This is a genomic window from Paenibacillus glycinis (genome assembly GCF_009909185.1).
Taxonomy (GTDB): Bacteria; Bacillota; Bacilli; order Paenibacillales; family Paenibacillaceae; genus Paenibacillus_Z; species Paenibacillus_Z glycinis.
This window is the reverse complement of sequence record NZ_JAAAMV010000029.1, coordinates 1-56,259: the sequence shown is the minus strand read 5'-3', so window position 1 is coordinate 56,259 and position 56,259 is coordinate 1. Positions and strand designations below refer to the sequence as shown.

Annotated in this window: 54 protein-coding genes and 2 pseudogenes (1 of these 56 only partly in view); 36 read left to right on the top strand and 20 right to left on the bottom strand. The window is 59.0% G+C overall.

The window, feature by feature from the left end:
- Positions 1–140: the 5' end (the start) of a DUF2621 family protein gene (locus GT019_RS27610; protein ID WP_161746679.1), read on the bottom strand. Its footprint begins 292 nt before the window's first position; the window shows 140 of its 432 coding nt (coding positions 1–140); the start codon lies at positions 138–140; its stop codon lies beyond the left edge, outside the window.
- 215 nt (positions 141–355) lie between these two features.
- On the opposite strand from GT019_RS27610, the gene GT019_RS27605 reads away from it, so the two are divergent.
- From GT019_RS27605 to ppnP, 4 genes are all read left to right on the top strand, one after another.
- Entirely contained in the window at positions 356–1,483 is a 1,128-nt protein-coding gene (locus GT019_RS27605; protein WP_161746678.1) for a deoxyribonuclease IV, read from the top strand.
- A gap of 59 nt (positions 1,484–1,542) precedes the next feature.
- A complete protein-coding gene (gene purU, locus GT019_RS27600) occupies positions 1,543–2,442 on the top strand; it encodes a formyltetrahydrofolate deformylase (protein WP_161746677.1) in 900 nt (299 codons plus the stop codon).
- A 311-nt stretch (positions 2,443–2,753) separates the two neighbouring features.
- A complete protein-coding gene (gene tkt / locus GT019_RS27595; RefSeq protein WP_161746676.1) occupies positions 2,754–4,769 on the top strand; it encodes a transketolase in 2,016 nt (671 codons plus the stop codon).
- Positions 4,770–4,896: 127 nt separating this feature from the next.
- Positions 4,897–5,214 carry a pyrimidine/purine nucleoside phosphorylase gene (gene ppnP / locus GT019_RS27590; protein ID WP_161746675.1) on the top strand — a complete coding sequence of 106 codons (318 nt, stop codon included), beginning with the start codon at positions 4,897–4,899 and terminating at the stop codon, positions 5,212–5,214.
- 200 nt (positions 5,215–5,414) lie between these two features.
- On the opposite strand, the gene GT019_RS27585 is transcribed toward ppnP, so the two are convergent.
- Positions 5,415–6,731: an NAD(P)-binding domain-containing protein gene (locus GT019_RS27585; protein ID WP_161746674.1), complete on the bottom strand. Its 1,317-nt coding sequence runs from the start codon at positions 6,729–6,731 to the stop codon at positions 5,415–5,417.
- 287 nt (positions 6,732–7,018) lie between these two features.
- Here GT019_RS27585 and GT019_RS27580 point away from each other — a divergent pair, with 287 nt between their 5' ends.
- The 6 genes from GT019_RS27580 to GT019_RS27555 all read left to right on the top strand — a co-directional run bounded on the left by GT019_RS27580 (position 7,019) and on the right by GT019_RS27555 (position 13,146).
- Complete coding sequence (locus GT019_RS27580) at positions 7,019–8,368, top strand: glucose-6-phosphate isomerase (RefSeq protein WP_161746673.1); 1,350 nt, start codon at positions 7,019–7,021, stop codon at positions 8,366–8,368.
- A 9-nt stretch (positions 8,369–8,377) separates the two neighbouring features.
- Positions 8,378–9,010, top strand: a complete 633-nt coding sequence (locus GT019_RS27575) for a YigZ family protein (protein ID WP_161746672.1) — start codon at positions 8,378–8,380, stop codon at positions 9,008–9,010.
- A 216-nt stretch (positions 9,011–9,226) separates the two neighbouring features.
- Complete coding sequence (gene cysT, locus GT019_RS27570) at positions 9,227–10,030, top strand: sulfate ABC transporter permease subunit CysT (protein ID WP_407945108.1); 804 nt, start codon at positions 9,227–9,229, stop codon at positions 10,028–10,030.
- Complete coding sequence (locus GT019_RS27565; protein ID WP_161746670.1) at positions 10,027–10,824, top strand: sulfate ABC transporter permease subunit; 798 nt, start codon at positions 10,027–10,029, stop codon at positions 10,822–10,824. Before cysT ends, GT019_RS27565 begins: the two co-directional genes overlap by 4 nt.
- A gap of 3 nt (positions 10,825–10,827) precedes the next feature.
- Positions 10,828–11,892, top strand: a complete 1,065-nt coding sequence (locus GT019_RS27560) for a sulfate/molybdate ABC transporter ATP-binding protein (protein WP_161746669.1) — start codon at positions 10,828–10,830, stop codon at positions 11,890–11,892.
- A gap of 174 nt (positions 11,893–12,066) precedes the next feature.
- Positions 12,067–13,146: a sulfate ABC transporter substrate-binding protein gene (locus GT019_RS27555; protein ID WP_161746668.1), complete on the top strand. Its 1,080-nt coding sequence runs from the start codon at positions 12,067–12,069 to the stop codon at positions 13,144–13,146.
- A 71-nt stretch (positions 13,147–13,217) separates the two neighbouring features.
- Here the strand turns inward: GT019_RS27555 and GT019_RS27550 are convergent, their stop codons facing one another.
- Entirely contained in the window at positions 13,218–13,361 is a 144-nt protein-coding gene (locus GT019_RS27550) for a hypothetical protein (protein WP_161746667.1), read from the bottom strand.
- A gap of 60 nt (positions 13,362–13,421) precedes the next feature.
- Positions 13,422–14,570, bottom strand: a complete 1,149-nt coding sequence (locus tag GT019_RS27545) for a PdaC/SigV domain-containing protein (protein ID WP_161746666.1) — start codon at positions 14,568–14,570, stop codon at positions 13,422–13,424.
- A gap of 199 nt (positions 14,571–14,769) precedes the next feature.
- Here GT019_RS27545 and GT019_RS27540 point away from each other — a divergent pair.
- A pseudogene (locus GT019_RS27540) lies at positions 14,770–15,825 on the top strand (YeiH family protein).
- Between the two features lie 205 nt (positions 15,826–16,030).
- Here the strand turns inward: GT019_RS27540 and GT019_RS27535 are convergent.
- Both GT019_RS27535 and GT019_RS27530 read right to left on the bottom strand, forming a co-directional pair.
- Positions 16,031–16,834, bottom strand: a complete 804-nt coding sequence (locus GT019_RS27535; protein ID WP_161746665.1) for a Cof-type HAD-IIB family hydrolase — start codon at positions 16,832–16,834, stop codon at positions 16,031–16,033.
- A gap of 72 nt (positions 16,835–16,906) precedes the next feature.
- A complete protein-coding gene (locus tag GT019_RS27530) occupies positions 16,907–17,773 on the bottom strand; it encodes an AraC family transcriptional regulator (RefSeq protein ID WP_161746664.1) in 867 nt (288 codons plus the stop codon).
- A gap of 133 nt (positions 17,774–17,906) precedes the next feature.
- On the opposite strand from GT019_RS27530, the gene GT019_RS27525 reads away from it, so the two are divergent.
- The 4 genes from GT019_RS27525 (at position 17,907) to GT019_RS27510 (ending at position 23,255) form a co-directional block, all read left to right on the top strand.
- On the top strand, positions 17,907–18,845 hold the full coding sequence (locus GT019_RS27525; RefSeq protein WP_161746663.1) for an aldo/keto reductase: 939 nt from the start codon (positions 17,907–17,909) through the stop codon (positions 18,843–18,845).
- Between the two features lie 209 nt (positions 18,846–19,054).
- Positions 19,055–20,497: a S41 family peptidase gene (locus GT019_RS27520; RefSeq protein ID WP_161746662.1), complete on the top strand. Its 1,443-nt coding sequence runs from the start codon at positions 19,055–19,057 to the stop codon at positions 20,495–20,497.
- Positions 20,498–20,588: 91 nt separating this feature from the next.
- Positions 20,589–22,091 (top strand): IMP dehydrogenase, encoded by a 1,503-nt coding sequence (locus GT019_RS27515; protein WP_161746661.1) that lies wholly within the window; start codon positions 20,589–20,591, stop codon positions 22,089–22,091.
- A gap of 291 nt (positions 22,092–22,382) precedes the next feature.
- Complete coding sequence (locus GT019_RS27510) at positions 22,383–23,255, top strand: sugar phosphate isomerase/epimerase family protein (RefSeq protein ID WP_161746660.1); 873 nt, start codon at positions 22,383–22,385, stop codon at positions 23,253–23,255.
- Positions 23,256–23,321: 66 nt separating this feature from the next.
- Here GT019_RS27510 and GT019_RS27505 read toward each other — a convergent pair whose 3' ends face one another.
- The gene (locus GT019_RS27505; protein ID WP_161746746.1) at positions 23,322–23,930 is read right to left on the bottom strand and encodes a DUF2087 domain-containing protein; all 609 of its coding nucleotides are present in this window, start codon (positions 23,928–23,930) and stop codon (positions 23,322–23,324) included.
- Positions 23,931–24,743: 813 nt separating this feature from the next.
- On the opposite strand from GT019_RS27505, the gene GT019_RS27500 reads away from it, so the two are divergent.
- Positions 24,744–25,448 (top strand): MBL fold metallo-hydrolase, encoded by a 705-nt coding sequence (locus GT019_RS27500; RefSeq protein WP_161746659.1) that lies wholly within the window; start codon positions 24,744–24,746, stop codon positions 25,446–25,448.
- On the opposite strand, the gene GT019_RS27495 is transcribed toward GT019_RS27500, so the two are convergent.
- From GT019_RS27495 to GT019_RS27485, 3 genes are all read right to left on the bottom strand, one after another.
- Entirely contained in the window at positions 25,437–26,408 is a 972-nt protein-coding gene (locus GT019_RS27495; protein ID WP_161746658.1) for a helix-turn-helix transcriptional regulator, read from the bottom strand. The genes GT019_RS27500 and GT019_RS27495 overlap by 12 nt on opposite strands.
- A gap of 33 nt (positions 26,409–26,441) precedes the next feature.
- The gene (locus GT019_RS27490; protein WP_161746657.1) at positions 26,442–27,497 is read right to left on the bottom strand and encodes an RluA family pseudouridine synthase; all 1,056 of its coding nucleotides are present in this window, start codon (positions 27,495–27,497) and stop codon (positions 26,442–26,444) included.
- Between the two features lie 312 nt (positions 27,498–27,809).
- Entirely contained in the window at positions 27,810–28,643 is an 834-nt protein-coding gene (locus GT019_RS27485; protein ID WP_161746656.1) for a phytanoyl-CoA dioxygenase family protein, read from the bottom strand.
- A gap of 173 nt (positions 28,644–28,816) precedes the next feature.
- Here GT019_RS27485 and GT019_RS27480 point away from each other — a divergent pair, with 173 nt between their 5' ends.
- From GT019_RS27480 to mgrA, 4 genes are all read left to right on the top strand, one after another.
- Positions 28,817–29,698: a helix-turn-helix domain-containing protein gene (locus GT019_RS27480; protein WP_161746655.1), complete on the top strand. Its 882-nt coding sequence runs from the start codon at positions 28,817–28,819 to the stop codon at positions 29,696–29,698.
- Positions 29,699–29,849: 151 nt separating this feature from the next.
- Positions 29,850–31,388, top strand: a complete 1,539-nt coding sequence (locus tag GT019_RS27475; protein WP_161746654.1) for a stalk domain-containing protein — start codon at positions 29,850–29,852, stop codon at positions 31,386–31,388.
- A gap of 156 nt (positions 31,389–31,544) precedes the next feature.
- Positions 31,545–33,362: a B12-binding domain-containing radical SAM protein gene (locus GT019_RS27470; protein WP_161746653.1), complete on the top strand. Its 1,818-nt coding sequence runs from the start codon at positions 31,545–31,547 to the stop codon at positions 33,360–33,362.
- A gap of 68 nt (positions 33,363–33,430) precedes the next feature.
- Positions 33,431–34,423: an L-glyceraldehyde 3-phosphate reductase gene (gene mgrA, locus GT019_RS27465; RefSeq protein ID WP_161746652.1), complete on the top strand. Its 993-nt coding sequence runs from the start codon at positions 33,431–33,433 to the stop codon at positions 34,421–34,423.
- A 261-nt stretch (positions 34,424–34,684) separates the two neighbouring features.
- Here mgrA and GT019_RS27460 read toward each other — a convergent pair whose 3' ends face one another.
- Positions 34,685–35,272 (bottom strand): DUF1349 domain-containing protein, encoded by a 588-nt coding sequence (locus GT019_RS27460; RefSeq protein WP_161746651.1) that lies wholly within the window; start codon positions 35,270–35,272, stop codon positions 34,685–34,687.
- Between the two features lie 168 nt (positions 35,273–35,440).
- Between GT019_RS27460 and GT019_RS27455 the strand changes: the two genes are divergently transcribed.
- Positions 35,441–36,169, top strand: a complete 729-nt coding sequence (locus tag GT019_RS27455) for a DsbA family oxidoreductase (protein ID WP_161746650.1) — start codon at positions 35,441–35,443, stop codon at positions 36,167–36,169.
- A gap of 91 nt (positions 36,170–36,260) precedes the next feature.
- On the opposite strand, the gene GT019_RS27450 is transcribed toward GT019_RS27455, so the two are convergent.
- The 3 genes from GT019_RS27450 to GT019_RS27440 form a co-directional block, all read right to left on the bottom strand.
- Entirely contained in the window at positions 36,261–36,632 is a 372-nt protein-coding gene (locus GT019_RS27450; RefSeq protein ID WP_161746649.1) for an EamA family transporter, read from the bottom strand.
- Positions 36,629–36,991, bottom strand: a complete 363-nt coding sequence (locus GT019_RS27445; protein ID WP_161746648.1) for a DUF2304 domain-containing protein — start codon at positions 36,989–36,991, stop codon at positions 36,629–36,631. The genes GT019_RS27450 and GT019_RS27445 overlap by 4 nt, the downstream gene beginning before the upstream one ends.
- Before the next feature lie 150 nt (positions 36,992–37,141).
- On the bottom strand, positions 37,142–37,849 hold the full coding sequence (locus tag GT019_RS27440) for a glycosyltransferase family 2 protein (protein ID WP_161746647.1): 708 nt from the start codon (positions 37,847–37,849) through the stop codon (positions 37,142–37,144).
- Positions 37,850–37,991: 142 nt separating this feature from the next.
- Here GT019_RS27440 and GT019_RS27435 point away from each other — a divergent pair, with 142 nt between their 5' ends.
- The 3 genes from GT019_RS27435 (at position 37,992) to GT019_RS27425 (ending at position 41,323) form a co-directional block, all read left to right on the top strand.
- Positions 37,992–39,242, top strand: coding sequence for a glycosyltransferase family 39 protein (locus GT019_RS27435; RefSeq protein ID WP_161746646.1), 1,251 nt, complete (start codon positions 37,992–37,994; stop codon positions 39,240–39,242).
- 115 nt (positions 39,243–39,357) lie between these two features.
- Entirely contained in the window at positions 39,358–40,422 is a 1,065-nt protein-coding gene (locus GT019_RS27430) for a hypothetical protein (protein WP_161746645.1), read from the top strand.
- Between the two features lie 31 nt (positions 40,423–40,453).
- The gene (locus tag GT019_RS27425; protein ID WP_161746644.1) at positions 40,454–41,323 is read left to right on the top strand and encodes a hypothetical protein; all 870 of its coding nucleotides are present in this window, start codon (positions 40,454–40,456) and stop codon (positions 41,321–41,323) included.
- 90 nt (positions 41,324–41,413) lie between these two features.
- Here GT019_RS27425 and GT019_RS27420 read toward each other — a convergent pair whose 3' ends face one another.
- The 4 genes from GT019_RS27420 to GT019_RS27405 form a co-directional block, all read right to left on the bottom strand.
- Positions 41,414–42,379: a type I phosphomannose isomerase catalytic subunit gene (locus GT019_RS27420; protein WP_161746643.1), complete on the bottom strand. Its 966-nt coding sequence runs from the start codon at positions 42,377–42,379 to the stop codon at positions 41,414–41,416.
- A gap of 97 nt (positions 42,380–42,476) precedes the next feature.
- Positions 42,477–42,875, bottom strand: a complete 399-nt coding sequence (locus tag GT019_RS27415) for a VOC family protein (protein ID WP_161746642.1) — start codon at positions 42,873–42,875, stop codon at positions 42,477–42,479.
- 46 nt (positions 42,876–42,921) lie between these two features.
- On the bottom strand, positions 42,922–43,545 hold the full coding sequence (locus GT019_RS27410; RefSeq protein WP_161746641.1) for a class I SAM-dependent methyltransferase: 624 nt from the start codon (positions 43,543–43,545) through the stop codon (positions 42,922–42,924).
- Positions 43,546–44,514 carry a TIGR01212 family radical SAM protein gene (locus GT019_RS27405; protein ID WP_161746640.1) on the bottom strand — a complete coding sequence of 323 codons (969 nt, stop codon included), beginning with the start codon at positions 44,512–44,514 and terminating at the stop codon, positions 43,546–43,548.
- A gap of 314 nt (positions 44,515–44,828) precedes the next feature.
- On the opposite strand from GT019_RS27405, the gene GT019_RS27400 reads away from it, so the two are divergent.
- Both GT019_RS27400 and trmB read left to right on the top strand, forming a co-directional pair.
- Positions 44,829–45,014, top strand: a complete 186-nt coding sequence (locus tag GT019_RS27400; protein WP_161746639.1) for a hypothetical protein — start codon at positions 44,829–44,831, stop codon at positions 45,012–45,014.
- Between the two features lie 169 nt (positions 45,015–45,183).
- On the top strand, positions 45,184–45,969 hold the full coding sequence (gene trmB / locus GT019_RS27395) for a tRNA (guanosine(46)-N7)-methyltransferase TrmB (RefSeq protein ID WP_161746638.1): 786 nt from the start codon (positions 45,184–45,186) through the stop codon (positions 45,967–45,969).
- Here trmB and GT019_RS27390 read toward each other — a convergent pair.
- Complete coding sequence (locus tag GT019_RS27390; RefSeq protein WP_161746637.1) at positions 45,888–46,445, bottom strand: phosphatase PAP2 family protein; 558 nt, start codon at positions 46,443–46,445, stop codon at positions 45,888–45,890. The two genes, trmB and GT019_RS27390, sit on opposite strands and share 82 nt — an antisense overlap.
- 235 nt (positions 46,446–46,680) lie before the next feature.
- On the opposite strand from GT019_RS27390, the gene GT019_RS27385 reads away from it, so the two are divergent.
- The 7 genes from GT019_RS27385 (at position 46,681) to GT019_RS27355 (ending at position 52,787) form a co-directional block, all read left to right on the top strand.
- Complete coding sequence (locus GT019_RS27385) at positions 46,681–47,859, top strand: glycosyltransferase family 4 protein (RefSeq protein WP_161746636.1); 1,179 nt, start codon at positions 46,681–46,683, stop codon at positions 47,857–47,859.
- 302 nt (positions 47,860–48,161) lie between these two features.
- A complete protein-coding gene (locus tag GT019_RS27380) occupies positions 48,162–49,400 on the top strand; it encodes a glycosyltransferase family 2 protein (protein ID WP_161746635.1) in 1,239 nt (412 codons plus the stop codon).
- A gap of 375 nt (positions 49,401–49,775) precedes the next feature.
- Positions 49,776–50,273, top strand: a complete 498-nt coding sequence (gene infC / locus GT019_RS27375) for a translation initiation factor IF-3 (protein WP_161746745.1) — start codon at positions 49,776–49,778, stop codon at positions 50,271–50,273.
- Positions 50,274–50,296: 23 nt separating this feature from the next.
- Positions 50,297–50,500, top strand: a complete 204-nt coding sequence (gene rpmI, locus GT019_RS27370) for a 50S ribosomal protein L35 (protein WP_161746634.1) — start codon at positions 50,297–50,299, stop codon at positions 50,498–50,500.
- A gap of 38 nt (positions 50,501–50,538) precedes the next feature.
- The gene (gene rplT / locus GT019_RS27365; RefSeq protein ID WP_161746633.1) at positions 50,539–50,898 is read left to right on the top strand and encodes a 50S ribosomal protein L20; all 360 of its coding nucleotides are present in this window, start codon (positions 50,539–50,541) and stop codon (positions 50,896–50,898) included.
- A gap of 132 nt (positions 50,899–51,030) precedes the next feature.
- Complete coding sequence (locus GT019_RS27360) at positions 51,031–52,152, top strand: M24 family metallopeptidase (protein WP_161746632.1); 1,122 nt, start codon at positions 51,031–51,033, stop codon at positions 52,150–52,152.
- A gap of 245 nt (positions 52,153–52,397) precedes the next feature.
- Positions 52,398–52,787 (top strand): hypothetical protein, encoded by a 390-nt coding sequence (locus GT019_RS27355; protein WP_161746631.1) that lies wholly within the window; start codon positions 52,398–52,400, stop codon positions 52,785–52,787.
- Between the two features lie 30 nt (positions 52,788–52,817).
- Here GT019_RS27355 and GT019_RS27350 read toward each other — a convergent pair whose 3' ends face one another.
- Positions 52,818–53,264, bottom strand: a complete 447-nt coding sequence (locus GT019_RS27350; RefSeq protein WP_161746630.1) for a GNAT family N-acetyltransferase — start codon at positions 53,262–53,264, stop codon at positions 52,818–52,820.
- A gap of 527 nt (positions 53,265–53,791) precedes the next feature.
- Between GT019_RS27350 and ilvB the strand changes: the two genes are divergently transcribed.
- The 3 genes and pseudogenes from ilvB to GT019_RS27335 form a co-directional block, all read left to right on the top strand.
- Positions 53,792–55,537, top strand: coding sequence for a biosynthetic-type acetolactate synthase large subunit (gene ilvB / locus GT019_RS27345; protein ID WP_161746629.1), 1,746 nt, complete (start codon positions 53,792–53,794; stop codon positions 55,535–55,537).
- Positions 55,534–56,019 (top strand): acetolactate synthase small subunit, encoded by a 486-nt coding sequence (gene ilvN / locus GT019_RS27340; protein ID WP_161746628.1) that lies wholly within the window; start codon positions 55,534–55,536, stop codon positions 56,017–56,019. Before ilvB ends, ilvN begins: the two co-directional genes overlap by 4 nt.
- A gap of 127 nt (positions 56,020–56,146) precedes the next feature.
- Positions 56,147–56,259 (top strand): annotated as a pseudogene (locus tag GT019_RS27335) (ketol-acid reductoisomerase); the annotation flags it as partial.

Sequence of the window (56,259 nt, the reverse complement as noted above, 5' to 3'; positions counted from 1 at the left end):
CAATCGAGCTTGGACTTGCCGTCCCGCATGGGAAGGACTTTGAGAAATTTGCGGAACATGAAATAACCGCCGATCGACATGAACACGATCATGACCACGGCCCAAAACACGATAAAATACATGAACCAATTCGGAGCCATCGTTTATCCTCACCTCTTGCAGCGCAGTATGCCGTTAAATATCGGCAAATCGTAACTTATTATAAGCCATGCGCCGCATATCCCGCAACAGAGGGCAAATTTCGGAACCTAGATTTATTTCGCCATTCCTTGTAAAATAGGAAGGACAAGCGTTTTACTAGGACCTGCGAGCGGCAGGCTTCCCTCGTATAAACGAAAGGAGCGAAAAATCGTCCATGTTGAAAATCGGTTCGCATGTTTCATTTTCCGATAAAGGGCTGCTTACCGCAGCGAAAGAGGCTGTCACTTACGGCTCCAGCACGTTCATGATCTATACCGGCGCTCCGCAGAACACGCGCCGCAAGCCGATGGAGGATCTCTACATTCCCGAAGGCAAAGCAGCGATGAGCGAAGCGGGAATCGACGAGATCGTCGTGCATGCTCCCTACATCATTAATCTCGGTTCCTATAAAGACGACACGTTCGAGCTGGCCGTGAGATTCCTGCAAGAGGAGATTCGCCGCACGGACGCGATCGGCGTACGCAATATCGTGCTGCATCCCGGCGCGTACACGGACAAAGACGCCGAATACGGCATCGCCCGGATCGCGGAGGGCTTGAACGAAGTGCTGAACGGCACGAAAGAAACGAACGTCAACATCGCGCTCGAAACGATGGCCGGCAAAGGCACGGAAATCGGCCGCAGCTTCGAGGAAATCGCGTCCATCATCGATAAAGTCGGCTCGAACGACCGTCTCACGGTCTGCATGGATACCTGCCACATGCACGATGCCGGCTATGATCTCATCAACGATGCCGACGGCGTATTGAGCCAATTCGACCGCATCGTCGGCCTGGACCGCGTCGCCGTCGTCCACATCAACGACAGCAAAAACCCGCGCGGCGCCGGCAAAGACCGCCATGCCCCGATCGGCGCGGGCTGGATCGGCCACGACGCGATCCGCAACTTCGTGCACCACGAGGCGCTCAAGGGCCGTCCGTTCATTCTCGAGACGCCTTGGATCGGCCAAGAGGACAAAACGCAGCGTCCGATGTACGAGGCGGAGATCGCCTTGCTTCGCGGAGACGCTTCGAATCGTTTCGGCGGCGAATTCCTGGAGGACGTTGAACGCCTGCATCACTTCTTCGGCAAGCAGGACATCGACCACCGCGAGTTCGTGCTGAACGTCTGGGACGTGCTCAAGAACGACGCGAAAGCGAAGAAGGCCGACCCGCGCGAACCGATGGACCGCTTGTACGACCTCGTTGCCGAGCACCGCATCCTGCCCGAGCTGTCCGAAGAAGCGATCAACCAGCGCATCACCGCCTGGTTCGCCGGCAAAACCCTGCTCGTGAACGCATAAAGCCGCCTTCGGACGGCGCCAGCTCCACTACTTGTTGACGGAAGGAAGTCGCTTTTCACATGCAAAACACTCATCAGACCCAGCAGACCTCGCAGCGTCCGGACAAGTCCAACCGCGCGCGCATGCTGATCTCCTGCCCGGACCGAAACGGCATCGTCGCGGCCGTGTCGCAGTTTCTCTACGAGCATGGCGCGAACATCGTGCAATCGGACCAATACACGCTGAACCCCGGCGGCGGCATGTTTTTCATTCGCTTCGAATTCGATCTGAACGATTTGGAGCGCGAGCTGCCGATCCTGCAGGAAGATTTCTCCCGCGTGGCGGACCGTTTCGAGATGAAGTGGCACACGTTCCGGGCCAGCCGCAAGAAGCGTCTCGCGATATTCGTGTCGAAGGAAGACCATTGCCTGCTGGAGCTGCTCTGGCAGTGGCAAGCCGGGGATTTGGACGCGGATATCGCCATGGTCGTGAGCAACCATCCCGACATGAGAGGGCTCGTGGAGTCGTTCGGCATTCCGTTCCACCACATTCCGGTGACCCCGGATACGAAGGCGGAAGCCGAGAAACAGCAGCTGGAAGCCGTGACCGGCAAAGCGGACATCATCGTGCTCGCGCGTTACATGCAGATCATTTCGCCGAAATTCATCGAGCAGTTCCCGAACCGGATTATTAACATCCATCATTCTTTCCTGCCGGCCTTCGTCGGCGGCAAGCCGTATGCCCAAGCCTACCAGCGGGGCGTCAAGATCATCGGCGCGACGGCGCACTATGTAACGGAAGAGCTCGACGGCGGTCCGATCATCGAGCAGGACGTGCAGCGCGTCAGCCATCGGGACGATGTCGACAATCTCAAACGGATCGGACGTACCATCGAACGCGTCGTGCTCGCGCGCGCCGTGAAGTGGCATGTCGAGGACCGGATTCTGGTTCATCAGAACAAAACGGTCGTGTTCAATTAAGGCACCTTTAATCAAAAAAGCCGCGGCAGCATCCGCCGCGGAGGCATGGCGCGTCAGCCGGTATTCTCCGGATCTGGCGCGTCTTTTTTAGTATCCGCGCTTTCGTCGCGGGCAATCCGGTTAATAAGCGATAAGAATGCGTTTCGTAGGCTATAATTTTAGTGTCGATTTTTTCGCAGTGCCGCATTAAAGATGGAAATGGCAATGAGGTAATGGTACAATATTTCAAAGCCAGTGCGGGATTCCGCCACGATTAACAAAGAGAAAATCATGCATGTACCACCCATTGCGATTTAGGAGGAGTTTACGTAATGACAGTTACTCAGAAATCCATCGACCAGCTTTCCATCGACACCATTCGCACGCTTGCGATTGATTCGATCGAGAAAGCGAATTCCGGCCATCCGGGCATGCCAATGGGATCGGCTCCGATGGGCTACCAATTATTCGCCAAAACGATGAACCACAATCCCTCGAATCCGACATGGATCAACCGCGACCGTTTCGTGCTCTCCGCCGGACACGGCTCCATGCTGCTGTACAGCCTGCTTCATTTGTCGGGCTACGACCTGCCGATCGAAGAGCTGCAAAACTTCCGCCAGTGGGGCTCCAAAACGCCCGGCCACCCGGAGTACGGGCACACGGCCGGCGTCGACGCGACGACGGGTCCGCTTGGACAAGGCGTGGCGATGGCGGTAGGCATGGCGATGGCCGAGGCGCATCTCGGCGCGACGTACAATAAACCAGACTTGAACATCGTCGACCACTTCACGTTCGCGATTTGCGGCGACGGCGATCTGATGGAAGGCGTTTCGAGCGAAGCGGCTTCGCTCGCGGCCCATTTGAAGCTCGGCAAGCTGGTCGTGCTGTATGATTCCAACGATATCTCGCTCGACGGCGAACTGAATCTATCGTTCTCCGAGAACGTGCATGCCCGTTTCGAAGCATACGGCTGGCAAGTGCTGCGCGTCGAAGACGGCAACGATCTGAACGCGCTGGCCAAAGCGGTTGCGGCGGCGCAAGCCGACATCAGCAAACCGACATTGATCGAAGTGAAAACGACGATCGGCTACGGCAGCCCGAACAAAGGCGGCAAAGGCGGTCACCTCGGCACGCACGGCAGCCCGCTCGGCGCCGAAGAAACCGTGCTGACGAAGCAATTCTACGGCTGGGACAACGAGGCGTTCTTCGTGCCGGCCGAAGTGCGCGCGCACTTCGCGGACGTGAAGGCGAAAGGCGAACAGGCGAACGCGGCATGGGATGCGCTCTTCGCTGCTTACAAATCCGCTCATCCGGAGCTGGCGGCGCAATTCGAAACGGCGATCAGCGGCAAGCTGCCCGAGGGCTGGGACAAGGATCTGCCGGTGTACATGCCGTCGGATAAAGCATTGTCGACGCGCGTGGCATCGGGTAATGCCCTGAACGGCCTCGCGAAAAACGTTCCGAACCTCATCGGGGGCTCCGCCGACCTTGAGAGCTCGACGATGACGCATCTGAAAGGCCTGCCTGTCTTCAAGCCGGGCAGCTACGAAGGACGCAACGTGTACTTCGGCGTTCGCGAGTTCGCGATGGCCGCTGCCGTCAACGGCATGAGCCTGCACGGCGGCGTGAAGCCTTACGGCGCAACGTTCTTCGTCTTTACGGACTACCTGCGTCCGGCGGTCCGCCTGGCGGCGCTGATGAAGCAACCGGTCGTATATGTCCTGACCCATGACAGCATCGCGGTCGGCGAAGACGGTCCTACGCATGAGCCGATCGAGCAATTGGCGTCCCTGCGCATCATCCCGCAAGTCACGGTCATTCGTCCTGCGGACGCGAACGAAACGTCGTCGGCATGGGCATATGCGTTGTCGAAGGCGGATCAGCCGGTAGCGCTCGTGCTGACGCGCCAAAACCTCCCTGTGCTGGAAGGCACGAACGTCAATTCGCGCGAAGGTATTGCCAAAGGCGCGTATGTCATTGCCGATGCTCCGAACGGCAAACCGCAGGCTCAGCTGATCGCAACGGGTTCCGAGGTGCAGCTGGCAGTCGCGGCGCATAAAGCGCTCGCTGCGGAAGGCATCGACGTCCGCGTCATCAGCATGCCGAGCTTTGACCTGTTCGAGCGTCAAACGAAAGCGTACAAGGATTCCGTGCTGCTGCCGGACGTCAAAGCGCGTCTTGCCATCGAAATGGCTTCCCCGTTCGGCTGGGAGCGTTACGTCGGCGATCAAGGCGCCGTGCTCGGCATCAACACGTTCGGCGCATCCGCGAAGGGCGACCGCGTCATCGCGGAATACGGCTTCACGGTCGAGAACGTGGTAAGCAAAGTCAAAGCCTTGCTGTAACCGAACGTACAAAATGACGAGTTTTAGATCGCGGGGCTTACACCGCTTGCCACACGAGCGGGCGTAAGCCCTGCTTTTCTATAGCAATCATCAGCAATCATCCCATACGCAGAGGAGTCATCCCATCATGTCCCAGTACGAAAACGTAACCGTCATCAAAAAAGCCAATCTGTATTTCGACGGCAAAGTATCCAGCCGCACGGTGTTGTTCGCGGACGGCACGAAAAAAACGCTCGGCATCATGCTGCCGGGCGAATATGAATTCGGTACCGACGCCAAAGAAATCATGGAAATCCTCGCAGGCGACCTCAAAGTGCTGCTGCCGGGCGAATCCGAATGGATCAGCATCTCCGGCGAAGGCGAATTCACGGTTCCCGCCAACTCCAAATTCAAGCTGCAAGTCGCGTCCATCACGGATTACGCTTGCTCGTACATTCAAGAGTAAAGGCGATCGGTTTGCGTTTCCATCGCGAGACGGAAATGCGGCATTCGCCAGCTTCGTCGAATCGATGACGGAATCGCGGCATGCTCCCGACCGCATCAAATCAAAAAGGCTGCTCCGCTCTTCGCGCATCGACGCGGAAAGCGGAGCAGCCTTTGCTGCTTCAAAACGATTCGTTAGGCTTGGTCATGCTGCATGCCGGCTTAGTCGGCTTTAACGATTTGCTTGCTAATATACGCTTCCAGCTGCAGGCGCTGGTACGGCGCAAGGCCTGCAAGCATGCAGCCGTAACGGAACGAGCTGCCGTTGGCTTCGATGCGGATGATCCGTCCCGTCACCGGAGGGAGCTCGGCTTCCTGCGGGAAGTAGATAACGACGAACATATCGCGTTCCAGCGGAGCGTCGGACGTAATTTGAAGTCCGTTGTCCGAAATATCGTGCAGCGTGCCGTCGATCGTTTGACCGGTGAACGATCCTTCCTGTTCCCATTGGTAGACGGACATCTTGAGCGGAATGTTGAGCTGGAGACGTTCGCTCCGTCTGCGTTCTTCGCCTGCGGCGGAAGAAGCTTGCGAGCCCGCTTGCGATGCCGGCGCTTCCGCGGCAGCCGCCGTGAAATCCGCCGCGTCGCTGTAGTTGGTAATGCGCTTGTTGATCCACTGCTCGTAGCTGTGCGCCAGCGCGGAGAGATCCGAGTCCCCGAAGCCCATGGCGTCGCCCATTTGGTACAGGCTCTTGACCGTTTCCAGAATCGGCGTCGGCGTCTTCAGCTCGTCCGACAATACCGAGGCAAGGCGCAGATCCTTCAGCATCAGCCCGAGCGAGAATTGCACGCTGAAGTCGCGATCCAGGAATTTGGGCGTCTTCAGTTCGGCCATCTTGCTCGCGGCGCCGCCGGACTGGACGAGCTCCAGGAACGATTTGGCGTCGATGCCGCCGCTCGCGGCGATCGCCATGCCTTCCACGAGACCGGCAACGTTGATGCCGACGATCGTGTTATGCGCCAGCTTGGCGGTGGAGCCGCTGCCGCCGGGTCCCATCGGGATCACTTTGCGTCCCATGGCGGTCAGGACGTCGTGGACTTTATGAAGAACTTGCGCGTCGCCGCCGACCATGAACGTCAAGGTGCCGCTCTCAGCCGCGGGCTTGCTGCCGGTCACCGGCGCATCCAGGAAATCGGAGGATTTGGCGGCCACGTCTTGATGGATTTGGCGGGAGAGGGCAGGCGAGATGGTGCTGCTGTCGATGACGACGGATCCGGGCAACAGCGAGCCGAGCAGCCCGTTCTCGCCGTAATACACCTCGCGGATGGAGTCGTCGTTGCTGATCATCGTGATGACGAGATCCGAAGATCGGGCGATATCCGCAGGCGTCCGCGCTTCGTCCGCGCCGAGCTCGATCAGATTGGCGGCTTTGCCCGGGGTGCGGTTATAGACCGTGACCGGGTAGCCCTTTCGCAATAAGTTGGCCGCCATGGGCTCTCCCATGACGCCCAAACCGATAAAACCGATTTTGAACATAGCTGGTCATCTCCTTGGTTTCCGTATCGAACTGCAACCATTTTACCATAATTGCCGGGCAAGCTGCATTCGGCCGAGGTTCCCTTGTATTTGGCTGGGAAATCCATTATCCTTATCGTGATATTGAACGGGACAGGCAAAATCTGGTTTTCAAGGCCGATTATTGCTCGCGTCGACGTATATCCCGCGCCGTTACGCAAACACTTACCCTGTGCGCGCAAAGCGGGGTTTTCGGCAATGAACGTTATTCGAATCGTACGCAAAAACTTTCAGGAGGTCTTCAACCAATGGATAAAGCAGTATCGTTTGATTACAGCAAAGCGCTCGGTTTCATCGGCCAGCACGAGATCGACAATTTGGCGCAGCAGGTGCGCACGGCGCATGACCAGCTTCGCGGCGGCACCGGCGCGGGCTCGGACTATCTGGGTTGGATCGATCTGCCGGTGAATTACGATAAAGAAGAGTTCGCCCGCATTCGCAAATCCGCGGAGAAAATCAAATCCGACTCCGAAGTGCTCGTCGTTATCGGCATCGGCGGTTCGTACCTCGGGGCGCGCGCCGCGATCGAGATGCTGTCGAATTCCTTCTACAACCTGCTCCCGCGGGAGCAGCGCAAAACGCCGCAAATCCTGTTCGCGGGCAACAACATCAGCTCTACATACGTGACGCATTTGCTGCAGCTGCTCGAAGGGCGCGACTGGTCGATCAACGTCATCTCCAAATCCGGCACGACGACCGAGCCGGCGATCGCGTTCCGCATCTTCCGCGAAGCATTGGAAGCCAAATACGGCAAAGCCGAAGCGCGCAAGCGGATCTACGCGACGACGGACCGCGAGAAAGGCGCCCTCAAGAAGCTGGCTAACGAGGAAGGCTACGAGTCCTTCGTCATTCCGGACGACGTGGGCGGACGCTACTCCGTGCTGACGGCCGTCGGCTTGCTGCCGATCGCGGCGGCGGGCATCAGCATCGACGACATGATGAAAGGCGCGGCGGACGCTTCCGCGGCCTACAACAACCCGGATCTTGCCGAGAACGAAGCGTACCAGTACGCAGCGGCCCGCAACGCCCTGTACCGCAAGGGCAAGGTGACCGAGATCCTCGTCAACTACGAGCCGGCCCTGCATTTCGTGTCGGAGTGGTGGAAGCAGCTGTACGGCGAGAGCGAAGGCAAGGACTACAAGGGCATCTTCCCGGCGGCCGTCGATTTCTCGACCGACCTGCACTCGATGGGACAATTCATCCAAGAGGGCAACCGCAATATTTTCGAAACGGTCATTCAAGTGCGGAACGTGGCCGAGCAAATTACGATCGCGCATGACGAAAGCGACCTTGACGGACTCAACTTCCTGACCGGCAAAACGATGGATTTCGTCAATAAGAAGGCATTCGAGGGGACGCTGCTGGCGCATACGGACGGCCAAGTGCCGAATTTCGTGGTCAACATCAAGGATATGACGCCTTACACGTTCGGCTATCTGGTATACTTCTTCGAGATCGCCTGCGGCATCAGCGGCTACCTGTCGGGCGTGAATCCGTTCGACCAACCTGGCGTCGAGGCGTACAAGAAGAACATGTTCGCGCTGCTCGGCAAACCGGGCTACGAGAAGGAAAAGGCCGAGCTCGAAGCTCGCCTGTAAGCGGAGACCATGCTGGACAGCTACCAAACGCTGCGGCAGCCGGGCAGCAAAGAAATCGTCATCAAAAAATCGCGGTTCATCGGCTACGGCAAGCCCGTCGCTTCGGAAGAGGAAGCGATCGCGTATATCGAGGAGCTCAAGAAGCTCCATTGGAACGCGTCGCACAACTGCTCCGCTTACGTCATCGGCGAACGGGACGAATGCCAGAAGCAGTCGGATGACGGGGAGCCGAGCGGCACGGCCGGCAAACCGATTCTCGAAGTGATCAAGCATCAAGGTCTCAAGAACGTCGTGATCGTCGTGACCCGCTATTTTGGCGGCATCATGCTTGGTGCCGGCGGACTTATCCGGGCGTATACCGACGGCGCCGTCGCGGCGATCGAAGCGGCGGAGGCCATCACGCGCGTGCTGCACCGGGAAGTCCTCGTCGACGTCGATTATACCTGGTACGGCAAGCTGGAGAACGAGTTTCACGCGCGCGGCGTCCGCATCGGCGGAACCGAATTCACCGATCGCGTCGTCATCACCTGCCTGCCCGAGGCGCCCGAGGCGGAGAAGTTCGCGGCGTGGATCACCGATGTGACCCAAGGCCAGGCGGTGCTTGCGATCGGCGAGGACAAATACTATATCGACGGAGAGTAAGGCGCCGCCGAACGCACAGCAAGCTCTTCGGAGGCTTAACCGCTTCCGGGGAGCTTTTTTCGCGAGGGAACCGCGCGATCGCGCAGGATAAAGGATTGACTAGACATCCCGTCGTCTGCTACATTGTTAATACCAAGTGTTTTAATGGGAATTAATACATGCCAAACGCGATTCCTCAAGGAAAGCGTCAGGGGGTTATTCAGCTTGAATTTCATAATGCGCGGCCGCATGTGGAGCTTCGGATTCCGGAGCACGATCATGCTCTATTTTATCGTGCTGATCGTATTGCCGATCATCGGCATCTATTCCCAGTCCTTCAAGCTGGGCTGGCTGCCCTTCTGGGAAAGCGTAACGGATCAGCTCGCATGGGAAGCCGTGCTGCTGACGATAAAATTATCGGTCGTATCTACGATCATCAACGTGCTGCTCGGAACGATGATCGGCTGGGTACTCATACGCTACCGGTTTCCGGGGCGAAGAATCTTGAACAGTCTCGTGGATTTGCCCTTTGCGCTGCCGACCGCGGTCGGCGGCTTGATGATATTGCTGCTGCTCGGCCCGAACAGTCTCGCGGGCGGGATGGCAAACAAACTTGGATTTGAAATCGTTTTCCACGAACCGGCGATCATCATCGCGATGGTGTTCGTGACGTTTCCGTTCGTCATTCGCGGCGTTCAGCCTCTGCTGGAGGAGCTGGACAAATCCGAGGAGGAGGCCTCCTACACGCTCGGGGCATCCAGGACGAGGACGTTTCTTCAGGTGATCTTCCCCTCCATGCTGCCCGGGATTATCAGCGGCGCGATGCTGGCGTTCTCCCGCGCGTTGGCGGAATTCGGCGCCGTCGTGCTCGTGGCGGGCAACATTCCCGGCAAAACGCTGATCGCGTCCGTATATATCTTCGGAGAGATCGAGAGCGATAACGCGCAGGGAGCCGCCGCGGTGTCCGTACTGCTGCTGACGCTGTCCTTTCTGATTCTCGGGGCCGTCAACCTCGTGCAGGCGAGGAGGCAGGGCAAATGAAGAAGCTGTGGATCGCGCTGACCTATCTGGTTTTTCTGATCTTGATCGTCGCGCCGCTGGCGAAGATATTCGTCGGGTCATGGGGCGACGGCTGGAGCGGCTTCACGGAGTCGCTGACGCGCGAGCAATCGCTGCATGCGCTCATGATGACGGGGATTCTCGTCGTGATCGTAACGCTGCTGAATACGCTGTTCGGCGTCATGCTCGCGCTTTATCTCGTGCGGGCGACGTGGATGTCCCGCCGGATCAAAGGGCTGCTCAACAGCATCGTCGATCTTCCGTTCGCGGTCTCGCCGGTCATCGGCGGTTTGATGATCGTGCTCGTGCTCGGCCCGAACTCGGCGCTCGGCGCGTTCTTCGAGGATATCGGATTTAAAGTCGTGTACGCGCTGCCGGGCATGGTTCTCGCGACCTTGTTCGTGACGTTCCCGCTGATGGTGAGGGAGGTCATGCCGGTGCTGCAGGAAATCGGCGCGCAGCAGGAAGAAGCGGCCTCGACGCTCGGCGCGTATTCGTGGTACACCTTTTGGAAAGTCACTTGGCCGTCGATCCGCTGGGGCGTCATCTACGGCGTCGTGCTGACGGTCGCGAGGGCGCTCGGCGAATTCGGGGCCGTGCTCGTCGTTTCCGGCAACATTATGAACAAGACGCAGACGGCGACGACGCTCGTCTATCAGGATGTCGAGAATTTCAGCGTGACGGAGGCCAGCAGCGTGGCACTGGTGCTCGCCGCGTTCTCCGTCGGGCTGCTGCTGCTTATGGAATGGGCGAAGAAGAGAAAGGAAGTGCATTGAACGATGCATATCGAGGTGCGCGGGTTAAATAAGCAATTCGGCGATTTTCACGCCGTTCAAGATGTCAGCTTCGACATTGCCAAAGGGCAGCTGATCGGTCTTCTCGGGCCGAGCGGCGGCGGCAAAACGTCGATTCTCCGCATGCTGGCGGGATTGGAGTCCCCGACGTCGGGCGATATCGTCTTCCACGGCAAACGGGTGAACGACCTGCCCCCGCAGGAGCGCGGCATCGGGTTCGTGTTCCAGAACTATGCGTTGTTCAAACATATGACCGTCTACGACAACGTGGCGTTCGGGCTGAAGGTGAAGAAAGAGAAGAAGGACGCCATCCGCGAGCGCGTCATGTCGCTGATCGAACTGACGGGCCTGAAGGGCTTCGAACACCGCTATCCGCACCAGCTTTCGGGCGGCCAACGGCAACGCGTGGCATTTGCCCGCGCGCTCGCGCCGCAGCCGCAGCTGCTGCTGCTCGACGAACCGTTCGCGGCGATCGACGCCAAGATCCGTACCGAGCTCCGCACATGGCTGAAGGAAATGATCGAGCGCCTCGGCATCACGTCGATCTTCGTCACGCACGACCAGGACGAAGCGATCGAGGTCGCCGACGAGATCATGATCATCAACAAAGGACGCCTGGAGCAGAAGGGCACGCCTTGGGATATCTACAAAAGCCCGCAGACGCAGTTCGTGGCCAGCTTCATCGGCGAATCGACGATCGTCGAGAACGTGGAGCGGTTGAGAGGCTTCGAGGAAGCGGCCGACTGGCCGTCGACGAAGGCGCTGATCCGGCCGGAATATATCGAGATCGGCAAGCGGAGCGACTTCCGCATCCCGTCGGCGACCGTTGACGGCATCGTGCGGCATTTGCATTTCCGCGGCAGCGAGTGGATGGTGGAGGTCGAGATCGGCGACATCAAGCTGATCACGTACCGTTCGCTCGAGAAGGACGTTCTGACGCCGGGCGAACCGATCAGCGTGCTGATCCACCGCGCGTATTTGTTCAACGACAACGACACCTGGATCATGGAGAACAAGCTGAAGGAAGATCCGATGCCGATTTACATCTAACGGCTTGCATCCCCGATCAGGCGAATTACGGACGGCTCCGGCCGTTTCATCCTGATTTACAGGAAATCATAAGGGGCGAATGTCTTCTCCGTAAATCGAAGGAGTGAAACTCGCATCGCCATTTACAAGCGGCTCCGGCCGTTTCATCCTGCCTTAGAAAGTGTTGTGTGGACAATGAAACCTACCCTATTCAAAGGATGGCGGATTGCGGGCGCGGCGCTCCTCTCGGTCGCCTTGCTGGCGACGGCGGCATGCGGGAAGGACGGCGCCGAAGGGACGGCGGACGGCACGCAGCCGGCGGCTCCGGCGAAGGGCAGCGTGACGCTCGTCATCGGCGCGTATTCGGTCGCGAAGGACGCGTTCGGCAAGCTGCTCCCCGAGTTCGCGAAGCAGTGGAAGGCGAAGACGGGGCAGACCGTGACGTTTCAAGAATCGTACGAAGCTTCCGGAACGCAGGCGCGGGCCATTGCCGGCGGCTTCGAGGCGGATATCGCCGTCCTCGCGATGGAAAGCGACATCGACAAGATTCAGAAGGCCGGCTTCATCGACGCCGATTGGCGCAAGCAGTTCGGGGATAACGGGATGATCACGCGCTCCATCGCCGTGATGGGCACCCGCGCGGGCAATCCCAAGGGCATCAAAGACTGGGAGGACTTGACCCGCAAAGGCGTCAAGGTGCTCTACCCCAATCCGAAAACGTCCGGCGGCGCGCAGTGGGACATCAACGCGATGTACGGCGCGGGCTTGAAAGAGTCCGAAGCGAAGACCGGCAAGAAAGATCCGGCTTATGCGAAGGCGTTTCTCGAGCGCATCCACAAAAACGTGGAATCGCTCGACAAGAGCGGCCGGGCATCCATGGCGGCGTTCGAATACGGCTTCGGCGACGTGATCGTCACGTACGAGAATGAATTGAAGGGGCGCATCATGCAGGGCGTCGCCTACGAGGAAGTCATCCCGGCATCGACGATCCTGATCGAGAATCCCGCGGCGGTCGTCGACAAGAACGTCGACAAGCACTGCACGCGCAAGGTGGCGGAAGCGTTTCTGGCCTACCTGCACGGCGAGGAGGCCCAGCATATCCTGGCGGATTACGGCTTTCGCCCGGTGAACGCTTCCGTGATGGAAGCGGTCGAAGGCGATTTCGTGACGCCGCCGAATCTGTTCGATATCGGTTACTTGGGCGGATGGGACGAGGTGCGCAGCACGCTTTACTCGCCCAAAGGCGTCTGGTACCAGGTACTGGCGGGCATTTAAGCCGCAGGCATGTCCGAAATTAATGCAAATCACAAAACGGCCCTGACCGCGTGAAGCGGCAGGGCCGTTTGTCATTTCTGCGAGCCGGCGACGATCGCGATGGCCTGCAATGGCAGCAAGATGATGCGAAGCCCGTATCCGATCGCCCGGAGCGGCCGCGGAAGGCCGTGCAGCGCGATGGGCTTCCGCGGACCGCCGCCTTCGATGCTTGGCATGGGAGCAAGCTGATCATCGGCAAATGTCCGTACGGGGACAATCTCGCGATCCGACTTCGATTATTTCGTCGTCGCCGAGGTCAGGACGATAGCCTTATCCGTGAAAGCGAGGTCGGCATGCAGCACTTTGGCGAAGTAGGCCAGCGGGACATACAGGGCGCCGCCTTTCGTAGCCGGCGCGGCGCCAAGCGTGAAGGAGGCCTTATCGGTAAATGCATAGCGGTCCTTGCCGACCGTCACTTTCGCCCAGTCGTTGCCTTTGGTCGCCTTGGTCTGGTGCGTGCGCGCGTCGTAGCTGATCGTATATCCGAGCGCCTGGGCGATCGGGCGAAGCGGTGCCATGACGATTCCGCCCGGTGCCGTGTACAAGCTGATCGCGCTGACGTTCTCGCGATCCGCGACGACGGGCAATTTCACCGCGCCGGCGGGCACGGCCGCGCCGATACCGGGAATGACCAGCGCGATTTCGGGCATGCCCGCGGCGTAAGGCGCGATATCGTACTGTTGGAAGACGATGTATGCGATGCCGTCTTGGACATAAAACGCTTGGTTATCGGTGATCGATTGGAATTGATCCGCGAAGAAATCGTCCGGACGCGAGGCGATCTCGGCCTTGACCGCGCGGTTGACGATGCTTTTGTAATTCGAACCGAACAGGTCCTTCAGCTTGACGGGAGATGCTTTCGCCGCGTTGCGAACGTTGTAGGTATCGGCGATCGTGCCGCCGTGCGCGCCGCCCGTGAAGGTATAGGTGAGCACTTTGAAGGACAGGATGCCGTCCTCGGCCGCGCTGCCGTCCGAGATGAATTCGAACTTGATGGTCACGCCGTACTTCCGGAATTCGGCGGAGGCGTCTCTGGATGCGTAGGCATCCGCCGCCTGCTTCGCGATCGCGTCGACCGCCGCTTTCGCGCGCGCCGCAATGTTGGCGTTGAGCGCATTCTGATAGGCGGCGTCCTTCATGCCGCCGATGACCGGCACGTCCAGATCAATTTCCAGTTGAGCGGTCGATTTGGTGACGTGCTTGCTCGTCAATTGAACGCGATCGGACGCTTGCTTGACGGCGATCGGAGCCGCGCCCGGGTCTTGAGTCGATGCGGCCGTATCCGCGGCGAAAGCGAATTGCGCCGACGCCGTCAGGATGAGCGCGGTGCTCAGAACGGCGGCGGAGATGGTTTTGACGGGACGTTTGCTTATGCGGTTGTTCATTGGAATCCCTCCAGCATTGGTATAGGTATACTATAAACGCTAACGGCCCTAGTGATTGTAACAAAACGGTAACGAGACTAAGGAGGCTGCCGCTCGCATAACGAATCATGATCCGATTCATCATAAGGATTGATTTCTCTTATCGGAGGGGCGGCGTTATAATGGGAACCAACCTGAAGATGAACCGGAGGCACCGCGAATGACGATTCCCTACACGATGAAGCCGCAGGGCTTTCCCATATGGCTGTTTCGAGCCTGCAGGCTGCGAATCGGCGGCATAGCTTTTACGTTCCTGATCGCCGCGGCCGGCTGCGGGCTGTCGTATCTGCCGGGCTTTCACTACGCCGGGCAGATGGCCTGCGCGATCCTGCTCGCCGTTGCGTACCGGCAGCTATGGGGCTATCCGCTTCCGCTGCAGACCGGCATACGGTTCGTCAGCAAAAACCTGCTGCGGCTGGCGATTATACTATACGGGCTGAAATTGAACGTATTGGCGATCTACCAGGAAGGGCTCGAGCTGCTGGCCCGGGACGCGGCCGTCGTGCTGTTCGCCGTCGGCGGCACGATGCTGATCGCCAGATGGCTGCGGGCGGATCTTAAGCTGTCGCTGCTGCTCGGCATCGGCACGGGCATCTGCGGCGCGGCGGCGATCGCGGCCGTATCGCCGATTCTGCGGTCAAAGGAAGAAGAGACGGCGGTCGGCGCGGGCTTGATCGCGCTGACCGGCACGGTGTTCGCGGTCGCGTACACGCTGCTTCGTCCGCTGCTTCCCCTGTCGGATGCGCAGTACGGGATCTGGTCCGGCGCCAGCCTGCATGAAATCGCGCATGCGGCCTAGGCCGCCTCGCCGGCAGGCCAGGATGCCCTGGCGTTGGCGCTGCTTGCCAAGCTGGGGCGCGTGTTCCTGCTCGTGCCGGTGTGCCTGGCGATCGTGTTCATTCAGCGCCGCTTCGGCCGCGAGACAGCCGGAAGCGCAAGCTTGCCGAAGACGCCCCTGCCGTTCCCGTGGTTCCTGCTCGGCTTCGCGGCGATGAGCCTGCTGGGGAGCAGCGCGTCCCTGCAGCAAGTCATGCATGCCGCCCCGGAAGCGATGAGCGGCTTAACCGTATTGACCACCTTTCTGCTCACGATGGCGATGGTGGGGCTCGGGCTGAACGTCGATCTCCGGAATCTCGGGGGCGGCGTCCTGAAATCGCTGGCCGCGATGCTGGCGACGTCGGCGCTCTTGTCGCTCTGGACGTATTTCACGGTCTAAGCGGACCTAAGCCGGCGAAGGTTCCGCTAGTCTGAATCTCCATCGGGGCAATGCGAATGCAAGCCCTGATATCGAACCGGGCAAATGGACCCGGACACCGTAAGCCCCGTCATCGCTTGAACAAGAAGAACGAGCCCGACACCCGGCACGACGAAAAAGAGCTGCGGTTCCGTCCATCAGGACCGGAGCCGCAGCTCTTCGCGGTTTACACCGTTTGAAGAATGAATTTGTCGATGACGTGCTTGACGCCTTCTTCGTTGTTCGTTTTCGTGACGTACTGCGCGATTTCCTTCAGCCTTGGCAGGGCATTGCCCATGGCGACGCCGAGTCCGGCGGTTTCGATCATCTCGTGATCGTTCCAGGAATCGCCGATCGCGATGACTTCGTCCAGCGTGCAGCCGATATGCTCCGCCATGAAGGCGATTGCATGGCCTTTCGTGCCTTCCTTGTGCGTCACTTCCAAGTAATGCGGCTTGGATTTCGTAATATGCACGCGGTCTCCGATGAGCGGCGCGAGCTCCAGCGCGACTTCGTCGAGACGGGCGGGATCGTCGATCATGAGCATTTTGGTCGAAGGCTGCGCGATGAGCTTCTCGAAATCGGGCTCCACGACGAACGGAATATTGGAGAGGGCCGCATAATCGCGCGCCTTCTGGCTGTCTTCCCGCACGTACAGGGTATCGTTGACGTACAGCTGCAGATGAAGCCCGTTCGCATGGCAGTACGCCATCAGCTCTCTGGCCGCGTCCTGCGGCACGCTGCGCTCGTAGAGGACCTGTTCGTCGAGCAGCGTCTTCACCAACGAGCCTTGGTAAGTGATGATCGGGACGTTCAGCTCGATTTGCTTGGCGATCTTCTTGGCCGAAGGAAACATGCGTCCCGTGGCCAGCGTAACGAACACGCCTTGCTCGATCGCGGCGGCGAGCGCCGCCTTCGTGCCCGGGGTGACGATGATATCGTCCGTCAGCAGCGTATCGTCGATGTCGATGGCAATCAATTTGTAAGTCATTCTCTTCCGCTCCTTCTCTCTATCGCTTGCATTTCCATTGATTGTAGCGGAAAACGAAATCGGGAACAAGCGTTATATTCGTAAAGCGCGCATCCCCGCGAACTGCTGCCTGTAGGCGGTCGGCGTCATGTTTTCGCTTTCCTGGAACCGTTTATTGAAATAACTGGCGGTTTCGTAGCCGGACATGCGGGCGATCTCGCCGATGCTCAGCTCCTGCCGCTCCACGAGCAGCGCCTTCGCCCGCTGTATGCGGCACATGGTCAGGAATTCCAGCGGCGTCTGGCCGACGGCGCGCCGAAACCACCGGCAGAACGAATAGCGGTTCGTCGCCGCGCGGTCGGCCCAGGCGTTCAGATCGAACGGCTCGGCGGCGGAGGCTTGCAGTTCGGGCAGCAGCGCCAGCACGCGCTCGACCGCCGTCGCGCCGGAACCGGCTTCCGTACCGATCAACGGCTCGGCCTGCTCGAAGAATTCCGCGATCACGCCGTACATGAGCATGGCGATCCGGCTCGGGTGAAGCAGCTTGTGGCGTTCGATCTCGGCGATCAGCTCGTCGAAGCGCGCTTCCAGCTCCGCCGACGTTCGCAGCCGCCAAGGAACGGTGCGGTGGAAGCCGCGTTCCGCCAAGTCCGACGCGATGCCGCTGCCGTAGAAATGCGTCCATTTGATCTCCCATGGATGCTCCGGATGAGCCCGGTAGGCTTGCCCGTCGCCGGGAAAGTAAAGAAAGGCGTCCCCGGCCTTCAGCTCGTGAAGCTGGCCGTCGAGTTCGACGAAGCCGCTTCCCGCGGTGACGAGATGCAGGTTGAATTCCTGCATGGAACCGGGCGAGCGGCGGACGCGATGCTCGCGGTCCGGATGAAAATGGCCGACCGATTCGGGGAAGCAGTAGAAGCGGTCCCGGTTCAGCAGCGGGAGCGTGAGATGATTTCGGAACATAGCGTCGTCTCCTATTTCGAGCATGATCGTCAATATCGTTCTAACTATATCAATATATTTCGATATGGGCACGCACAAACCTTGTATATAATGATCAATATAGATCAATGCATGCATAAAGGAGAGCTGAACCATGAAACGGATCGAGGTTGCAGGAATCGCGCAGGGCATTACCCAATTGATTCAAGGCTCCATGATGTTGAAGGCGGAAGACATGGATTATTCCGGACAGCTTCTGGATGCCTATGCCGCGGCAGGCGGCAACACCATCGACAGCGGGCATATCTACGGCGTCAGCTCGGCGCAGGCCATCGGCAAATGGATGGCGTCGCGCGGCAACCGCGGCGATATCGTCATCATCGGCAAAGGCGCGCATCCGTACGAGCAGTCGCGCATGACGAAGACGTGCATCCAGAGCGACCTGACGGAATCCCTCGAACGGCTGGATACGGACTACGTCGATCTGTATATGCTGCATCGCGACGATCCCAACGTCCATGTGGGCTATATTCTCGAAGGCTTGAACGATCAGCTCGCCGCCGGACGCTGCCGGGCGATAGGGGCTTCCAACTGGAGCGTGTCGCGCATCCGAGAAGCCAATGCCCACGCCGCCAAGCACGGCATGACCGGCTTCAGCTGCAGCAGCCCGAACCTGGGCCTGGCGAGACCGAACGAGCCGCGCTGGGCGGGCTGCGTGTCGACGACGGCGGAGGACGAGGCTTGGCACGAGGAGTCGCGGCTGCCGATTCTGTCGTGGTCGTCGCAATCCGGCGGCTTCTTCACGGACCGGTGCGCGCCTGAGAAGCGGGACGACGCCGAGATGGTGCGCGTGTATTACGGCGAGGAGAATTGGGAACGCAAGCGCAGAGCCGGGGTGCTCGGGGAGAAGTACGGCGTGACCGCGAACCAGATCGCGCTCGCGTACGTGCTGAACCAGCCGTTCCCGGTGGCGGCCATCATCGGACCGCAGACGCCGGCGGAGCTGCGGGACAGCGTCGAAGCGCTGCCGGTCTCGCTCAGCGCGGAAGAGCGCGCCTGGTTGAATTTATCGACGGCGTCCGTTCCGCTATAAGCGGATGGCCGGAAGAAGCGATCGGCTATCGCTAATCCGGCCGCGTACGATCGCGAAGACCCCTGCCCGGAACGCGCGGAACGACGGTTGAACCGTCCTCCGCCGCGCGGCCGCAAGGGGTCTTTTTCGTCCTCGTCCGCGCGAACTTGCGACGACACTCCGAATGCGATAGAGTGAGGAAACAGGTTCATTGTGGAAGAGGTGTCGAAATGAATAGGTTCGGTGAAAAAGCGGGGAAACAGCGGCGGCAGGCGACGCTCGTCGCGATCGTGGCTATTTTGGTCGTGGCCGGATTTGCCGGGGGGCGGCTCAGCATGCTGCTGCAGTATCCCATCATCAAAGATAAGGCGTTCGGCAATTTAGCGTACGCGTACAACGAAATCATGCATGACTATCTGGACGGCGCCAAGTCCAAGGCGCTGGTCGACGGCGCCGCCGAAGGGATGGTCGGTTCGCTCCAGGATCCGTATTCCGTCTATTTGTCGGAGGATAAAGGCGAGGCCTACATGCAGTCCTACGAGGATCATTTCGTCGGGATCGGCGTGGAGATCCGCCAGGAGGACGGCGCCTTCATCATCGACAGCATCATTAAAGGCGCGCCTTCCGAGAAGTCGGGGCTGAAGAAGGAAGACGTCATCGAGAACATCGACGGCGCGGCCGTGAAGGGACTGACCTTCGACGAGCTGAAAAGCAAGCTGCAGGGGAAAGCGGGCTCGACGGTCAAGCTGCAGGTGCAAAGGCAAGGGCAAGCGGGGCTGCAGACGGTGTCCGTCGTCCGCGGCGACGTGCCGGTGCTGACCGTATCCTCGGAGATGAAGGCGAACGGAATCGGCGAGATCACGATCAGCCGGTTCGCCGAGAAGACGGCGCAGGAATTCGACACGGCCATCGCGAGCCTGCAGAAGCAGGGCATGAAGGCGCTGCTGCTCGATTTGCGCGGCAATCCCGGAGGCTTGCTCGATCCGACGATCCAGATCGCGAACCGTTTCGTGCCGAAAGGCAAGACGATCGTGCAGGTCGTGTATAAGGACGAGAAGCGGGTGCTGACGCATAAGTCCAACCAGAAGGAGCCGTGGACGCTGCCGATCGCCATCCTGGTGGACGCCCATACGGCGAGCTCCGCCGAGGTGCTGACCGCGGCGCTCAAGGATACGGCCGGCGCGCAGGTCGTGGGCGAGAAGACGTTCGGGAAGGGCATCGTGCAAAATTTCAATCAATTGAAGGACGGTTCCGTGCTGAAGCTGACCGAGGCGCAGTGGCGGTCGCCGGACGGCCAATGGATTCATAAGAAAGGCATCGAGCCGAACGTGTCCGTCGCGGCGCCGGATTACGCGCTGCTGCCGAGGCTCGATGCAGGACTCAAGCTGACGATCGGCGATTACGGCGACACCGTCGTGACGGTGCAGAAGATGCTGCAGGCGATCGGCTACGACACCGGCACGGGATCGGGCGTCTACGACGAGGCGACGGCGGCGGCGGTGCGCGCGTTCCAACAGCATGAATCGCTGCCGGTCAACGGCGATATGAACGATAAGACGGCTTACCGGATTTTGGCGCGGTTGACGGACAAATTCCAGACGGAGGATCCGCAGCGCAACAAGGCGATGGATCTGCTGCGGGCGGCGGAATCCGTCGCCTCCTCCGGCAAATAACCAAAATCCGCGCTTCCATTGCTTGTTTTTGGGCTCTGTGATATGCTTGTAAAAATTTATCCGGAATCCATCCTGCAGGAGGCGACATTTTTTGGCTCATTTTTATATGGAACCGTCCCGCACCTTCAGCGAATTTCTGCTGGTGCCGAATCTGACGACCAAGAACTGCAACCCGTCCAACGTATCGCTCAAGACCCCGATCGTGAAATTCAAGAAAGGCGAAACGCCGGCGTATTCGCTCAATATTCCGTTCGCCTCCGCCGTCATGCAGGCCGTCTCGGACGACCGCATGGCCGTGGCGCTTGCGCGCAGCGGCGGCATCTCGTTTATCTTCGGCTCGCAAACCGTAGAAAGCCAGGCGGAAATGGTTCGCAAGGCGAAGAGCTACAAGGCGGGCTTCGTCGTCAGCCGCTCGAACCTGATGCCAAGCCATACGTTGAAGGACGTGCTGGAGCTGAAGGAACGGACGGGTCACTCCACCGTCGCCATCACGAGCGACGGCTCGCCGAAAGGCAAGCTGCTCGGCATCGTAACGGGCCGCGACTATCGGATCAGCCGGGATTCGCTGTCCAAATCCGTCGGCGATTTCATGACGCCGTTCGCGAAGCTGATCTACGGGAAATCCGGCATCACGCTGTCGGAAGCGAACGATCTCATCTGGGATCACAAGCTGAACTGCCTGCCGGTCGTGAGCGACGAAGGCAACCTGGAATACCTGGTGTTCCGCAAAGACTATGACGAACATAAAGAAAATCCGACCGAACTGCTCGACGCGAACAAAAGCTATATCGTCGGCGCGGGCATCAACACGAAGGATTACACGGAACGCGTGCCGGCGCTCGTCGCGGCAGGCGTGGACGTACTGGTCATCGATTCCTCGGACGGTTACTCGGAGTGGCAGAAGGACACGATCGAATACGTCAAATCGAACTTCGACGACGTCAAGATCGGCGCGGGCAACGTGGTCGACCGCGAAGGCTTCCTGTACCTCGTCGAGGCGGGCGCCGACTTCATCAAGATCGGCATCGGCGGCGGTTCCATCTGCATCACGCGCGAACAGAAAGGCATCGGCCGCGGTCAGGCTTCCGCGCTGATCGAAGTGGCCGCGGCGCGCGACGAGTACTACGAGCAAACCGGCATCTACGTGCCGATCTGCTCCGACGGCGGCATCGTGCACGACTACCACATCACGCTGGCGCTGGCCATGGGCGCGGACTTCGTCATGATGGGCCGCTACTTCGCCCGTTTCGACGAAAGCCCGACGCGCAAGCTGAAGGTCGGCAACAATTTCGTGAAGGAATTCTGGGGCGAAGGCTCCAACCGCGCCCGCAACTGGGAGCGGTACGACACCGGCGGCAAGGCGGGCCTCATGTTCGAGGAGGGCGTCGATTCCTACGTGCCGTACGCGGGCAGCCTGCAGGAGAACCTAGGCAAGACGATCCACAAAATCAAATCGACCATGTGCAACTGCGGCTCAATCACCATACCGGAGCTGCAGCGCAACGCGCGCATCACGCTCGTGTCCGCGACCAGCATCGTCGAGGGCGGCGCGCATGACGTCATTCTCAAGGAAAACAACATTACCGGCGAATAGCGCCGATCGGCACGAGAACGAGAAAGCTGCACGGAACCCCTGGGGTTTCGGCAGCTTTTTTTCGTGCGCGCGGCGCGTTCTCAGGCATGAAATCGTAGGGGAGTTATGGATTCTCCTCCGAACGGCGCTTGCCGCGGATAGACGGGCATCGTATCATTGTCTTGATCCCATTATTTGGGGAGGATGCCGATTCGGGGTTCGAAGGCGTATAGTTCAAAATCGGTTGCGGAGCGCGTCCACGGCAAGCGCGCATGGGATCTTATTCAGGTTAGCGGAAAGGCGGAAAACGCAATGAAAATCGGATTAAGCACGTATAGTTTATTGAATGCGCTCAAGTCGGGAGAAATGACCGTGCTCGACGCCATTGCATGGATTGCCGAGAACGGCGGAGAGCATATGGAGATCGTGCCCTATGGCTTCACGCTCGTCGATAACCCGGAGCTGGCCGAGGCCGTGAAGCAAAAGGCGAAGGAAGCAGGCATCCAGCTGTCCAACTACTCCATGCCGGCGAATTTCGTGCAGCCGGACGAAGCCGCCTTCGAAGCGGAGATCGTCCGCGTCAAATCGCATGTCGATCTCGTTCGCGGGCTTGGCATGACGCATATGCGCCATGACGTCACGGCGTTTACGATCGAGAAGGAGCAGATGACGATCGCGTGGTTCGAGGAAAGCTTACCGCTTATCGTCAAAGGAAGCCGCATCATTGCCGATTATGCGGCGGAATACGGCATCACGACGACGATCGAGAATCATGGCTTCAGCGTCCAGGCGAGCGATCGCGTGCAGCGGGTCCTGCAGGCGGTGGACCGCCCGAATTTCCGGACGACGCTCGACATCGGCAATTTCATGTGCGTGGACGAGAATCCGGTCATCGGCGTCATGAAGAACCTGCCTTATGCCTCGTTGGTGCATGTCAAGGACTTCTATTTCCGACCGTTCGACGAGCCGCCGGGCGGAGGCGACTGGTTCCGTACCAGCAACGGCAACTACCTGCGCGGCGCGATCGTCGGGCACGGCGACATTCCGATCCGCCGCATTCTCAAGCTGATCAAGGATTCCGGGTATGACGGCAACATGACCGTCGAATTCGAAGGGATGGAAGAATGCAAGGCTTCGTCTAGGATCGCGATGGATAATCTCCGTCTCCTGTGGCAGGAGGCATAAATTAATTAGCGACGTTCTAGCTGGACGCGCGCCAGCATCTCCAAGCGCGGGGACGCCGATCGGCAGTTACGCCAGCGTCTCCCAGCGCTCCCACATTTCGCGCGGGTTGCGTTCGTACACTTCCTGCTCCCGGTAGAGATACGCATGCATGATGAATTCCCGCCGAATCGTCGCGAAGTCGGGATGATACTGCTTGATGAATGCGTTCAATTCCTTCTCCGAATAGCTGCGGCCTTCCTGCAGCTGCTCCGCAAGCGACTCCAGCACGATGCGTTTCTTTTTGAGTTGGGCGGGGATATGCTTCAGCTTGCCTTCCGCGGTAAAGAAATTGCGCAGCACGGACGCTTTCAGCCGTTCGTTCTTCTCGTCCATCGGTTCCACCTCCTTTGCAAGGGCGTTCGCGGGCTTGGCCAGGAGCGTCTGCAGAGAGCCCTCGTATTGCTTCAGAAAGTACTGGTCCAGCGAAAAATAAATGGCGTTCTTGTCGCGCCGCTCATGAATAAGGCTCACGGCGCGTAGCTTGGCGGCATGGTGCGTGATCGTGGCGGGGGAGAGATAAAGCTTCTCGGCCAGCTCCTGGCCGGTCATCTCGCCTTCGGACAGCAGGATCAGCATGCGGATGCGGGTGGGATCGGCCAGCGCTTTGTGATAATTGACGATCTTGTCGAGCTGCATCATGCGATATGCGTCTCCTTCAACTGATTTAATGAATATCTAATTAGATAATATTCTAATTAGATGCGCAGGTCAAGGGGCACTTCCCTAGCAGACGAAAGAGACGCCGATTGCAGCATGCGCGCAGAAGCGTTGGCCGAAACGTTAATAGGGATCCCGCTTGTCTGCTGACAACCGGAATCCCTATTCGTTCGACATGCGCCTATTCAATTATTTACCGCTCTCCATTCTAAATGCAGCCAACCACATTTTCAGATTTTCGTTTCCGATTGATTGCTTGCGCTTTTCGGTCCCCGCATGCTCCTTGTTTCACGAATCCGCCTGGCTCCTTTCGCGGATAAGATGGAAACATGCTTCGCTGACATTCTCCAATGGACTATCCCCTCTCCCATAGAAAGTGGACTGCCGATCAACAGTGTCGAAGGCGTCTCCCGAAGGCGAAGCGTTCGTCTTGGAAGCGTTCGTCTTGTTTGATCTGACCTCAGTGTACAGGCGTTTTTAAATTTTGTAAATATTCAGAATATTATAAAATCGACTGAATATCGCCGAAATATTGCCATATCCTTCCGCATGCTCGCCCATGTTTACAATTCCTCAATTTGGCGAATGCCGTCGTCTGCCTGCCCTGATCGACAGGCACGAAGCAACAAGCGGGACGGAACCGATCACGGCTTCTGCAGCGAGGAGGAAAGCCCTGTGCGGCTTAATCGCGGTACTCGTTTCCAAATTGGTTATTGACAGCGCCACGGATATAAATTATATTATAACCAACGGTTAGTAACCACTGGTTATGTTAAAAGGAGCGGATGAATAATGAAGATCGAACGGATTTCCGAGCATGTATGGAGCTTGAGCACCTGGATGATCATTCCGATTCATATCTGGGCGGTCGAGGAAGAGGACGGCATTACGCTGGTGGACGCGGGGATATCGATGATGACGAAGGGCATCGCGGCATTCGTCGAGAAGCAGCTCGGCCGCCCGCTTCGCCGTATCGTGCTGACGCACGGCCATTCCGACCATGTCGGCGCCGTGAAGGGCTTGCTAGAGAAATATCCGGACGTGACCGTATACGCCCATGCCATTGAAATTCCTTATATGGAAGGCCGCACGGCGTACCCGCGCCGCAAGAAAGCTGCGCAATCCGTGCAGCCCGGATTGGCCCGACCGCTTGCGGCCGCGGCGGATGGCAAGCTTGCCCCGATCGGGGGCTTGACGCCCCATCTGACGCCGGGCCATTCGCCGGGCCACGTCGTGTATTATCATGGGCAGGACGGCGTCATGCTGGCGGGCGATTTGTTCACTTCGAAGAAGGGCCGTCTCCGCAAGCCGATGCCGATGTTCACGGCGGACATGGCGGAAGCGCTCCGAAGCAGCGAGATCGTGCGCAAGCTGCGTCCGAAGCGGCTGGAGGTTTGCCACGGGAATGCCGTCTTGAATCCGGCGGACCAGCTTGACGCTTATCAGAAGAGCCAGGGCGGCATCGGCTCGGGCAGCGGCATATCGTTACAGCGGTAGTTGGTAGTGTCTGTGCAGCTCCAAGGCGAGGTCGGCCATGCGCGTCCGTAATTCAGGGGGAGAGAGGATGTCGAGCTTCGCTCCGAATCCGATCAGGTAGTAGGGCACGTAGGTGAGAAGCATGTCTTCTTCCAGCAGAAAATGCGCCTGTTCCTTCGTGCGTTCGACGAGCGCGTCGCCGAACGGCCCCGTCTCGCACAGCGCGTTCAGCGTTCCCGGCTGGCCCCGCACGATGACGGTAACGGGCTTATCGCCGTCCGAACCGCTCCACGGCTTCAGAAATCGAAGCATATACGCGCGCGCAGAGAAATCCTCTGGCCGGCTGAAGGCGCCTTCCGTCGGAGAGGCGGAGAGGATGCGGTCCACGCGGAAGCTGCGGATCTCTTGGCGGAGGTGACAGTGGGCGACGATATACCATTTGCCCTTCCAATGCACGAGACCGTAGGGATCGATCTGCCGCCGCTGCGGCTCAAGCCCGACGCCCTTCAGATGCTCGATCAGCATCGTCGCGTTCGCGGCCACGGCACTCTCGAGCTGCCGCAGCAGCGGTTCCATGCCGGCATCGGCGCCGGAGCTGATGACGTCGAAGCCGACCAGATGCTTGTCGATCGCGCTTCGTTGATCCTCGTTCGCGTACAGCTTCAGCTTCGCGAGCGCCTGCCGGAGCACGTCGCCGTAGGGATAGCCCGCTTCCTGGGCGAAGACGGCCGCTTGAATAAGCGCCTTCTGTTCCCCCATGTCGAAGAACAGCGGCGACTCCTTGAACTGGGCGAGCAGGCTGTAGCCGCCGTTATGCCCGGAATCCGCCACGATCGGCACGCCGCTGGCGCACAGCGCGTCGATGTAGCGGTATACCGTGCGAATATGCATCTCCAGCGCATCGGCCAGCTGTTTGGCCGTCATGCGCTTGTTTGCTTTGAGCAGCCAGAGGATGGCGAGCATGTTGTCTGCTTTGGACATGGGCTTACCTCTTTCTTATCGCCTCGATCATCGTTATTTGGCCGTGAACCCTTCCTTGAACGGATTCAGGAACGATTTCGGAATGTCGGTCTCGAATCGCGCGAGCTTGCCCGTCGCGGGATGCTTGAACGCCAATACGCGGGCGTGCAGGCCTAACCGGCCGATGGCCCGGGATCTGGAGCCGTATTTCTTGTCGCCGACGATGGGATGGCCGATGTCTTCCATGTGCACGCGGATCTGGTTCTTGCGCCCGGTCTCGAGCGACACCTCCAGCAGGGAGAAACTCGCGTTGCTTTGAAGTACCTTGTAGTGGGTAACGGCATGCTGCGCGTCGGTCGGGTTGTTCGTGGAGTACATTTTCAGCGTCTTGCTCTCCTTGAGGTACGACGAAATCGTGCCCTCCGGTTTCTTCACTTTGCCCTCGACGAGCGCGATATAGGTGCGTTCCTCGACGCTGTCCTGCCAAGTCGTCTGCAGCTCCTGCTGGGCTTGCTCGTTCTTCGCGAACATCATGACGCCCGACGTGTCGCGGTCGAGCCGGTGCAGGACGAAGATCCGGCTGCGGGGGTCGGATGCGCGCACATGCGCCGTCAATTGCCGGTATGCGGTCAGCTCGCTTTCTTGCTCGGAGGCGATGGAGAGGAGCCCCGCGTCCTTCACCACGACGATGATGTCGTCGTCCTCGTGAAGAATGGTCAGGCCGATCAGCGGCGGCTTCTCCGCGATGCGTTCCTTGGAGACGGCGACCTTCTGGCCGGGTTGCAGCGCGTAATTGTAGAGCTTGACCGGCTTGCCGTCTACGGCGATCTGCCCGCGGCTCAGCATGGATTTGATGGCATTGCGGCCTTCTCCCGCGACATGCTGAAGCAGGAAGGCGAACAGTTCTGCCGGTTCTTTTACCTCGTAGGTGCGGGCGGCCGGCTTGACGGGCACGCGCGGCGCGGCAGCCGGTTTGCCGGCGGTCGCTCGGCCGGCGGCGTTGAGCTGCGCGCGGGGACCGCCTTGCGGCGAGGATTTGCCGCGGGCCGCCGGTTTGCCGTTCGGGCCGCCGTTCGCGGCGGCGGGTTTATACGGACGTTTCTTTTCCATGACTCTTATACGCTCCTAAACAATCAATCTGACTCCTACTATACCGAAAGTAGCGATGCCTTACAAACCTTGGCCGCAGTGCGGCCGGTACCAATAAAGGGCTTGGCGCGATTCGGCGCCGGCGGCGGGGGAGCTATCTTAGCAGCGACGCTGCATGGTTTAGGCGGCTGCCGCAGCTCGGCGGCCGCCGAGCTGCCCGCCGACAAAGCTGCACGTCCGTCACGGACTGCTAAGGAAAAGGCCTCCCCGCAAAAAGGAAAAACCTCCATCCCGCCGAAAAGCGGAGATGAAGGTTCTGCAGCCGAAGGCCGGTTAGATTTGCACGCCTTGCTTCTTATACACCTCGGGGAAGTGGTCGCCGACGAGCAGTTCGCCCGGCTGCACGTTCACGTAAGAAAGCATGGCATGCTCGCCGATCGGCTCGTAGCGCGTATGGCCCGGCATGTAATGAACGGCGATGGCGCGGCGCTTCATGTCCGAACGGTTATGCGGGCTGCCGTGCCAGGTGAGGCAGTGATGGTAGCCGACCTGCCCCTTCTTGATTTCGAACGGGACGGCTTCGACGTTGGCGTTGTTCGGCAGCATTTCCGGCTGCTTGTGGAACGGCTTGAAGTCTTTGGTGCTCGACAGGTAGCGCTGGTGGTTGCCCCACTTATGGCTGCCCGGCACCATCCACATGCAGCCGTTCTCGATGACGGCATCGTCGAGCGCGACCCAGGCGCTGACGAGATCGGCCGGCTGGATGATCGGCCAGAGCGGATGATCCTGATGCCAGGCCGTCGGTCCGCCCGTCACCGGCGGTTTGTATTGGATCTGGTCATGCCAAATGCGCAGCGAGTTCGTATGCGAGAGCTGCGCGACTTCCTCGCAGATCCGCGCGTTCCCCGCATGCTGCAGGTAGAGGTCGCTCGCCATCCAAATATTGACGATTTGCACGACCCGCTCGCTCGCGATCATCTTCATGTTGTCGTACGGCGAATCCGACTCCAGCATATTGCGGTTCAGCACGGGCTTATTTACCGATTCGCCGTTCATGACCTTGTCGAGCTCCTCGCGCAGCGCCTCCACTTCCGCGTCGTTCAGAACGACGTCGCCTTTCAAAAACCCGTTGTTTTCAAATTCGGCCAATTGTGCTTGACTTAACATAGCAGTATTCCTCCCTGAGCGTTCGTTTTCGCTGATTTCGCCTTGCCATGAACTAAGCATAGCGCAGGATGAAAGCGGTGTATTTACACAGACGAAACAGGGCTTTGCACTTTTCTAATATCCTTGAAGCGGCGGCGGTCGGCCGGCGCTTCTGCGAGAGGAGCCGTGCCGCCATGTCGCAGCGCGAAGAGGAAATCCTCATCGGGGCGCTCGAAGAGCTGCAGCCGACGGTTAATTTTGCGAGTCATGCCCTGATCGGGGCCGGGTCGGTGTTCGGTCCGCGGATCATCCCGGACTATCAGCTCTTCTACTTATTGTCCGGCCGGGCGAAGATCGCCGTCGGCGGAGATGTCCGGCTGCTCGCGCCAGGCGAATTCGCGCTGTACGGGCCGGATTGTCCGCACGGCATCACGATCCTGGAGGAGGCCGCCTTCATCGGCATCCATTTTCATTTTCGCCATGCTTCTCCGGTTCCGGTGCATCCCGCGTTCTCGATCGCGGCGTCCAGCGAGGAAGCGATGGCCGGGAGCCTTCGTCGCCGCCACCTGCTGGCCCTTGACGGCGGGGAGGAGCTGGAGCTTCCTCCGTTCCTGGCGGTTCCGGGGCTTGAGCCCACCTTGATGCGGATCGTCAAGGAGTACATGAACGAGCAGCCCGGCTATGCGATGCTGCTCCGCTCGCTGATGACGGAGCTGCTGCTGCTTGTCGTCCGCAACCGCCTGGCCGACCGGCCGCAATCGGCGGAGCAGAGCAAGATCGAGCCCGCGCTGCAGGCGATTCACCGGGAACCGGAGAAGAATTGGACCGTGGCCGAGCTTGCCGCGCTCTGCGGTTACCATGCCGTCTACTTCTCGTCGCTGTTCCGGAAGTGCACGGGCGACAACCCGAAGCAGTACCTGATCTCGCAGCGGATCCGCAAGGCGAAATTCCACCTGCTGAGCGGCGAGAAGACGGAAGCGATCGCGGAGCGGCTCGGGTATGCCAGCGTGCACTATTTCTCGCGGAATTTCAAAGAAGAGACCGGCTTGACGCCGACGGAATTCAAGCAGCAGTAAGCATGCAGGCGAACCGCGAATCGATCGCGTCGGATTTTTCCAGCATTCACTAATTCTTCTATTTTCCTTCACGCCGATTTCATAGACAAACTAGACTCGCAGTGATACCATAATATGACGCAAGATTTAGGAGATTATGGAGGAAACAACCGTGAATTTGAAAGTGACCATGAAGCGCACGCTGCTCTCGTCCGTGCTTGCCGCGGGACTCGTTCTGACCCCGGTGTCCATTCTGGGAGCGCCGGATTCCGTCTCCGCGGCCACGGCGCAGACCGCTGCGATCTCCGTGACCGTCGACGGCGCGAAGCTTGCGCTCAGCCCGTCCCCGGTGACGTTGAAAGGCAACGTGCTCGTCCCGATGCGCGCGATCTTCAAGGCGCTGCATTCCAGCGTGACCTGGGAAGGCGGCACGAAGACGATATTGGCCGTCAAAGGCGGCACGACGATCTCGCTGCAGATCGGCTCCAAGCGGGCCGTCAGGAACGGCAAAACGCTCTCGCTCGCGGAAGCGCCGCAGCAAGTGAACGGCGCGACGATGGTGCCGCTTCGTTTCGTGGCCGAAGCGCTGGGCGCCGACGTGCAGTACGACACGGCGAAGCATGCGATCCGCATTACCTCCGCCGAAGCGCTGCTGCAGAAGAAGCTGGAAGCTTGGGAGAAGGAAGAGGAAGCGAGCAAGCCCAAAGCGCTGACCACCAAGCAGATCGTGGATCAGAACGACGGCAAGATCGTGATGATCACGACGGAGATCGGCCAAGGCAGCGGCGTCGTCGTCGGCAAGGACGAGATTTTGACCAATTATCACGTCATCGTCGATACGTCCAAAGGCAGCGCGACGCTGCTGAACGGCCAGGAAGTGGAGCTCGAAGGCATCGTCGGCTATGACGAGGAGAGCGATTTGGCGGTCGTGAAGACGAAGACGCCGCTCAATATCGCGCCGGTTGCCATCGGCCTCGAGGCGTCCAAAGGCGACCACGTCGTCGCCATCGGCAGCCCGCTCGGCATCCAAAACACCGTATCGGACGGCGTTATCAGCAACATCACGTACGAGGGCAACACGGAGTATTACCAGACGAGCGCCCCGATCGACCACGGCAGCTCCGGCGGCGGCCTGTTCAACGACTTCGGCCAGCTGATCGGCATCACGGCCGCGGGGATCGACGATACGCAGGCGGATTTGAATTTCGCCGTCGCTTCGGACAACATCCTGATGCTGCTGTACGACATCGAAGAGAACCCGCCGGCCAAAATCGCCTTCTTGCCGAAGAAGCTCCCGGACTCGCTCAAGGACGCGACGACGGATCAGATCCGCGACGTGGTGGAGGATAACTTCTCCGAGATTCAGTCGTCGCAGGGCACGACCGAGCTGAAGAAGTTCGAAGTGACGCGGGACGCGGACGGCTGGCTCGTCATTACGGCGGTCATCGATCCGACGTTCTACATGGTCTACGGGCATGCGGCCAGCGAAGACATGCGCTTCTGGGCGATCGACGCGGGCTCGCAGCTTCGCGACATGCTGCCGGACGAGAATATCCAGCTGACGGTCTACTACGATCAGACGTTCAGCTTCGAACCGAGAGGCTTCGAGGCTAGCCAAGTAACGGCGCTCGGAGACGGCACGTGGCGCGTGCGCTTCCCGGTCATCGACTATCAAGGCAAAGAAAAAGCGATCGTTCGGGTGAACGCGTAAGCGCGCAAGCCTTCGAACGAGCGAAGAGCGGTACCTTTCGAAATTCCGGCCGGCGGCATGCGGCGGGGGCTTCGAGGGGGCCGCTCTTCTTTTTTGCGGTCGAGTTCGGTACAATAGAGACTAGTCCAATTCGCGAAAAAGGCAGGAATCACGAACATGAAAGTCGTACTGGCGACCTTGAACGCCAAATATATACACACCTCGCTGGCGCTTCGCTGCTTGAAGGCCTACAGCGAGAAGGATTTCGATATCGATATCGCGGAATACACCATCAAGGATCCGGCCATGAACATCGTGGCGGATCTGTTCGCGCACGCTCCCGACGTCGTGGGCTTCTCCTGCTATATTTGGAACATCGAAGAGACGATCACGGTCATCGACATGCTGCGCAAAATCAAGCCGGAGCTTCGGATCGTGCTCGGGGGTCCCGAAGTGAGCTACGATTCGGCCCAGTGGCTGGAGCGCCTGGGACAGGTCGACTATATCGTCGTCGGCGAAGGCGAGGAGACGTTCCACCATCTGCTCACGGAGCTGTCGGGCAGCCGCAAGTTTCATATGGTGTTCGGGCTTGCCTACCGCAAGGAGCACGAGGAAGGACGGATCGAGGTCATCGTCAACCCGCCGCGTCCGAAGCTGGACCTGGCGACGCTGCCCTCTCCGCACCGGTTTCCGGAGGACGTCTCGCGTCTCGCGAGCCGCGTCGTTTATTTCGAGACGAGCCGCGGCTGCCCGTTCAGCTGCCAGTTCTGCTTGTCGAGCATCGAGGTCGGCGTCCGCTACTTCGACATGGAACGGACCAAATCCGATATTCTGTATCTGATCGATTCCGGCGCGAAGCTGATCAAGTTCGTGGACCGGACATTCAACATCAAGCGGGATTACGCGCTCGAAATCTTCAAGTTTCTGATCGAGAACCACCGCGGCTGCGTGTTCCAATTCGAGATCACGGCGGATATCATGCGACCGGAGGTGCTCGATTATTTGTCGGAGCACGCGCCGCCGGGCATCTTCCGCTTCGAGATCGGCGTGCAGTCGACGAACGACCTGACGAACGAGGCGGTGCAGCGGCGCCAGAACTTCATGAAGCTGTCGCGCACGGTCATGAAGGTGAAGGAGAGCGGCAAGATCGACCAGCATCTCGACTTGATCGCCGGCCTGCCGCACGAGAATTACGACTCGTTCCGCAAAACGTTCAACGACGTCTTCGAACTTCGTCCGGAGGAGCTGCAGCTCGGCTTCCTCAAGATGCTGCGCGGCACGGGCATGCGCATCGACGCGAAGAAGCACGGCTACATCTACATGGACCGGGCGCCGTACGAGATTCTCGGCAACGATATTTTGCCGTTCTCGGATATCGTGCGAATCAAGCGCGTCGAGGACGTGCTCGAGAAGTATTGGAACGCGCACCGGATGGACCATGCGCTGCTCTATCTGATCGAGCGGGCGTTCCCGTCGGCATTCGATTTCTTCCAGCTGTTCGGCGATTTCTGGGAAGGCCGGGGCTGGCAGAAGATCGGCCATCAGCTGGAGGACCTGTTCTCGCGCCTGTGGACGTTCCTGTCGGAGGACTACGTCGGCCGCGCGGACCAGCTGGAGCGGCAATGGTCGCTCGAGGTCGCGCTGGGCCTGATGAAGCTGGATTATTTCCTCGGGCACAACTACAAGCCGCGCAAGGTCTGGTGGGACTTCAGCATGGAGAAGGGCGACTGGAGCGGCTGGATGAAACGGCTGGCGGAGCGTCCGGCGGACGTCTCGGAGGCGTTCGCTTCGCTCGGACTAAGCGAGAAGGAGCTGCAGAAGCATGCCGTCATCGAGCGGCTGCCCTTCGATCTGCGGCGTTATCTGGCGGAGGGCACGGTCTCGGCGGACGAGGAGACGCTGCTGATCGTCGTGTACGGAGGCGGCGGCAAAGGCGAGCAACGGAGCGCCGAATTCTTCACGCTGCCGGTCTTGGCTGCCGCTGCCCAAGCTTGAGCCGGCACCGCGGCTGAGGTAAGATGAGAGAGGCTTTATAATACGGCTCGCAGAAGGAGAGATATTCGTTGGTATACGCAGCGCATCCAGAACGGTATGCATCCATGATCTACAATCGCGTCGGGAAGTCGGGACTGAAGCTTCCCGCGATTTCGCTCGGACTTTGGCATAATTTCGGCGGTGTCGACACGTACGAGAACGGACGGGCCATGCTTCGCCGGGCGTTCGACCTCGGCATTACGCATCTCGACCTGGCGAATAATTACGGACCGCCCGCGGGCTCCGCGGAAGAGATGTTCGGCCGGATGATGACGACGGACTTCGCGCCGTACCGCGACGAGATGATCATCTCGTCCAAGGCTGGATATTACATGTGGCCGGGCCCGTACGGCGAATGGGGTTCGCGCAAATATTTGACGGCGAGCCTGGATCAAAGCCTGAAACGGATGAACGTGGATTACGTCGATATTTTCTACTCCCACCGCTTCGATCCGGAGACGCCGCTCGAAGAAACGATGGGCGCGCTCGACCAGATCGTCCGTTCCGGCAAAGCGCTCTACGTCGGCATCTCTAGCTATAGCGCGGAGCAATCGGCGGAAGCGATTAGCATCATGAAGAAGCTAGGCACGCCGCTGCTCATTCACCAGCCGAGCTACAACATGTTCGACCGCTGGATCGAGAACGGGCTGCAAGACGTGCTGGACGAGCATGGCGTCGGCAGCATCGCGTTCGTGCCGCTCGCGCAAGGGCTGCTGACGAACAAGTACTTGGGCGGCATTCCGGCCGATTCCCGCGCGGCAAGCAAGACCGGCGCGCTGCAGGAAGGGGCGGTCACGCCGGAAGTCGTGGCGAAGCTGCAGAAGCTGAACGCGCTCGCCCAAGAGCGCGGCCAAACGCTGGCGCAAATGTCCCTCGCCTGGGTATTGCGCGGCGGACGCGTCACCTCGGCGCTGATCGGCGCAAGCCGCGTCAGCCAAATCGAAGACAACGTCGCGGCGCTGAACAACCTGTCGTTCACGGACGGCGAGCTGGCTGCCATCGAATCGATCCTGCGCGGTTAGCCGGATCCTCCGGTGCGTGCAGCAGCCCGCGCCATGCATGCCATTCATTGCCGCAACGGCTTGAATCCAAGACCGCTTTCCCGTTCGCCGAACGGGGAAGCGGTCTTTTGCGTGCAGCGAGTAAATTTGCTTGCTCGTGCAACGGGCGATTTGCGGCTTTAGAGGCGGCACGCATGAACGGTGCGGCATTACTCTGCTCTCAGCGCAAGAGACGGGCGCAGGATGGCCGCCGTCGGCTGCAAGCGAGCCAGGCGGCTCTAGCTAGCTTACGGGAAGCGCCGTCAGCGTCAGAAAATCGAACGCGACCGCGCAGCCCGTTCCTTGCGGCGATTGCGCGACGACCCCGGCTTGGCATTCGGCGGGCAGCCGCATGCCGAAGTAACGGATCAGCTCCCAATCTTCGCCGTTCGTCGAATAATGGAACGAGATGCAGGCAGCCGCCCTGGTTACGCGCAGATAAGGCTTCTCGACGTCGACGCGCTCGGAGTTGCAGTCGTCGGAGGAACCGTCCTTCGTCACGACGGACACGATCGTGGGGTAACGTCCGTTGTGCTCGAAGCACAGCTTCGCCCAGTTCCGGTCATCGGCCAGCACCATGAGGCAGCCGGAATCGTAGCGGTGCTTCATCTCCGCGCTAACCCGGGTCGCCAGCGCGAAGGAATCGCCCGCAGGCAACCGCAGGAACGGCGCCGAGCCGGCGATATGCTTCCCGGCGGGGTCTTGGTAATAATCGGCCTTGGGCGGAGCCTGCATCAAAAGTCCGCCGTCGTCCGCGTAAGTCCATCGCTCCGGCTCGTTGGTCCAAGTCAACGCGTGCCTGGCGCTTTCGCTGAATAGATTCGTCGTCATCGTCGCTGATCTCCTTTTCGAATTAACGGGTATCGGAACTATACATTCTCGCTGCAAACGCTTACTCCTGCCGTTGGCCGAAATTGCGCGCCGGAACATTCGACCTGCCGGAAAGTTGACGGTATAATACAGTCAACGACGTTTATTCTGACCATGGAGAGTGCGATGATGAAGGTAGAGGTATGGTCCGACATCGCTTGCCCGTTCTGCTACATCGGGAAGCGCCGGTTCGAAGCGGGACTCGAGAAGTTCGCGCATAAAGAGGAAATCGAGGTCGAGTACAAAAGCTTTCAGCTGAATCCGGCCGCCGAGAAGCATCCGAAGCATGACGCCTACGGGCTGGTGGCCGAGAAATACGGCATCAGCCGGGAGCAGTCGGTCAGCATGCACGAGAATCTCGTGAATCAGGCCGCCGAGCTCGGGCTGACGTACAATTTCGAGCACGCGATTCCGGCGAATTCGCTGGACGCGCACCGGCTCATTCATTTCGCGGGGCGCTACGGCAAACGGACGGAAGCGGCGGAGCTGCTGTTCAAAGCGTATTTCACCGATGCCAAGCATATCGGGGAAATCGACACGCTGACCGGCATAGCGGCGGAGATCGGTCTCGATCCGAAGGAAGCCGAAGCGGTGCTGGCCAGCGACGAATTCAAGGCCGAAGTGGAAGCGGAATGCCATGAGGCGTCCATGCTCGGCGCGAACGGCGTGCCGTTCTACGTCATCAACCGCCGGTACGCGGTGGCCGGCGCGCAGTCGAGCGATGTATTCCTGGACGTGTTGAACAGAACCTGGGCGGAGGAAAAGCCGTTGATTTTCATCGACCCCTCCTCCACCGAAAGCAACACCGGGCAAGTATGCACGGACGATAGCTGCGGCATCAGCGAGCCGGAGCAATAAGACGCCCGCGCGAATGCCGTCTTGCCGACCCAAAAAGCACGAACCAGCGAGTCCGCTCCCGGAAGCGGCGTTTCGCTGGTTCGTGCTTTTTTTAAGCGTATCTAGCGGACAGGCCGATGCAGGCGACGCCGGCCAGAATGAGCAGGCAGCCCGCGATCTTCAGCCCGGACAGCGACTCGCCGAACAGGTAGTACGCTCCGACGATGGAGAGGATGTAGGCCAGGCTTTGGATCGGATAGGCCAAGCCGAGGTCGACCTTGGACACGATGAAGAGCCAGAGGACGGTCGCGCAGCCGTAGATGAACAGTCCGCCTAGAATATAGGGCGAGAACATCAGCTCAATAATGGCGCGCAAGGATTCGAACGGCTTGTCCCGCTGCAGGAGCCCGTATTTCCACAGAAACTGTCCCGTCACGAGCATCAGCGTATTCGCCAGGATGAGCAGGAATTGGACGAGGTTCATGTGGTCTCGCGTCCTTCCGCCGCATGCCCGAGCTCCAGCAGCCGCTTCTCCATGACGGCAAACTCTTGGGTCAAGGTCTTGATTCGGTCGGATTGCTTGGACAAGCTGATCGTCTGGCGCACGAGCAGCGCGAGGATGAAGATGATCGTCACGAGAAACACGAAGGTCGGCATATAGGCAATGCCGATCCATACGGCGAACCGGTTGAGCAGCGGGATGCACGCGGCGGCCAGCACGCCGGCGGAGGCGGTCACGAGCCAGAGGAACGCATACCGGTCCTTCAGCTTTTGCGTTACCGTGAAGTAGACGATCAGCCCGAGGAAGAAGAGCGTGATCAAGATTGCGACAAGCTGGTTCATGGCTTAGCTTCCCTTTCGATTGTATGCTTTTGTATGCTTAGATTGCTGATTGTATGCTAATAGATTGCAATGTACGCTTCAATGCGTTCGAGGTTCGTCGACCGTGCGACTGCATGTCTTATCCGTAGAGCGAGCTGCGAGCACCCGCGTCTAGGAAAAGCTTTTGCGGATGAGCGAGAACATGGTCACCTTCAGCATGTAGTAGAGCGACTTGGACCAGTTGATGGACGACGTGCCGCCTTGGCGTCCGCGCATCTCGACGCTGATTTCTTTGATCCGGAAGCCGTGCTTGGACAAACTGACGAGCACCTCGACCTCCGGATAGTCCGTCGGGTAGCTGCGGGCGAACTGCTCGATCGCCGCCCTTCCCACGATGCGGAAGCCCGATGTCGGGTCATGCACGGGAATGCCGGTCAGCAGCCGGATCAGCTGGTGGAAATAAAAGATTCCGAGCCGGCGGGTCAGGCTGCCCCTGTAGCTGCTTTTCGCGACGAAGCGCGAGCCGATGACCATGTCCCAACCGTGGGTCGTGATTTCGTCCACCAGCTTCGCGATGTCCTCGGGCCGGTGCTGGCCGTCCGCGTCCAGCTGGATCGCGTAGGCATAGCCGCCGCGGTCGGCGTACTTGTAGCCGCTCTGCATGGAGCCGCCGATGCCGAGATTGATGGCGTGGCGCAGCGAAGGAAATCCTTGCTCGCGTATAATGTCCGGCGTGCGGTCCTTGGAGCCGTCGTCGATGACGACGAAATCGTAGGTCGTATGCCGCTTCAATTCATTCACGGTCTTGGCCAAGGTCGCTTCTTCGTTGTAGGCCGGAATGATGACCAGAATGTCGCTGCTGCGGTGCTGCTGTATCATTGCTTATCCTTCTTTCCCGTCTTTCCGTGCGGAGGTTGCTTCCTACCAAATCTTATATAGTATAATAGAAAACAAGGCTGGAAAACCAGTTATTTGGAAAGGAGCAGAACTCTTGTTTTCATTACGTTCGGAGACCTCCCGCATGAGGACGTTCGTATGGGTGCTTATGGCGGCCGTTTTTCTGGTCCATGCCGTGATCGTGCTTTGGCTTGGGGATCATTTTCTGCTCGGCTCTTACGAGAAACGCGACAACGACGACGTCAAGTACGTGTATTCCGCGCAGATGCTGGTCGAGCGCGGCACGCTCGTGTACAACAGCGGCCTGCAGCCGACGAACTTCATCATGCCGGCCATTCCCGTGCTTCTGAGCGGCTTTGTTTCGTTTCTGGACCGCGACGCGGCCGTTATGGGCTTCCGTCTACTGCAATGCCTGATGCAGGCGGCTTCGATCTACTTGATCTTCATCCTGGCCCGGGAAACGCTGGGGAGGCGGGTAGCCGTAGCGGCCGTGCTGCTGGATGCGCTGTACATACCGAATTTGTTCGCCTCGGGAGCGATTCTAACCGAATCGACGTTCAAAGTGCTGTTTTTGTTGCTTATTTCCAGTTTTATTTACGCGGTGAAACGGCGAACGGCGGGCGCGTACGTTTTTGCCGGCATCATGCTGGGGCTGGCTTGCTACGTGAAGCCGCAGTGCGCGCTGATTCCCGTTTGCCTGCTCGTCCTATGGCTGATGCGCCGCTACAGCTGGAAGGAGATCGTCAAGTACACGGCGATCGTCGGCGCGTGCAGCATGCTGCTGCTCACGCCCTGGTGGGTTCGCAATTACAACGACTTTCACGAGTTCATTCCGTTCACCAAGTCCACGGGCAATCCGATGCTGCTTGGCGCGCTGATCAAGCGGGCCGCGCCGCCGCAGGGCTTCTTCGACCAATACCCGGAATACAAGGGAGACAGCAACAACCTGTTCGCCGGCTACGACGCCGAGCAGAAACGGACGGCGCAGCGTCTGATTGCCTACGGCTTCAAGCATCAGACCCTGGCGTACGCCTATTGGTTCACGGTAGGCAAATCGATCGAGCTGTTCATCAATCCGTTCTACTCCAAGCCCGTTCCCGGGCTGCCGCGTCCGGCGATCAACGTCGTGCACTGGCTCTACGTGCTGATCGGCTTCGCCGGCATCTTCCTTACGGTCGTGCGGAGGCGATTCAGGCCGGCGCTGTTCATCCTGCTGCCGTTTCTCTACTATTGGTTCATACATCTACCATTTATTACCTTCGGGCGCTACGGTTATCCGCTGATGTGCCTATTATCGATCTTCGCCGCGTTTGCCGTCGTTTCCATCTTGGAAGCGAGCGGCTTGCTGCGGGGAAAGGAAGAGGTCGCCGAATGATTCGGCGGCCTCTTTTTTATTATGCTGCGCCTAGTTACAATATTTGTCTATAGCGGCTATCATTAATTCCAGGCACGCGATATTGGACGATTCAAATCCTAAGGAGGCGATAAGGATGCAGGTTTCGTTATCGAAAGTCGAAATTCCGGCCGTACGTTTGGCTGCGGGCAAGGAATACGTCACGATCGTTTTCGGCATTTGGCTCATCGGCGGCGTGTTCGTGGACGGGTTTGCGCACAATCACGGCGTCGTGGAGACGTTCTTCACCCCCTGGCATGCGATTTTGTATTCGGGCTTCATGGCTTCGGCGGTTTGGATGGGCTGGCTGCTCCGGCAGTCGAAGATCGCGACGGGCGCGACCTGGCGGGAAGCCGCGCCCGTCGGCTACGGCCTCGGGCTGATCGGCGTGGTCGTCTTTCTGCTTGGCGGGCTCGGCGATATGTATTGGCATACCGTATTCGGCATCGAACAGAGCACGGCGGCGCTGCTGAGTCCGACCCACTTGGTCCTGCTGCTCGGCGCGCTCTTGATTCTGTCCAGTCCCTTCCGCGCCGGCTGGCATGACGGCGCCGTGTCCAGACCCGGATGGGCCGCGTTCACGCCCGCGTTTCTTTCCCTGGTCATCACGACCGGCGCCGTGAGCTTCTTTCTCATGTATGCCTGGATGTTCCGCTACAATTTGCCCGCCTCGTCGACCGTAGACTGGTATGCGGGCCAATTCGGCGGCGGACTCATTGCCGAAAATAACGAGATGCGCGGACTGTCTTATATTCTGATCGATACGCTCGTGTATATGTTCCCGGTATTTTTGCTCATGAAGCGATGGCAGCTGCCGTTCGGCGCGATCGCGCTGCATTTCGCGTTGATCGCCGTCATGATGAACGTGTTGGACGGATTCCAGAATTACCCGTCGATCTTCATCGCGCTCGCTGCCGGTTTGATCGGCGATGTCCTCTATCGCGCGCTGGGGGTCGGAGAGAGGCGCGCTTCGGTCGCCGCCGAACGAATCATCGCGGCCGCGGTGCCGATCGCGCTGTGGAGCTTTTATTACGCGTGGATGGCGATCTCGGACGGCATCGGCTGGGAGACGGAGCTGTGGGCGGGCTCGATCGTCGAAGCGACGCTGCTGTCGATGGGCTTGCAGCTGCTTGCGGCGCAGAAACCGCCGGTCGGGAGATAACCCCATGAGGAACGCAAAGGGGACCCGGCGAATGGGATACGCCGTAAGCCTGCTCGCGCTGCTGCTTCTGCTGCTAAACGGCTGCGGGAGCGCGACGATGGCGGGCGTGGACGTTCATCCGCCGACGAAGGGCCTGCTGCATTACCTTCAGCAGGCCGGACAAATGGGCAACGTATCCGACCGGGGCTATCGGGTCGCGGTGGAAGCGGATGGCATGGACGAAGACGGACGTCCCGTGGGCGGCCAGGAGATCTCGCTGGCGCTTCAGGTGCTGGACCCTGCCGGCCGGCCGGTCGACGAATTCGCGGAAGACATGACGAAGCTGATGCATTTCATCGTCGTCAGCAAGGACCTGGCGGATTTTCAGCATCTTCATCCCGTGTACGAAGGCGAAGGGCGATTCGGGGTGAAGCTGACGTTTCCCAACGGCGGACCGTTCCTGCTCGTCTCCGAATTCATGCCGGACGGAAAAGGACTTACCGTCTACAAAACGTGGATCGACGTGGGCGGGGAAGAGCCCGGGGCCGCAAAGCTGAAGCCGGATGCTTCCCCGACAAGCGTCACCGTGGACGGCATCGAGATCAAGCTGTCCGCGATGCCGGAGCTGAACGAGCTGAAGGCCGGCGGGACGGTCATGCTGGATTTCGCGCTACGGAAGGCGGACACGGGCGAACGGATCGTGTTGGAGCCGTATCTCGGCACGGCGGGGCACTGCGTCATTCTGGACGAGAACGCGCGGCAATACCTGCATGTCCATGCCGTCAGCGAGATGAGCACCGGCTCCAGCGTCATGTTCCACGCGGCGTTTCCGAAGGCGGGCGTGTATAAGCTCTGGGCGCAATTTCAGTATCAGGGGCGCGTCTATACGGCGCCGTTCGTCGTGAACGTCCAAGGCGCCTAGCGTGCAAAAGGAACGACAAAAAAACGACATCCGCTTCTGCGGCTGTCGTTTTTTGCTGAATTGGTTATGAACGCACGCTGAGCGTCGTGCTTATGGCGTTACGCTGCGGAGCACGGTCAGATGGCCGTCCAGCTCGTAGCCGCCGAGGCTCGCCGGAAGCAGGAAGCATTCGCCTGCCTTGACGTCCTGCTTGCCGCCGTCCCAGCTGAGCGTGCCGCTGCCTTCGGCGATGACGAGGATCACGAACGACTCCGTCGTCGTCGTCAGCTTCCAAGGCGCGCGCACGAGGCCTTTCTCGACGATGAAATACGGCGATTCCGCGATCGCGAGCCATTCGTTGCCGCCGATGCCGTCCGTCTTCATGCGGCTTGCGCCGGCGCCTTCGTACGCGGTGACGTTGAGGGAGTCCTCGACGTGCAGCTCGCGGAGCTTGCCGTCGAGTCCCGGACGGTTGTAATCGAACACCCGGTACGTCGTATCGGAGTTCTGCTGGATCTCGGCCACGACGACGCCCGCGCACAGGGCGTGCACGGTGCCGGCCGGGATGTAGAACGCATCGCCGGCTTCGACGGGAACTTCCTGGAGGCAGTCCATGACGCGGCCTTCCTCGATAGCGGCGGCGAGCGCCGGGCGGTCAACGCCTTCCTTGAGCCCGTAGATGATCTTGGCGCCGGGCTCGGCGGCCAGGATGTACCACATTTCGGTTTTGCCGAGCTCGCCTTTCGGTAGCTTCTCGTACGAATCGGTCGGATGCACTTGGATGGACAGGTCGTCGTTGCAGTCCAGCAGCTTGATCAGGAGCGGGAAGCGGCCGTTCTCGACATAGCCTTTCGTGCCGAAGAACTCGCGTCCGTATCGCTCGCGGATTTCGTCGAGGCCAAGTCCGGCAAGGCTGCCGTTCATGACTTTGGTCGTGCCGTTGGGATGGTCGCCGATCATCCAGCCTTCGCCGATGGCGCCGTCCGGCAGCTCGAGTCCGAATTGCTCCAGCGCGCGGCCGCCCCAGATGCGTTCTTTCATTTCAGGTTTGAATTGCAGCGGATATGCTTGAGTCATTGATTTCTCTCCTCTAATCGTAAATTTCTCTATTTAACATCGAAAACGCATAATGCTAATCCCGGAGGCGGTGCTATGGCGCAAAACGCCGGCAAGACTATTGCCGCTTGGCAGGCTGGAACATTTCCAGGAATTCGCCGTCCGGTCCTTCGAAGAAGAAGTAACGGGCGCCGTTCGGCAGCGTCGTGATCGCGGCGTCGCGAACGGTGACGCCTTCCAGGCCGTTCAAGCGGGCGAATTCCGCTTCCACGTCGTCGACCGTGAATGCGACGTGATGCGTTCTGCCTTCGGGGGCCAACTGGCCGGAATAATTTTGGATCAGCTCGATCTCGCTCTCCTCGCCGTCGGTACCCGTGAGGAAGGCCATCAGGATGATGCCGTCCGTATGCGTCAAGGAATAGAGATACTTGAGGCCGACGAATTCCGTGTAAAACTTGATCGATGCTTCCATGTCCGTCACCATGATGCCGACGTGCTCCAATTTGCGAACTGCCATGAATAATTCCTCCTTGAATTGGTTTACCGGCGCAATGCCGGCGGCTTCAAGCTTTCTTTTCTACGGCGGCCAAATACGGCGCCTCGGCCTTCTGAATCAAGCGGTACAGCATCGCTTGGCCCAGCGGCTGCGGAAGCGACGACGCCCACGCCGCGACGGCCTCGGCTTCTTCAAGGCCGCCGGGGTGGCCCGGGTACAGCACGGCGGTCAGGATGCCGCCGGGCCTCAGCAGCCGAAGCGCCGCTTCCAGCGCGGCGAGAGTGGATGCAGGCTCCGTAATGACGGCTTGATCCGCTCCCGGCAGGTAGCCGAGGTTGAACATGACGGCCGCGACGGAGCCGCGGTGCGCTTCGGCCACATGCTTGTCCATGTCCGCATGGCTGGCGTGGACGAGACGAAGCGGCCGGATGTCGGCTTCATGCAGGCCGCCGGCATCCGGCGCTCCGGCTCCGTATGTTCCGCCGATGGCGGCCTCAATCCGCGACCGCGTTCGCTCCAAAGCGGCTTCCTGGATGTCGAATGCGTATACCGCGCCGCGCGGACCGACAAGCTCGGCGAGGAACTGCGTGTCCACGCCGTTGCCGCAGGTGGCGTCAACGACGGCATCGCCCGGCGAGACGCGTTCCTTCACGAGTCGCCGGGCCATGCCGAGCACGCTGATAAAGCCCATTTATTCGGCCTCCCGCAGGCGGCCTTGCCACGTGCCGCGGCTTGCCAGTTCGTGATCGATGGCGTTGAGCACTTCCCATTTCTTGAGGCTCCACATCGGCCCGATCAGCAGGTCGCGCGGCGCGTCGCCGGTCAGTCGGTGCACGATCATCTCCGGCGGGAGCAGCTCCAGCGTGTCGACGATCAGCTTCACGTACTCGTCCTGGTCCAGGAAGCGCAGCAGACCGGCTTCGAACTGCCTGACCATGGGCGTCTTGCGCATCAGGTGCAGCAGGTGGATCTTGATCCCCTGCACGTCCATGGCCGCGACGGCGCGGCCCGTATCCATCATCATCTCGTGCGTTTCCTGCGGGAGGCCGTAGATGATATGCGCGCAGACGCGAATGCCGCGGGCGCGAAGCCGTTTGACCGCATCCTCGTAGCAGGCCGTATCGTGCGCACGGTTGATGAGCGTCGAGGTCGATTCGTGGATCGTCTGCAGCCCCATCTCGACCCAGAGGTACGTGCGCTCGTTCAGCTCCGCCAAATAATCGACGACATCGTCGGGCAGGCAATCCGGCCTGGTGGCGATCGATAAACCGACGACGCCGGGCTGGACGAGGATCGCTTCATAATATTCCCGAAGTTCCTCGACCGGCGCATACGTATTCGTGTACGCCTGGAAATAACCGATATATTGCGCCTCCGGCCATTTCTGATGCTGCAGATCGCGGATCTTGTTGAATTGCGTGATGAGATCGTCCCTGCGGCTGCCGGCAAAATCGCCCGAGCCCCGCGCGCTGCAGAACGTGCAGCCTCCGGCCGCGATGGAGCCGTCCCGGTTCGGGCAGGTGAAGCCGGCATCGAGCATGACCTTGAACACCTTGCCCCCGAACTGTTCCCGCATTTCGAAATTCCATGTATGAAACCTTTTGTCGTTCCATAACCTAGGGGTTAAGGAAAAGGCATCCGGCGTTAGTTGAACCTGCATGCGCGTATAGCTCCTCTTGCTTCTTATTTCTTTCTTGCGGTTAATTACAATCATAACGAAAAAACGCGCAAAACGCCATGAGCCCCCGGTTCGATTAACCGGCGTAACGCTGGAAATTGTCGGACAAGCAAGGAAAATAGCTGGAAAATGAAAGCGATTTTTTTAAAAAAAGGGCTTGCTATACCTTACATGACCTGTTATATTAAAAGTGCGACAGATCAACAAATTCACTGCATTTACCATCTTCCCACTCCTACTCGTAGCAAGTTGGTTTTTTGGAAATTCGCGCGATCAAATCAGTGAGGTGATGAGGAATGAATACGCAAGTGAAGATTCCGCACGGCGACGAGAAAGTCACGGTCGAATTGACGAGAAAAGAATTGATGTCCCTGGCCGGCATCCGGTTCCACGACAATCATAAAATCGAGGTTTCCGCGCGCAAGAAACTGCATGATATTTTGGAGTCGCAAGAGAGCACTCCGAGCCAGCTGATGAACTGAACCTTACTCCGAACGGATTCAAGCCGCAGGCGAGCTACGCGCCGCGGCTTTTTATTTTGCGTCCGTACGCGTGCGGGAAGGCTGCGCCATCACGGGCGGGGTTTACAAGGAGTGCGGAAATCGGGCACAATAGGGACTAGCTTAGAAGACGTGGAGGAATGAGTGTTTTATGCGCCTTAGAGGAAGAAAAGGAATTTTGGAGAGCATCGAAGCCCAGCCGGAGCTGGTCGTGTTGGATGCGGGACCGTACAAGGGACGCTGGCGGGAGTTTTTCGGAAACGACAATCCCATCTACGTCGAGCTCGGCATGGGGAAGGGCAAATTCATCAGCGACATGAGCGTGCGGAACCCGCAGATCAACTTTATCGGGGTGGACATGTACGATGAACTGATCCGCCGCGCGAGCGAGAAAGCCCGCAACGCTTGGGAAGCGGCCCATGGCACGGCGCAGCCGCCGAATCTGGCGCTGCTGCGCGCCAACATCGAAGGCATCGAGCAGATGTTCGCGCCGGGCGAGGTGCAACGGATCCATTTGAACTTCAGCGATCCGTGGCCGAAGGCGAAGCATGCGCGCCGCCGGCTGACGCATCCGCGTTTCGTGGCCAAATACATGGAAATCTTGAACGACCTGGGCGAAATCCATTTCAAGACGGATTCGCAGTCGCTCTTCGAGTTCTCGCTGAACAGCTTCGCCGACATGGAGCTGATGATGCGCAATATCTCGCTCCACCTGCATAAGGAAAAGCTGCGCGACGATCTCGTGTTAACGGAGTACGAAGGCAAATTCGTCGAGCGCGGAAACAATATCCACCGCGTGGAGGTCGTGATCGGCGAGAAGGCGATCGCTGCCCACCGGGCCGCGAAGCGCGCGGCTCAGATGAAGGACCAAGCCGCGGAGACGAGCACGGACGTGAGCGAGCCGAGCACGGCGCCGACCGTGACGTCGGAAGGATAATGAAGACCCAAATACATGCGTGACCAAGCCACCGAACCGCCGATCAGGATCGCGACGGGCAGGAGGATCGGCAGCAGCGCGTAATCGACGAGCAGCCAAGGCATCAGCCAGGCGAAGATAGCCGTTGTGTGACCGGATGGGAACGACGAGTCATGCAGCGGCTTTCGGCATGTATGGACGGCTTCGAGCGCCTGGTAAGGACGCAGGCGGCAAAATTTACGTTTGACGACCGCGACCGGAATATGGCTGACGGCTACGGCGGCGAAAGACTGCCAGCCGGCAATGCTCCATAAGCCGGGTGCCGCAAGCGCCAGAAGCAAAGACGAAAGGAGCGTGAACGTTGCGCCGCCCGTATGGGTAATGCTCCCCAGCCAGCGGCTCAGCCACCTGTTCAGGCCTTCGTGCGACGGCCTGCGGTTCGCCCAGAAGAATACACGCTGTTCATGCGTTAACGCCCAGAAAACCATATTGTCCATGGTGATCTCCTCCGGTATGCGAGAGTTCTTCCTCCCCCAGTTTAAGCTCCGAATGTTTCCGCCGCGTCAACGATCTGCTAAGCGGATATTAATTTCTTCACATGCCCTTCATGAAGTCTTGATACAACGGTAATACAAATCCTTTACACTAACTCCAAAATCCCGGTGAGCCGCTCAACGACTTTAGTCCTACCGTCGAGCGCTGCGTCTGCCGGAACGATGGAGGCGATTTCCCATGCGGCTTGCTTTGTTTACAGATACGTTTGCACCCGAGATCAACGGCGTTGCCCGTACGCTCGAACGCTGGACGGATTATTTGCGCGCGCAGGACGTGCCTTGCCTCGTCTTTGCCCCGGATCCGGCCATATCCAAATCCCGCGAGGCTTCGCCTTTCGTGGAACGTTTCGTCAGCCTGCCGTTCTTCCTCTATCCGGAATGCAGGCTCGCGCTGCCGAATCCCCTTCACGTCCGCCGGGCGCTGGACGCGTTCCAGCCGACGATGATCCACGTGGCGACGCCGTTCAACATGGGGCTATTCGGCATTCATTACGCCAAAAAACACCGGATTCCGCTCGTAGCCTCGTACCATACGCATTTTGATCGCTATTTGGCGTTTTACAATATCCAATGGATGGTTAAGATGTTATGGAGGTATATCAACTGGTTCCATCAGGATTGCCGGTATATATTCGTACCCTCCAAATCGACCCTTCATGATTTGAAGGAACGGGGGTGGGATGAGAAACGACTGGCCGTTTGGACGCGGGGCGTCGATACGAAGAGCTACCATCCGAACGTGGACAAAGCGCAGCTACTGGCTAAACACGGACTTCAGAATAGTCCCTATATCGCGTTTTACGCGGGCAGGCTTGCCCCCGAGAAGAACGTGGACGTCGCCATATCCGCCTTCGCGAAGTTCCAGCGGGACGTATGCAAGGATGCCGTATTGGTCATCGCCGGAGACGGACCGTCCACGGAAGCGCTGAAGACGCAGGCGCTGCAAGAAGGCGTCAATGCCCATTTCCTGGGCTTTACCGCCATGCCCGAGCTGCAGCAGTGGTACGCGGCGGCCGACGTGTTCCTCTTTCCGTCGTCGACGGAGACGTTCGGCAACGTCGTGCTCGAGGCCATGGCATGCGGCGCGCCCGTGATCTGCGCCGATACCGGCGGCGTCACGGATACCGTCCGCCACGAATGGAACGGGCTGCGCTGCGAACCGGGCAGCGTCGATTCGTTCGCCGCGGCGCTTGAACGGCTGTACCGCGACGAGAGCCTGAGCGGCCGCATGATGGCGCGAGGCCTCGCGCACAGCCTCAGACAATCCTGGGACGCGATCTTCGACGAACTGCTGGCGAGATTCCGGGAGGTGTCCGCGGCGGACGACCGTTCATCATTTCGTCACATTCGGGGCTGAGGCGACCGAAACTTTCCAGCCCGCCGAAACGTTAATTGAAATTGAAACATGATTTATTCGTAAATGGCAGAAAATAAGGGCGAGACGGAAGAAAACTGGGCTTTGGCTCGGCACAGCGCCGATGCAAGCGTTTTTCTTCGCGATCTTGACGGTTGAGCGGCGTTTTCCACTTTTGACAAAAGCATGCCGGGCATGGAAAATCAGTAAGGCTGCGGTTTACAAAAAAAAGATATCGCGGCCGCCCGACAAACAAAACTAGAGAAAATATCAAAAATGGGGTCTCAAGGGGGTAGTAAAAAGTAATGATCAACACCATCATTATTCTGTTTCAAATCTTTTTGGCTTTCGTAGGCGTTTACCAATTCAGCATTTCCCTGTTCGGAATCGTAAGAAAACGCAGAGCCTCGCAGCATAAGCCGCAAAAGTCGTTTGCCGTTTTGGTCGCCGCGCATAACGAGGCGCAGGTCGTCGGAGCGCTCGTCGAGAATTTGAAAAACCTGGATTACCCGAAAGAACTTTACGATATTTTCGTCATTTGCGATAACTGCACGGACAATACCGCCGAGATCGTCCGCCAATACGGCGCGACGGCTTGCGAGCGCAAGAATCCGCATCTCCGCGGCAAAGGCCACGCGATCGAGTGGATGCTGAAGGAACTGTGGGCGATGCCGCGCCAGTACGACGCCATCGTCATGTTCGATGCCGACAACCTGGTGGGCAACGACTTCCTGCTTCACATGAACAACGATTTGTGCGAAGGCCACAAGGTCATCCAAGGCTACCTGGATACCAAGAACCCGACGGACTCCTGGGTTACCGCTTCGTACGCCATCACGTACTGGTACTGCAACCGGCTGTGGCAGCTGTCCCGCCGCAACCTGAACATGGCCAATTACCTTGGCGGCACGGGCATGTGTTTCGATACCGAGCTCATGAAGGAAATGGGCTGGGGGGCCACGAGCCTCGTCGAGGACCTGGAGTTTTCCATGCGCTGCGTGAAGCGCGGCATCCATCCGGTACTGAATTACGACGCGAAGGTGTACGACGAGAAGCCGCTCAGCTTCAAGGCCTCGGCGCGCCAGCGGCTGCGCTGGATGCAGGGACACTTCACCGTGGCGAGAAGCTACTTCTTCCCGCTGCTCTGGCAGAGCATCAAGGAGCGCAGCTTCGTCAAGTTCGACGCGGCGCTGTACTCCATCTCGGTGTACAACACGTTCCTCGGCTTCCTCGTTACGGCGTTGCTTTACTTGGATAACCTGATTCCGGCGGACAACGCGTTCGCGTCCATTTATTACTATCTTCCGAGCTGGGTAGCGGTCGTGGCCATCTCGGCGACGGTCGTCATGTTCCCGCTGGTCATGGCGCTCGAAGGCATCAAGTCGTGGAAAATGTACGCGCACCTGCTGTCGATGGTCGTATTCCAGCTGTCCTGGCTGCCGATCACGTTCTACGCCTTCTTCACGCAGAACAACAAACAGTGGAGCCACACGCAGCATACCCGCGTTCTGCGGCTTGAAGAGGTGCAGAGCAAGCAGGTATAACGGGCTGCTTCCGTTTGCCGGGTAGGCATTGACAGCCGCATGCAAGCCGTGCTATATTACTTTGGTAACATGTCTTGTAACGACTAAAGGATTTACCTCACGCACAAGCAGAGGCGCCCGCTTCTCACCTATTCGGCTTCGGCTGAACGGTATGCGTTCGATGATTAAGAACAGGCTTCAGCTGCGCGCTGATTACATTGCCTTCCATCTTGGTTATTGAAATGCGGGTCCCGAGCGGGCCCGCATTTTTTGCTTTTGCTGGGAAGATCAGATCAGGAGTCAAGCTTCGCGTAATTTTTTCTGATCTTTTTGAGAGAAGGGAACTTCTCGATTCATAAACTTTGGAGGTGGCAGGTTATTAGCAGGGAACATCAAATCAACGATGAGATTCGGGCCAGGGAAGTGCGGGTCGTAGGCGCCGAGGGCGAGCAGCTCGGCATCAAGCTTTTCCGCGAGGCGCTGCAAATGGCGATCGATTTGAACATGGACCTCGTAAACGTTGCGCCGACAGCGAAACCGCCGGTGTGCCGGATCATGGACTATGGCAAGTTCCGTTATGAGCAGCAAAAGAAGGAAAAGGAAGCCCGCAAGAATCAGAAAATCGTTGACACCAAGGAAGTCTGGTTCCGCGCGAACATCGACGAGAACGACTACCAGACGAAATTCCGCAACGTCGTGAAATTTCTGGGCGAAGGCGATAAAGTGAAATGCTCCGTCCGTTTCCGCGGACGCGAAATCACGCATGCTTCCGTCGGCCAGAAGATTCTGGACCGGCTGGCAAGCGAAGTGGCCGACTTGTGCGTCATGGAGCGCGTTCCGAAACTCGAGGGCCGCAGCATGATCATGATTTTGGCGCCAAAACCAACCAACTAACATTCTTTGAGGAGGAACACCACATGCCGAAAATGAAAACTCACAGCAGTCTGAAAGACCGCTTCAAAATCACGGGTACAGGCAAAGTCATGCGTTATAAAGCGTACAGAAACCACCTTCTGTCGGGCAAATCCGCTCGTCAAAAACGCGTTTTGGCCACGCAGCCGCTCCTGTCTTCCGGCGACGAAAAACGTTTGGCTCAAGGTCTCGCAAACATCAAAGGTTAACTCATATTCTTTACTAATCACTCGGGAGGTTTCTACTCATGGCAAGAGTTAAAGGCGGATTCGTCCGTGCACGTCGTCGTAAAAGAATTTTGAAACTGGCAAAAGGTTATTTCGGTTCCAAGCATCGCCTGTTTAAAACAGCTAAAGAGCAAGTGATGAAATCCTTGCTTTACGCATACCGCGACCGTCGCCAACACAAACGCGACATCCGCAAACTGTGGATCGTCCGTATCAACGCGGCAGCTCGCCAAAACGGCCTGTCCTACAGCAAATTCATGTACGGCCTGAAACTCGCTGGCGTCGAAGTCAACCGCAAGATGCTGGCTGACCTCGCCGTGAACGACATCGGTTCGTTCAACGCGTTCGCGAACCTTGCAAAACAAAAAGTAAACGCCTAGTTCCGGCGTTCATACGGAAGCGTCCTCCACTCGGAGGGCGCTTTTTTTCCGGCTTGCCGCGGAAGTAGACATCGCGCTGGATAGTTTCGCGGGCGGCAAGTACAATAACAATAAGAAAGGCGGTCGATGGACATGAATACGCGCATTAAGCAACTGCAGACTTACATGGACGGCAACGGAATCGAAGCGATGCTGATTACCTCGCCGAAGCATGTGTATTACTTGACCGGGTTCGCGACGGATCCTCACGAACGGTTTCTGGGGCTGCTGGTGCCGCGAGGGGACGAAGCGTTCCTGCTCGTGCCCGCGCTCGATCTCGAAGCCGCCCAGTCGGCTTCGGCCGTAACGAAGATTTACACGCACGCCGATACGGACGATGCTTACGCGGTTCTCGGCAAGCTGCTGCCGAAGGGCATCCGGCGGTTGGGCGTGGAGAAGGAGCATCTCAGCGTAGTGCGCTTCGAGGCGCTTGCCGCGGCGGTCGGCGAAGCGGAATACGCCGATATCGGCTTGCCGCTGCGCGAGATGCGCGCGGTCAAGACGCCGGAAGAAGCGGCCCGCATGCGCGGCGCGGTGCGCCTCGTCGAAAACGTGCTGCGCGAAGGCGTAGCCATGGTGAAGCCCGGCGTGACGGAAATCGAACTCGTGGCGGAGCTGGAATACCGGATGAAGAAGCTGGGCGCGCAAGGACCGTCGTTCGATACGCTCGTCCTGGCCGGAGCCAAGTCTGCGATGCCGCACGGCGCTCCGGACGGCACGGCCGTGCGCGAAGGCGAGTTTCTGCTCTTCGATCTGGGCGTGTTCGCGGACGGTTACGCGTCCGATATTACGAGGACCTTTGCCGTCGGGGAGATAACGAGCGACATGAAGCGGATCTATGGCGCCGTCTTGGACGGCAATCTGCGCGCGATCGAGGCTATCCGGCCGGGCATATCGTTCGGCAGCCTGGACCGCGCGGCGCGCGAGTCGATAGCGGCGGCAGGGTACGGTCCGCAGTTCAACCACCGGCTGGGACACGGCCTCGGTCTGGATATTCACGAATATCCGTCGATTCACGGAAATAACGAAGAGCTGGTCCGCGAAGGGATGACCTTCACCGTCGAGCCCGGCATCTACGTGCCGGGAGTCGGCGGCGTGCGAATCGAGGACGATGTCCTCGTGACGGCGGATGGCGTCGAGGTGCTGACGTCGTTTCCGAAGGGATTGACGGTCATCGGGCAGGGCCGCATGGACGCCGGATCGTTGACGGATTAACCACGGATAAGAGAAAAAAAGCTCCGCAGACCGGCCGCGACGCGCCGTCGGTTTGCGGAGTTTTTTCGCTCGGAGGCTTCCATTTGGTGTTTTGCCTTAGGGACATCGGTACAATCCAACTCTCCTGCTAGCGAATAGAGTATAGGACAACGCCGTTTAACCTTCTGAGACAAATGCCGGGCAAGCGCATTTGTCATATAGGGATAACACAAGCAATGGAAGTACAAACACGAGGAGGAAATCCAATGCCACGCGTTACAAAAGAACAGGCGCAGAAACTGGTCGGCAAAACGATCTACGCGGTTCGTAAGGACGGATCGGTCGTTACGGGCAAGCTCGTTCGGATGCACCAAAATCAGCTGCAGCTGGTTCCGGTGGTCAACGGCAAAGAGGTGCAGACGAGAGCGATTATTCCGCTCGTGCTGTTCGATCTGCTCGCCATCGGCCTTTTTGCGGGAGGCGGCTTCGGCTTCGGCGGCTTCGGCGGTTTCGGTCCCGGCTTCGGCGGTCCCGGGTTTGGTCCCGGCTTCGGCGGCCCCGGCTTCGGTCCCGGCTTCGGCGGCCCCGGCTTCGACGGCGGCTGCAATCAATGCTGCCAGCCCGGTCCCGGCTTCAACAACGGCCCGTTTTTCTAAGGCCCGCCATGCAAGGCAGGAACGAGCTGGCTACACCAGCGCTTTCAGCATCTCGTAACAGCGCAGATCCGAATAATAGCGGACGGTCTGAAAGCCCAGTCTGGCGTAGAGCCGCTGGGCTCTTGGATTTGATTGGTCGACGAAGAGGCGGGCGATTTTGGCACCGTTTTGCCTGCCTTGCGTTTCGGCTTGGTTCATGAGGGTCGTGCCGATCTGCTTGCCGCGGTGCTGCGGATGGACGACCAGCAGATCGTAGAGCAGGAGGTCGCCGCGGATATAGAAATGGATAAAGCCCGTCGGCAGGCTGCGTCTCGTTCGGGAGTGGACGAGCGAGACGCCGTCGCTTATGCGTTTGGACAGCTCGCGTATCGTCTGGGCATCCCTGGGCGATGCTGTATAGGAGAGGGGAATCAGTTCCTGCTTGATCAGCCGGATGATTTCCTGATCGTCCGTGCGCGCCCGGCGTGCGCGAATCATAAGGCATCCCGCTTTCTTTGGCATAGGGTGCTATATAGTATGTCGATCGGGCGGCTCGCGCGCATAGCGGCTTCGGCGTACATAAGTTTTTCTCGGATTGCTTATCCTTTGGCTTGACGTTTGAAACGGCAAGGCATATAATTAGCTTCAAGCTAACAAGATGTCGCTTTACCGCTATAAAGTGATCTGCTATGAAGAGGACGAAGTGTTAAGGGCCCTTTTGCTCCAGAGAGCGCGCGGAACTGCTGAGACCGACGCCAAAATCCCTTTTCAACGAGCTCACCTCGGAGCTGTTTTCCTGAAAAGTTTCGCCGACCGGCGGAGCGCATTAGGGAAAATCGTAAGGCACACGTTAATGTGCCAAGGTATGAACAGACCTTGTTCTCGTTCTTACCTTATGAGGTTATGTGCCGTGAGGCGCATGACAAACTGGGTGGTACCACGGAAGATCAACCTTTCGTCCCTGGACGCGATAAGCGTCTGGGAACGAAAGGTTTTTTTGTTTTTTTAGAAGGGAGGACGACTTAATGGTCGCTCAAAACGCAACGTTAAGGTCAAAAGAGGAAATCAAAGAAAAGCTGAGCAAACCGGAGGTCATCACGGGCTCTGAAATTTTGCTCCGCAGCTTGGTGCTGGAGGATGTCGATTGCGTGTTCGGCTATCCCGGCGGCGCGGTGCTTTACATCTACGATGCCATGCATGGATTTTCGGACTTTCAGCATCTGCTGACCCGTCACGAGCAAGGCGCCATTCACGCGGCGGACGGCTATGCGCGCGCCAGCGGCAAAGTCGGCGTCTGCATCGCGACCTCGGGTCCGGGGGCGACGAACTTGGTCACGGGCATCGCGACCGCGTACATGGATTCGGTGCCGCTTGTCGTCATCACCGGCAACGTCGCAACGACGCTGATCGGAACGGACGCGTTCCAGGAAGCGGACATCACCGGCATCACGATGCCGATCACGAAGCACAGCTACTTGGTTCGCAAGGCGGCCGACCTGCCGCGCATCATCCACGAAGCGTTCCATATCGCGAATACGGGTCGCAAAGGTCCGGTGTTGATCGACATTCCGAAGGACGTATCGGCCGAGCTCGCCATGTTCGAGCCGGTAACGGAAGTGAATATCCGCGGGTACAATCCGACCGTTCAGCCGAACAAGCTGCAGGTCGACAAAATGATCAAGGCGATCCAGGAAGCGGAGCGCCCGATCGTATTGGCTGGCGGCGGCGTCGTTTACTCCGGCGGTCACGAAGAGCTTCATGAATTCATTATCAAATCGGGCATTCCGATCACGACGACCTTGCTCGGCCTGGGCGCTTTCCCGAGCGGCGAGGATCTGTGGCTCGGCATGCCGGGCATGCACGGCACGTACACGGCGAACACGGCGATTCAAACGTCCGACCTGCTCATCAATATCGGCGCGCGCTTCGACGACCGCGTCACGGGCAAGCTGGCCGGCTTCGCGCCGCATGCCAAGATCGTCCACATCGACATCGATCCGGCCGAAATCGGCAAAAACGTGCCGACGGACATCCCGATCGTCGGCGACGTGAAAACGGTGCTGCAAATCGCGAACAAGGACGTGAAATACGCGGCCAAAGCGGATGCATGGCGGGCGCAGCTGCTCGCTTCCAAGCTGGATAAGCCGTTCCGGTACACGGACAGCGAGGACGAATTGAAGCCGCAATGGGTTATCGAGATGCTGTACGAGGAATCCAAAGGCGAAGCGATCGTCACGACCGACGTCGGCCAGCATCAGATGTGGGCCGCGCAATTCTACAAGTTCAACAAGCCGCGTTCCTGGGTCACCTCCGGAGGCCTCGGCACGATGGGCTTCGGGTTCCCTTCGGCAATCGGCGCGCAAATGGCGAACCCGGATCGTCTGGTCATCTCCATCAACGGCGACGGCGGCATCCAGATGTGCGCGCAGGAGCTCGCGATCTGCGCCATCAACAACATTCCGGTCAAGGTTGTCATCATCAACAACCAGGTACTCGGCATGGTGCGCCAATGGCAGGAGCTGATTTACGATAACCGCTACAGCCATATCGACCTTTCCGGCAGCCCGGATTTCGTCAAATTGGCGGAAGCGTACGGCGTTCGCGGCTTCCGGGCTTCGAACAAGGAAGAGGCGCGTTCGGCTTGGGCCGAAGCCATGAACCATCCCGGACCGGCCGTCGTGGAATTCGTCGTGCGCAAGCACGAGAACGTATATCCGATGGTTACGCAAGGGTCCACGATCGATCAAATGTTAATGGGGGATGCGGAATGAAACGACATACGATAGCCGTTCTCGTCAACGACCAGCCCGGCGTCCTCCAGCGCGTATCCGGCTTGTTCGGACGCCGCGGCTTCAATATCGAAAGCATTACCGTCGGGACCAGCGAGGAAGCCGGCTTGTCCCGGATGGTCATCGTCACCACCGGCGACGACAACACGCTCGAACAGGTCACCAAGCAATTGTACAAGCTCATTGACGTCATCAAAGTCGTCGACCTCAGCGCGAATCCGATGGTCGCCCGCGAGCTGGCCCTCATTAAAGTCAGCGCCGAGCCGGCGGTGCGTCCTGAAATCATGGGCGTCGTCGAGACGTTCCGCGCGGCGATCGTCGATATCGGCACGCATACGATGATGGTCCAAGTCGTCGGCGATACGGAGAAGATCGACGCGATGGTCGAGCTCATGAAGCCGTACGGCATCCGCGAGCTGTCCCGCACGGGCGTCACCGCAATGACGCGCGGCAACGCGAAATAACGAACTGAAACGCCGCTTTTGAGCGGGGGTTAGAGCGCGGATGACGCTGTCGCCAAGCGCCTCGGCTGCGCGTCCCGCCTGTAACACCCGCTCAAAAGGGTCCAATAAAAGGAGGCTTCATCTACAAATGGCAGTTACATTGTATTATGAAAAAGACGCAGACCAAAGCGTTCTGCAAGGCAAAACGATCGCAGTCATCGGTTACGGTTCCCAAGGTCACGCGCAAGCGCAAAACCTGCG

Bases quoted from the DNA above. Each gene is read 5' to 3' on its own strand.
- GT019_RS27440 (WP_161746647.1), bottom strand. From the start codon at position 37,849: ATGATACAGCAGCACCGCAGCAGCGACATTCTGGTCATCATTCCGGCC.
- GT019_RS27385 (WP_161746636.1), top strand. From the start codon at position 46,681: ATGCGGCTTGCTTTGTTTACAGATACGTTTGCACCCGAGATCAACGGC.
- GT019_RS27390 (WP_161746637.1), bottom strand. From the start codon at position 46,445: ATGGACAATATGGTTTTCTGGGCGTTAACGCATGAACAGCGTGTATTC.
- GT019_RS27605 (WP_161746678.1), top strand. From the start codon at position 356: ATGTTGAAAATCGGTTCGCATGTTTCATTTTCCGATAAAGGGCTGCTT.
- GT019_RS27535 (WP_161746665.1), bottom strand. From the start codon at position 16,834: ATGACTTACAAATTGATTGCCATCGACATCGACGATACGCTGCTGACG.
- tkt (WP_161746676.1), top strand. From the start codon at position 2,754: ATGACAGTTACTCAGAAATCCATCGACCAGCTTTCCATCGACACCATT.
- rplT (WP_161746633.1), top strand. From the start codon at position 50,539: ATGGCAAGAGTTAAAGGCGGATTCGTCCGTGCACGTCGTCGTAAAAGA.
- GT019_RS27480 (WP_161746655.1), top strand. From the start codon at position 28,817: ATGTCGCAGCGCGAAGAGGAAATCCTCATCGGGGCGCTCGAAGAGCTG.
- GT019_RS27470 (WP_161746653.1), top strand. From the start codon at position 31,545: ATGAAAGTCGTACTGGCGACCTTGAACGCCAAATATATACACACCTCG.
- GT019_RS27425 (WP_161746644.1), top strand. From the start codon at position 40,454: ATGGGATACGCCGTAAGCCTGCTCGCGCTGCTGCTTCTGCTGCTAAAC.
- GT019_RS27490 (WP_161746657.1), bottom strand. From the start codon at position 27,497: ATGGAAAAGAAACGTCCGTATAAACCCGCCGCCGCGAACGGCGGCCCG.
- GT019_RS27380 (WP_161746635.1), top strand. From the start codon at position 48,162: ATGATCAACACCATCATTATTCTGTTTCAAATCTTTTTGGCTTTCGTA.
- GT019_RS27355 (WP_161746631.1), top strand. From the start codon at position 52,398: ATGCCACGCGTTACAAAAGAACAGGCGCAGAAACTGGTCGGCAAAACG.
- GT019_RS27550 (WP_161746667.1), bottom strand. From the start codon at position 13,361: ATGCCAAGCATCGAAGGCGGCGGTCCGCGGAAGCCCATCGCGCTGCAC.
- GT019_RS27575 (WP_161746672.1), top strand. From the start codon at position 8,378: ATGCTGGACAGCTACCAAACGCTGCGGCAGCCGGGCAGCAAAGAAATC.
- GT019_RS27455 (WP_161746650.1), top strand. From the start codon at position 35,441: ATGAAGGTAGAGGTATGGTCCGACATCGCTTGCCCGTTCTGCTACATC.
- GT019_RS27520 (WP_161746662.1), top strand. From the start codon at position 19,055: ATGAATAGGTTCGGTGAAAAAGCGGGGAAACAGCGGCGGCAGGCGACG.
- ilvB (WP_161746629.1), top strand. From the start codon at position 53,792: ATGGTCGCTCAAAACGCAACGTTAAGGTCAAAAGAGGAAATCAAAGAA.
- GT019_RS27415 (WP_161746642.1), bottom strand. From the start codon at position 42,875: ATGGCAGTTCGCAAATTGGAGCACGTCGGCATCATGGTGACGGACATG.
- GT019_RS27545 (WP_161746666.1), bottom strand. From the start codon at position 14,570: ATGAACAACCGCATAAGCAAACGTCCCGTCAAAACCATCTCCGCCGCC.
- cysT (WP_407945108.1), top strand. From the start codon at position 9,227: ATGCGCGGCCGCATGTGGAGCTTCGGATTCCGGAGCACGATCATGCTC.
- GT019_RS27500 (WP_161746659.1), top strand. From the start codon at position 24,744: ATGAAGATCGAACGGATTTCCGAGCATGTATGGAGCTTGAGCACCTGG.
- GT019_RS27435 (WP_161746646.1), top strand. From the start codon at position 37,992: ATGAGGACGTTCGTATGGGTGCTTATGGCGGCCGTTTTTCTGGTCCAT.
- GT019_RS27430 (WP_161746645.1), top strand. From the start codon at position 39,358: ATGCAGGTTTCGTTATCGAAAGTCGAAATTCCGGCCGTACGTTTGGCT.
- GT019_RS27460 (WP_161746651.1), bottom strand. From the start codon at position 35,272: ATGACGACGAATCTATTCAGCGAAAGCGCCAGGCACGCGTTGACTTGG.
- GT019_RS27400 (WP_161746639.1), top strand. From the start codon at position 44,829: ATGAATACGCAAGTGAAGATTCCGCACGGCGACGAGAAAGTCACGGTC.
- GT019_RS27350 (WP_161746630.1), bottom strand. From the start codon at position 53,264: ATGATTCGCGCACGCCGGGCGCGCACGGACGATCAGGAAATCATCCGG.
- ppnP (WP_161746675.1), top strand. From the start codon at position 4,897: ATGTCCCAGTACGAAAACGTAACCGTCATCAAAAAAGCCAATCTGTAT.
- GT019_RS27485 (WP_161746656.1), bottom strand. From the start codon at position 28,643: ATGTTAAGTCAAGCACAATTGGCCGAATTTGAAAACAACGGGTTTTTG.
- purU (WP_161746677.1), top strand. From the start codon at position 1,543: ATGCAAAACACTCATCAGACCCAGCAGACCTCGCAGCGTCCGGACAAG.
- GT019_RS27410 (WP_161746641.1), bottom strand. From the start codon at position 43,545: ATGGGCTTTATCAGCGTGCTCGGCATGGCCCGGCGACTCGTGAAGGAA.
- GT019_RS27360 (WP_161746632.1), top strand. From the start codon at position 51,031: ATGAATACGCGCATTAAGCAACTGCAGACTTACATGGACGGCAACGGA.
- GT019_RS27525 (WP_161746663.1), top strand. From the start codon at position 17,907: ATGAAACGGATCGAGGTTGCAGGAATCGCGCAGGGCATTACCCAATTG.
- GT019_RS27505 (WP_161746746.1), bottom strand. From the start codon at position 23,930: ATGCAGCTCGACAAGATCGTCAATTATCACAAAGCGCTGGCCGATCCC.
- GT019_RS27580 (WP_161746673.1), top strand. From the start codon at position 7,019: ATGGATAAAGCAGTATCGTTTGATTACAGCAAAGCGCTCGGTTTCATC.
- GT019_RS27420 (WP_161746643.1), bottom strand. From the start codon at position 42,379: ATGACTCAAGCATATCCGCTGCAATTCAAACCTGAAATGAAAGAACGC.
- GT019_RS27450 (WP_161746649.1), bottom strand. From the start codon at position 36,632: ATGAACCTCGTCCAATTCCTGCTCATCCTGGCGAATACGCTGATGCTC.
- GT019_RS27560 (WP_161746669.1), top strand. From the start codon at position 10,828: ATGCATATCGAGGTGCGCGGGTTAAATAAGCAATTCGGCGATTTTCAC.
- GT019_RS27495 (WP_161746658.1), bottom strand. From the start codon at position 26,408: ATGTCCAAAGCAGACAACATGCTCGCCATCCTCTGGCTGCTCAAAGCA.
- trmB (WP_161746638.1), top strand. From the start codon at position 45,184: ATGCGCCTTAGAGGAAGAAAAGGAATTTTGGAGAGCATCGAAGCCCAG.
- GT019_RS27510 (WP_161746660.1), top strand. From the start codon at position 22,383: ATGAAAATCGGATTAAGCACGTATAGTTTATTGAATGCGCTCAAGTCG.
- GT019_RS27565 (WP_161746670.1), top strand. From the start codon at position 10,027: ATGAAGAAGCTGTGGATCGCGCTGACCTATCTGGTTTTTCTGATCTTG.
- GT019_RS27555 (WP_161746668.1), top strand. From the start codon at position 12,067: ATGAAACCTACCCTATTCAAAGGATGGCGGATTGCGGGCGCGGCGCTC.
- ilvN (WP_161746628.1), top strand. From the start codon at position 55,534: ATGAAACGACATACGATAGCCGTTCTCGTCAACGACCAGCCCGGCGTC.
- GT019_RS27530 (WP_161746664.1), bottom strand. From the start codon at position 17,773: ATGTTCCGAAATCATCTCACGCTCCCGCTGCTGAACCGGGACCGCTTC.
- GT019_RS27445 (WP_161746648.1), bottom strand. From the start codon at position 36,991: ATGAACCAGCTTGTCGCAATCTTGATCACGCTCTTCTTCCTCGGGCTG.
- rpmI (WP_161746634.1), top strand. From the start codon at position 50,297: ATGCCGAAAATGAAAACTCACAGCAGTCTGAAAGACCGCTTCAAAATC.
- GT019_RS27405 (WP_161746640.1), bottom strand. From the start codon at position 44,514: ATGCAGGTTCAACTAACGCCGGATGCCTTTTCCTTAACCCCTAGGTTA.
- GT019_RS27585 (WP_161746674.1), bottom strand. From the start codon at position 6,731: ATGTTCAAAATCGGTTTTATCGGTTTGGGCGTCATGGGAGAGCCCATG.